We start from the raw sequence: 57,671 nt of genomic DNA, 5'->3' as shown, positions 1-57,671 counted from the left end.
GAGAATTACTGGGAGTTGTCAGCCCTTTGAGCAAGAATACATCCGTAAAGATGGCTCTCAAGTTCCCGTCTTAATTGGCTTTGTCAAGCAGGGAGATAGGACAATTATTGGTTTTGTTCTTGACTTAAGCGAACGGCAAGCTGCGCTACGCGAACGCAAACAAGCTGAAGTTGCCCAAAGCATCCTGCAAATGCTCTTAGAACACGTTCCAGAGGGAATTACGATCGCTGGCGGCCCCCCTGATTTCCGAATCATCGCCAACAGCAAACTCGCGCAAGAGCTTCTGGGCAGACCTGGTGAATCCCTCGTTGGCATGACTTCTGGCGATTACGTTCAGTCCATTGATCTGTTTTTGACTGATGGTGTAACGCGCCTCACCCTAGAACAACTACCTTTATACCGGGCTACGCGCAACGCTGAAACAATCCGCGATGAAGAGTGCATCATTGAACGTCCTGATGGAACCCGGATTACAGCCAGCGCGAATGTTGTACCAGTTCGGGATTCCCAAGGTCAGATTATCGGTGCAATTAACTGTTGGCGCGATATCACCAAGCGCAAGCAGATAGAGGAGGCACTGCGGCAACGAGAAACAGAACTTCGCTTGATTACAGATACATTGCCAGTTTTGATTACCTTTGTAGATTCAGAACAACGCTACCGCTTCAATAACCGAGCATATCAAGAATGGTTTGGGCATTCAACGGCAGAAGTTTATGGAAAGCATCTTTGGGAAGTTTTAGGTGAATCCGCTTATGAAGTGCTTCGTCCTTATGTAGAAAAAGTACTGGCAGGAGAGCAGGTCACTTTTGAAAGTCAAGTTCCTTATCAAGATGGTGGTACACGTTATATTAATGCTATTTACGTTCCCCAGTTTAATAAACAGGGAACCGTTGAAGGGTATGCGGCATTGGTTACTGACATCAGCGAACAGCAAGCTGCGCTACGCGAACGCAATCTGGCACAAGAAACGCTACGTGACAGCGAGGAGCGCTACCGAATTTTAACAGAAGTGTCGCCCCAGGCTATTTGGATGGGTGATAGCCATAGTGGTATTAATTATTGCAATCAATACTGGTTTGATTACAGTGGATTGACAATGGAGCAGACGGCTGGGTATGGCTGGATTGATATCATTCACCCTAATGACCGCGATCGCGTTTTTAAAACTTCGATGCAGGCTGTTACTAACGGTACAAACTACGAAGCAGAAATTCGCTTCCGTCGAGTTTCTGATGGTAGCTATCGTTGGCATCTTGTGCGGGGTTTGCCATTTCGAGATGCAGCTGGACAGATTATCAAGTGGGTGGGCATCGCTAGCGACATTCACGATCGCAAAGTTGCCGAAGCCGCCCTGCAACAACTCAACGAAATGCTAGAGCAAAGGATTCAAGAGCGCACAGCCCAACTCGAAGCCGCTAACAAAGAACTCGAATCATTCTCCTATTCAGTTTCTCACGACTTGCGATCGCCGCTTCGCCACATCGCCGGATTTATCGAATTGCTTCAGAAGCGGCATAGCTCAACAAATATATTAGATGAAACAAGTCAGCGTTATTTAAGAATAATTGCAGAAACGAGCAAACAGGCAGGAATACTAATAGATGAGTTGCTCACATTTTCTCGCATGGGGCGCACCGAAATGCGCTACATCAACATCAATATGGAGCAATTAGTGGAAGAAATAAAACGCGATTTGCAAACCCAAACCCCAGGACGCACAATCAATTGGTACATAGAGTCACTGCCAGAAGTGCAAGCTGATCCTTCTATGCTACGGCTCGTCCTTCGCAACCTCATAGATAATGCCGTAAAATATTCCCAGACTCGAAACCCAACAGAAATTACTGTTGGCAGTACTGAAAATGAAAACGAAGTTGTCTTTTTTGTACAAGATAACGGCGTAGGTTTTAATATGCAATATGTTCACAAGCTATTCGGAGTATTTCAACGCCTGCATAGCGACCCAAAATTTGAAGGCACTGGTGTTGGATTGGCAAACGTACAACGCATTATTCATCGGCATAATGGTCGAGTCTGGGCAGAGTCTGTAGTTGACAATGGAGCCACCTTCTATTTTTCGCTACCTAAGTTGTCAAAGAAGGAGGGCGAATGAAAGAACTTAAGCGAATTCTGCTGATTGAAGACAGTGCCAACGATGCAGAATTAATCTTGGCCGCCTTATCGGAAAATCATCTCGCCAACGAAGTAGTAGTACTGCGTGATGGAGAGGAAGCACTAGATTATCTTTATCGCCGGGGGCTATTTAGGTTGCGGATGGAAGGGCATCCAGTTGTGGTGCTGCTCGATTTAAAACTACCCAAAATCGATGGATTAGAAGTGCTGACAGAACTAAAATCTGATCCAATAATGCGAGTGATTCCAGTGGTAGTGCTAACTTCTTCGCGTGAGGAGCCAGACTTAGTTCGATGCTACGAGTTAGGCGTTAATGCTTATGTCGTCAAACCTCTCGATTACCATGAGTTTGCCGATGCTATCAAAGGTGTGGGACTGTTTTGGGCAGTGATTAATCAGCCCCCTGTTGGCGCTCTACCTCCAGCACCTCATCGTCAACAGGAGAAGAAATAATGAATCTACTCCGTTTCCTGCTTTTAGAAGACAGTTTGTTAGATACAGAGCTTGTCCTAGCGATGTTAACCGAAAGCGGAATTAATTGCGAATTAATACGAGTTGAAACTGGCGCTGATTTCTTGGCTGCTTTGAAAGCAGAAACTTTTGATCTAATTCTTGCCGATTATGCCTTGCCATCTTTTGATGGAATTTCGGCTTTAGAAATTGCCCGAAATTACTGTCCACAGGTTCCTTTTATCTTTGTTTCTGCTGCACTGGGTGAAGAATTAGCGATCGAAGCTTTGAAGAATGGTGCAACCGATTATGTATTAAAGCAAGGATTAGGGCGGTTAGTTCCCTCAGTGCAACGGGCATTGCGGGAAGCTAAGGAGCGTCGGGAGCGCCAGCAAGCGGAAGAGTCGCTACAGAAGAGTGAAGCCAAATATCGCCGAATTGTTGATACCTCTTATGAGGGAATCTGGATGATTGACTCTCAATCACGAACAGAGTTTGTGAATCAACGGCTCTGTGAGATGTTGGGCTATCCGGCAGAAGAAATGCTTGGTCGTTCTATGTTTTATTTTATCGATCGCGTTGATGGAGTAGCAGCCGAAGAGAAACTGGAGTGGCACAAGCAAGAAGGGAGCGATCTTAAAGAAGCTCGATTGCGCTGCAAGGATGGTTCCTACATTTGGACGCTGATTTCTGCGAGAGCGATTTTGAATGAACAAAATGAGTTCTTGGGCGCGATCGCTATGTTAACTGATATCACCGATCGCAAGCGCACCGAATCAGAACGCGATCGCCTTTTGCAACTTGAGCAAAGAGCCAGAGCAGAAGCAGAAGCTGCTAACCGAATCAAAGATGAGTTTCTAGCGGTACTTTCTCATGAATTGCGATCGCCACTGAATCCGATTATCGGCTGGGCAAAACTATTGCAGAGCCGTAAATTTGATGAGATATCGCTCCAAAAAGCCCTTCAAACTATTGAACGCAATGCTAAATTACAAGCTCAACTAATTGAAGATTTACTAGATGTTTCTCGCATCCTCCAAGGCAAACTCAACCTCAGAATGATGCCAGTCAATCTGGCATTTATCATTGAATCTGCAATGGAAACAGTGCATTTGGCAGCAGAGGCAAAAACCATTCAGATTGAGACGGCGCTCGATCCGCAGGGGAAAGTTTTGGGTGATTCAGCCCGTTTACAGCAAGTCTTCTGGAATTTGTTATCGAATGCCGTCAAGTTTACAGGGACTGGAGGAAAAGTAAATGTGCGATTAGAGTGCATCGACGCTCAAGTGCAGATTACTGTCAGCGATACAGGCAAAGGTATTGATCCTGATTTTCTCCCTCATGTGTTTGACTATTTCCGTCAAGGTGACGGTACAACAACTAGAAAGTTTGGTGGGCTAGGGTTAGGTTTAGCGATCGCTCGTCACTTGGTGGAAATGCACGGTGGAACGATTTGCGCCGAAAGTCTTGGCGAAGAGCAGGGATCTATATTCACAGTTAGATTACCACGGCTCAAGGAAGCTGCAACAATCAAGGATGACACGAATCCTAATTCCTCAACAGCCGTTTCTGCCTTCTCTTCTCTGATGGGCTTACAAGTTTTGATTGTTGATGACAATGCTGATACCCGCGACTTTTTCAGTTTTGTGCTGGAACAATTTGGAGCGATCGTCACCACAGCAGCATCAGGAGATGAAGCATTACAAGCACTAACACAGTCAAAGCCAGATATCTTACTCAGCGATATTGGGATGCCAGAGATGAACGGCTATATGCTGATAAAACAGGTGCGGACTCTAGAAGCAGAAATAGGTGAAAAACAGATTCCAGCGATCGCTCTAACTGCTTATGCAGGCGAAATCAATCAGCAGCAAGCACTAAAAGCAGGTTTTCAACACTACATCGTTAAACCTGTAGCACCAGAGGAATTGCTTACGGCGATTTCTAATCTAGTACGCGACGGCAAAAATAGAGCAACCATTTAAAATCCCTAAAGAGCTTATTCCATAATACTTTTGACTTTTGAATGGGTGACTTCCGCCTTGCGGTACTAGTCCAATCTACTTAGGTGTTTGCAATCAACCTGAGTAATTAGATGAACCTCATTAATGTTAAAATTTTTAAATTATTCTTTATAGCTAAATACAAACGTTTCAATTACGTGGAATAGCTTCGCTTCGGGCACAACCATGTTATGTCTCTACCACTATCCACGGCAGTTCAGAGGATGTTTGAAAAATAACTTATCGAAGATTTTATAGATAATTTCTATGAAGTAAATTTAAGGAACTGTCAAGTAGTTACGTGTTTGTACCCTATCATAACCTTGAATATCGTCTTAAAATCAACCTAAATTTACTTCCGTAAGGAGTCAGATATGAAAGCTTATGACATGTCTCTCATAAAGACAAATGGACTCACGACTTTCTTGGTATTTTTCTCAATTATATTTATTTTCACATTAACCCTAATTTTTTCATTCTTTGAAAACATTGCAGGATTTTCAAATCAAGAAAGAATAGAATATATTAATCAAGCATTAATAGTTATTGCCATAATCATTGTAGGATTAGCATTAATTATTAATGCTTACTATACTTCCAGACTCTCTTTTGGTGAAAATCAAAGTGTGTTAACCAAACTCCTTTATAGGGCACTAGCTTGGGACAACAACATCGTAACTGACATTAAGAACACCCAAGAAACTTTAGAAGAAATTGTTCCAGAACGTTTTTCTAAAGCAATTGAACAGCTGGGAAATGAAAAAATTGAAACACGGTTTGCCGCAATTTATGCTTTAGAGCGAATTGCTAGGGATTCTCACAAAGATCATTGGACAATTATGGAAATTCTCGCTGCATTTATCCGCGAGAATGCCCCAGTAAATCAGAAATATGAGGATGAGTTACAGCACTCATCAAAACTTCCTACAGATATTCAAACAGCCTTGACTGTCATTGGACGACGCGATTCACATAAAGATCCGGTAAATCAGAAACTAGATTTACGCAATACAGACCTCAGTAATGCAGACTTAACCGAAGCAAACCTCTCTAGGGCAATCCTCGTAGGATCTAACTTGCAATGGGTCAATTTTACCCGAGCAAATCTCTCAGAAGCAGACTTATCAATAACCTATCTTTGTGGATCAATCTTCTATGAAGCCAACCTGCAAAAAGCAGTCTTCCCAGAAGCCAATCTCCAAGGCGTAGTCCTTAGAAAAGCCAACCTCTCAAAGGCAACCCTTTACGATGCCAACTTGGAAGGGGCAATCCTTTGTGATGCCAAATTACAAGGAGCAATTCTTTGTGGTGCCAACTTAGAAGGAGCAATCCTTTGTGATGCCAACTTGGAAGGAGTAAATTTTGAGGATAGCAACCTTCAAGATGCCAATCTGATTGGTAGTAACTTGCAAAACGCAAAACTTGCTGGAGCCAACTTAGAAGCTGTGTTACTCAGTACAGCTAACCTGCAAAATGCTAACTTCCAAGAAGCTAACCTCTCTAGAGCAAACTTGAGCGGATGTGAAAACCTTGAATTACAACAGATTGAACAGGCACTTGGCGATCGCACCACAATTCTACCAGAAAACTTTAAAATACCCAAAAGCTGGAGGTAACAAAAAGCTAAAGTTTCAGTCAATTAAGCCTCTTGTTACAACCCGCTTACGCGGGTTTTTTTGTATAGACGCGGTTTTTACCAAACCTTTTAACTGTGGGAATCATTATGTTATTGGTAGCAAAGGGATTGTCAAATTTAAAAGACAATTCCGAAAAATAGCTTTCAGCAGCTAAATATATCATTCAAGGTTATGTAAATCTTAAATTTAAAGATATTATTTATAAATTAGAATTAATTTGTTTGTATTTTCTGACAAAAATCTAATTTAGACTGAATTTATCTCTAATTGTTGGCGCTGTTACAACCCGCGACTTTGAAAACATTTACTATACCTGAGTACTTCAAAAAAAACAAAAGTATTTCATCAAAACATAAGTCTATTAATACTGTAGAGTAACTTGTTGTTATCCCAGCCAAATCGCAGTAAGTTGGTAAATTATCAACAATTACCATTTTTAATGAATTCGGAATCGAAAGATTAACACTGAAGAAGGCAGAACGCAGAAGGTTATTTTCACTTATAAAATTCAAACCCTTTCTGAAAAGGATTCACCAAATTTTCAATTTGGTGGGGGTTTTAAACCCAAGTTCGTAAGGTTACACAGATGGTTTGGGCAATTCCTTAGAAGGGACAAACTCCTTTTGCCTTCTGCCTTTATTGATAACTATTTAGTTTTTTCTGCGCCACTAGTTAAGAGGTAATCTATGGTGCGAAACTCAAAGCTAGGGTACAGAATGTTCCCTAAGTCTATTCTGCGTCTATCTGTTGGTATAGGTATAATTGCATTTTTATCAATTGGCACAATAAGTTTTTATATACTAAAAAACTGGCAAAATTATGCAAATTCGGAAGCACAAGTGCCAGCAACACAATTGCCACAGTTAAAAACAGTAACAGCTTTAGGGTGGATTGAACCACAGGGAAAGGTAATTAAACTTTCTGCTGCGGTGTCTACCGAAGGAAGTCGAGTAGAAAAGTTGTTAGTGAAGGAGGGGGATAGGGTAAAAGCAGGACAGGTGATTGCGATTTTGAACAGCCGCGATCGCTTGCAAGCAGAATTAGAACAGGCACAAGAACAAGTAAAAGTAGCCCAGGCAAACCTAAACCGCACCCAAGCAGGTGCTAAACCCGGTGAAATTGCCGCCCAAAAAGCTGCGATCGCTCGCACAGAAGCAGAACGCCAAGGTGATATTAATGCCCAAGCAGCGACAATTGAGCGATTCCAAGCCGAAGTGCGTAACGCCCAAACAGAAGACGAACGGTATCAGCAGCTATATCAACAGGGCGCAATTTCCGCTTCCCAACGAGATAACAAGCGTTTAAACTTGGAAACCGCTCAAAAAAGCTTGCAAGAAGCACAAGCACAGTTAAATCGGACTCAATCAACTAGCCAGCAAAAGATTAAAGAAGCCACAGCAACACTCAATGAAATCGCCGAAGTGCCAGGAGTGGATATAAAAGCTGCCCAAGCAGAAGTCAATCGTGCTATAGCAGCCATGAATCTGGCAAAAATCAATTTAAAACAGGCCGAAGTGCGATCGCCTCAAGATGGACAGGTATTTGAGATCCATACCCATCCTGGCGAATTAATATCAAATGATGGCATTGCTGAGATCGGGCAAACCAGCCAGATGTATGTGATAGCCGAAGTCTACGAAAGTGATATCGACAAAGTGCGTTCAGGGCAGCAAGTGCGAGTATTTGGCGATTCCCTCTCCATTGAATTGCAGGGAATCGTAGATCGCAAAGGCTTACAAGTGCGACGGCAAAATGTCATTAACACAGATCCTGCTAACAATATCGATAACAGAGTAGTCGAAGTCCATATTCGACTAGATGAAGCCTCCAGCCAAAAAGCCGCCACCTTAACCAATATGCAAGTTAAGGCAGTAATTGAATTATGAATTGGGAATTGGGCATTAGTTTAAGTTATTCTCCATCTCCCCCAGCCTCCCCAGCCTCCCCTGCTCCCCCTGCCTCCCCTGCCCTCCACTTCTTATAATGGGATTGATTAAACAACTGCGACGGCGAACCCCTCTTGGATGGCTGCAACTGAATCATGAAAAAAGCCGTCTTTTAGTAGCATTGTCAGGGATTGCCTTTGCGGATCTTCTCATGTTCATGCAACTGGGCTTTCAGACTGCACTGTATGACAGTAACACTAGACTGCATCGCAGTTTACAAGCAGACATTGTTTTAACCAGCCCCCAAGCCCGTAACTTGCCAAGCTTGTCTACATTTTCTCGGCGGCGACTTTACCAAGCAATGGATATACCAGGGGTGAAGTCAGCAGAAGCAATGTATTTCAACAACACAATCTGGAAAAATCCCCAAACACACCGTGAGACGGGGGTGTTAGTTATTGGGTTTAATCCAGATAAGCCAGCATTTAACTTACCCGATGTTAACCAGCAATTGCAGACAATCAAACTGCCAGGTGCTGTCTTGTTTGATCGTGGTGCTAGAGGAGATTATCAAAAAGCGATCGCTCAAATTGACCAAGGTAAAACCTTAACCACCGAAATAGAACGGCACACAATTACTATTAGTGGCTTATTTCAAGTCGGCGCTTCCTTTGGTTCTGACGGCAATTTGATTACCAGCGATCAAAACTTTTTGCGGCTATTTTCTGGGCGACAGTCTAGCAGTGTCAGTTTAGGTTTGATAAAGGTAAAACCAGGTTATAACCCGAAAAAGGTAGCAGCAATATTAAAAGCCTATTTAAAAGATGACGTCAAAGTCTTAACCCACGCTGAATTTATTGAATTTGAGAACAACTTCTGGAGAACAAATTCCCCTATTGGCTTTATCTTCAGCCTTGGTGTATCGATGGGCTTTGTGGTGGGCGTGATTATCGTCTATCAAGTCCTTTCTACCGATGTTAATGCCCACGTTCGGGAATATGCCACCTTTAAAGCAATGGGATATCGCAATTACTATTTGCTAGGTGTGGTACTTGAAGAATCCTTGATATTGGCAGCACTGGGCTTCTTCCCCGGATTAGGAGTGTCCTTGGCACTTTACCAACTGACTCGCAGTGCCACAAATTTGCCCATGTACATGACTGCAATTCGAGCATTGCAGGTATTAGTGCTGACTATCATTATGTGTACAATTTCCGGTGCGATCGCAACCCGCAAACTCCAAGCCGCCGATCCTGCTGATATGTTTTAAATTTGTCATTTGTCATTGGTCATTGGTCATTTGCAAAGGACAAAGGACAAATGACTAATGACAATCATCATGAGTAATCGAGCTATTTATGACTAGTCAACCCCTCATCTCTATTAAAAATCTCGACCACCATTTTGGTCAAGGCTCACTCCGTAAGCAAGTTTTATCTAACATCAACTTAGAGATTAACGCTGGTGAAATTATTATTATGACTGGGCCCTCTGGTTCTGGAAAGACTACCTTGCTGACCTTAGTAGGTGGATTACGTTCTACCCAATCTGGTAACTTGCGGGTATTAGGACGAGAACTTTGTGGTGCTAGTACTGAACAGCTAGTGCAGGCGCGACGCCGTAACGGTTATATTTTCCAATCACATAACTTGCATAGTAGTTTAACAGCACTTCAAAACGTCAAAATAGCTTTGGAATTGCATAAACATCTTGGTTTAAAAAAGATGCTAGCGAGGTCAGCCCAAATGTTAGAACAGGTAGGGTTAAGAAATCATTTGCATTACTATCCTGATCAACTGTCTGGAGGACAAAAACAACGAGTAGCGATCGCTCGTGCCTTAGTTAGTCATCCTCAAATAATCCTAGCCGATGAACCCACAGCCTCCCTTGACAGTCAATCGGGACGAGATGTAGTCAATCTCATGCAAAAACTGGCAAAAGAACAAGGCTGTACCATCTTGATGGTTACTCATGACAACCGTATCTTAGATATTGCCGATCGCATCGTTCACATGGAAGATGGCAAACTCAAGCCAAAAGTAAAACTATCAGCTTAAATTTGATAAGCCTTTATTACTCTAGCTTCTCAACTCAGAATCAGAAAATTTTAAGTAAAATCACTGTTATCTTACACTCGACACCCTAGTAGCGTTTCCTAATTACATTAGGTACATCAGAGCAAGATGCTCGCTTGCTCTACGGGTTGGGGGGAGGGGTTTTGTACCTATTCAACTGAGAACTGCTATATCAACATTAGTAATATCTGTTACTACTATATAAACAAATATTAAGATTAGATAAATTGAAAATCCTAGAAATAACTTATACCACTCATCAATAAAATCTATGATAAAGGGTGCATGTTGCCTACCCTCCTTGTGCAAATTAAATGCTCAACAGCTTACCAAAGCTAGCTTTGCCTAAATTTTTTGGGGTTATTTCTGACGCTTTATCCTTGCTCTTGCTTCACCTAATTTCGTAATTTAACTACACCAACTTTACCCTAACAGTGTAGTATGAGTGTCCAGTTGGATAAGTGTCCAGTTGATTCCAAGAATTTATTCAAGTATTATTATCTAATCGTAAAAGGTTAACAGGTTTCATTTGTTGCTTAACAAATTATACCTATAGCAAGTCACGAGAGCGTCTTTGATATAAATCTAGTTAAATTTTAAGATTATTGCCAATCTAATACACCTTGGTTATTAAAGTTAATACCAATTCCCTAAATTACAGTTACAAATCATTCTCCCTTGTCTCTTACCCCCTGCCTTTGTCTTAATCCCTAAGTCGCTGACGGATTTCCCAATCCAATACTTATGGTTTTCAACAACATCTACTTCAAACACAAAACACTAATAGAAATAAGCTAGTCTATTTTGCAACACAAGCAAGGGATTTTTGTAGCTATATGATTATTGAGAATAGCGCTAGTAGTTTAAACAAGAAGTTGCTCGGTTTTAATGTCAAAGCAATAAATGTGTTAAAGGGAATATTTGCTGTTCTCCCTCTCACCTTGGCATTGCCTGTAGATGCTTTACAAGTAAAAGTGACTCCAACTAATCCTAAATTAGGGGATACAATCTCGGTGGAGATTAATCGAGATAATGCCGATAGTAGTACAAATCCAACAGTAGCTAGTGGTAAGAATATATACCCAGCCTTTGAAATTGCCCCCAATCAGTATCGGGCTTTTGTTCCCACAACTCCACTAGAAAAAGCTGGAACTAGAACACTTCGGGTTACAGGAGATGGTCAAGTACAAAACTTGGCAGTGAATGTGCTTAATCGCAAGTTCCCCGTACAACGTATTACTTTGCCACCTGGCAAAGCCGGAGTGGATGCCACAGAGTATGAACTTAAGCGTGTGGCAGCTTTCAAGGCACTACAAACACCAGAAAAGTATTGGAATGGAGTATTTCTGAAGCCAAATGCAGGGCGGATGAGTACAAACTATGGTGTACGTCGCTACTATAATGGTACATTTGCAAAAGACTACTATCATCGTGGTCTTGACTACGCTGGTGCTGCCGGATCACCGGTAATTGCCCCAGCCTCTGGGCGAGTTGCTTTGGTAGGTAGGGTATCCCAAGGATTTCGGATACACGGTAACGTAGTTGGCATTGACCATGGTCAAGGAGTAACCAGTATTTTCATGCACCTGAGTCGTATTAACGTTAAAGAAGGTGATTTTGTCAAAGCTGGTCAACTAATTGGTGCAGTAGGTTCAACAGGTGCTGCTACGGGGCCACATTTGCACTGGGGTCTGTATGTCAACGGACAATCTGTTGATCCAACACCTTGGCGAACTAAGGTCGTTAATTAGTAGAGGCGGAATTGATCGCGTCTGTGCATAATTTGTGTTTTTTTTGCTGAGAATTAGGCAAAAGAAATTGGGTTAATACCGTCCCTACCTTGCTTGGCTAACTAAATGATGATAAGCATTATGAGCATCGAAAGAATTGTAGAACAAGCTCTCCAGGATGGTTATTTGACACCAGCAATGGAAGCAGAAGTCGGTAGAATATGTGACAACGCCTCGGAACTCTCAATTGAAGAGTATATGGCGCTAGATCGGCTGATGGGAGCGCTATTGACTGGTGAGGTAGTGGCGGTACCTCGCAAACAATTCATTAACGTTATGGAAGAATTGGTACTGACGGAAGCGATCGCCCGAGTCGCAGAAATCGAAGCTACCAGCGAAAGTTCTCTAGATGTTGGCGATATTGCTGCTTACGCTCTCAATAGGCTACCACCTTTATATGCTACTACAGAAGAAGGTGCTAACTTCCAGCGCCAAACGGCTCAGGCAGAACTGCAAGACTTGATTTCTCAGCAAATAAATGAGGCAATTGACCGTTACCTCGATCGACCCAATTTCTTCCCAGAACGGCAAGCTTTGGGTAAAAGCAGTGGAAATGAGGTTGTACGCCAAGTTAGTGCTTTACTCCAAACTTATGCACCTAACTTTGAGCAAAATGATAAGCCAAACGACCAGCCAGATGACAAACCAAAAGACAACAACTTTTAATTAATTGGGACTTACGCACTGTACAAATTAACCATAATATGGGCTACGGTTTTTGGTCGTTTTAGGCGCTTCGCATAATCCCGATTTATTTCCATATTTGCGTAGGCGTAGCCCCTCGTAGACATTGCTGGGTGCTAAACACGGCTGAAATACCCAAATTCCCTATAGTACTTATGTACGTGCGTAAGTCCTATTAATCACGCACTAATACTGTTGTCCCTAAACTAACTTGCTCATATAACAATCGAACATCAGAATTACGCATTCTTAAGCAGCCGTGGGATACAGCCGTTCCCACTAGGTCAATATCCGGCGTGCCATGAAAGCCAATTTCATTCCGTCCATCTGACCAAAACCCAATCCATCTGTCTCCCAAGGGGCTATCCGTACCAGCCTTAAATACTTTGCCTGTAATCGGGTGACGCCAAATTGGATAGTGTCGCATGTGAATCACCTGAAAAGAACCTGTGGGCGTTTCCCAACCTTTCTTACCTACAGCGATTGGGTAGCTGGCTATCACCTCATCTCCTGCGTATACATAAGTCCGGCGATCGCTTAAATCAACTACTACTTGCGTCTTAGTATCTGCCAGCCTATTAGATGGTACTTGTTGGGCTGAAGCCTGAGACCATATACTTTTTGGCCAACTATCTGTAACTGAATTTTGTCTTTCTGTTTGTGCCACCAGCCGCGTCTTAGCTGGTAGTTCTGTTTCTTTCGCTACATCTTTTTTAATGATTTGGGGCTGAGTTTGGGGGACAATTGCGCCTACATTAGTTGCTTTGGCTAAATTCTTCTTAATTATTTTCGACTTAGTTGCTTTGGCTACATTCTTTTTTTTAATTACTTTCACCTTAGTTTGAGGCTTAATAGCAGAGGACTTTGGTGTAAATACCCTCTGGGCAGTTGTACCTTGGGTAGCTTCATCAATTGGCACAGATGCACCCAGTGCAATTTCCCCTAAACTAACTTGGGAAAGATTTTTGTAGACTCCTTCTGGGCGGCCTCCCTTAGGATTGGTTAGGGTAGAATCTCGCCGCATCGCTATAGATACAGACTTATTAGACTGCCGTTCTGCCGTAGTAATGCGCCAATGGACAGCTAAAGATAAAAATGCTGTGCCAAAACAGAGCAACATTACCATCCGCCCTACAGATTCATTTCTTACCATTGCTATCGCCTATTATTTATCCCTGACATATCCAGCCGAGTAATTCGATGAGTTCATCATCCGATCATCAAAAATTTATCAATACTTATCATTTCTGTTATAAATCTGCCAACATCTCTGGGCAAACTAAGACTATGCAAATTGTTCCAGCAGCAAAACTCTAAGTGACCAACCTCATTCCTCCAAAGTTCTGGGGGTTGTAAGCCAATACTTAGACTTTCTGGTGCAACTTTTAAAATGTAGTAATCAATTCTTAGTGGTGTCGGTGGGAGAAAAATCATGTTTGAAAAACTATTCTTAGCAGTCACAATTACATTTTCCCTCAATTTCCTTTTTCAAGTTCGTGTACCAGAGCAATATAATGGTGCTATCTACGGATCACAACCAGAACAATCAGCAGCTATTCTGGTAACAAAGTGAAAAAATAAATCACTATTATAGTCACCACAGCAACCACCTCCAGAAATTAATACCTCAACTTTAAAGGTATTAAGAAGTTAGAATTACAAAAGTTTTATCTTCATTCTTATAACCAGATTTAATTATTTTTATCAAGCGTATATACCCAGTTGCAAAAAGTACCAAAATGTGCATGTGACCGCGCTTTTATTAGTTAATGGAGCTTGGGTCAATACAGCTCAGTTAAGCTTTTTCTCTCCCCTTGCAACGCCAGCCTCCCCTGCTCAAGAACAGCCTACCTTAACAGATAAATTTGCTTAACCTAAGCGTATTGGGTCTTGGCTAACTATGCCAGCAGTATAAGGAAAAAGTGGCCCTCTTTATTGCTATAAATGTATCCAAAATTGTTGACCTCAGTGTTCCAGTCATAAATCCGTCACCTTAGCATGGAACTTCTGTCCCATTAGCAGGTCTAATAGATAGGGATGATTTAGAGCCAGTACGATCTATGAGTCAGTCGATCTCTGTATCCTGGTCAACGGTTGATGCAAAGTATCCAGAAGCATCAGTGCAAGTTGACAAACTCCCTAACCACGATTTAATTTTGCGCTGTCAAGCAGGACTGCGACCAGATCGTGTTGCGTTTGCAGAACTATTACGCCGCTATCAAAGTCAAGTTGATAGAGTTTTATATCACCTGGCTCCAGATTGGGCTGACAGAGCCGATTTAGCCCAAGAAGTTTGGATTCGAGTGTATCGGAATATTAACCGATTACAAGAACCCGCCAAATTTCGGGGCTGGTTAAGCCGCATTGCCACCAACTTGTTTTACGACGAGTTGCGGAAACGCAAGCGGGTTATGAGTCCTTTGTCACTGGATGCTCCACGTTCGTTAGAGGACGGCGAGATGGATTGGGAAATCGCTGGTGATACTCCCGGCCCTGAAGAAGAACTGACAACCAGAGAATTTTACGAGCAACTACGAGAAGCGATCGCGGATTTACCAGAGGTGTTTCGTACTACCATTGTCCTGAGAGAAATCGAAGGCATGGCTTATGAAGAAATTGCCGAAATCACTGGAGTTTCTTTAGGAACTGTCAAGTCAAGAATCGCCAGAGCTAGATCGAGGCTGCAAACTCACTTGCAGAATTATCTAGACTCCTAATTTACAGTATCTTGCCTCTGCCCAATGGCAGAATTTAAGGATTGATTAAGAATTGCACCAAAGACGTAGATCGCTTCTGCCCTGAGAAGGAAAATTGGCTAATTTCTCCAAATCTCCCACCCAGTTTACCCGTGCATGAATTGGTAATAATGTTAAGATGACTACTGATTCTCAGTTTTACGACCGTTCTCCTTTACAACTTCCTCAAGATTTGTCAGATGGAATGGCCAAGCATACCAATGAATCAACGGGTCTTATGGATATGGTGAAGCGCGATCGCTTCGAGTTATTGAGTGCTTATCTCGATGGTGAAGTCACAGCCACTGAACGCAAGCAAGTAGAAGAATGGCTAGCAAATGATGCCTCTGTTCAATGCTTGTATGCTCGACTTTTGAAGCTGCGTCAAGGCTTGCGGACTCTCCCAGTGCCCACAGCCCAACAGTCACCAGAAGTAGCAGTTGAGCAAGTATTGACACGTTTGCGCCGTCGTTCCCGTTTAAACTGGATGGCGGGAGGTGCAGCCGTTGCGGCTTGTGTAATCGGTGCAGTATCTGGTTTAATACCTATTGGTTCGAGAGTGCCGCAACTGGCACAACGGCCACAAATAGAACCTATACAAACATCTTCAGCCTCAATAATTCCACCTTCCCCTTTGATGGTGGGGCTAAATAACCCGGTAATTGAAATTCCTAAAGCAGCAGTAGCTTCTCCAGAAAATCCAATTTATCCGGTACAGCCGCAACGGCACGACTCCAAACAAGACATAAACTAATCGCAAAATTAATAGTTCACAGATTATAACTGTACTTTGCGTTTAAACCACAGCCACTCCAGCAGCCGTCAGGTTGGAGAATGTATCTTAATTGGGTAAACTTGGTCTAAAGTCATTAAATCAACCCAAGCCCAACCCAAAGAGAGCTACTGTGGCTCATAAACCTTGATAATTTGTCGATTATAGAGATTTTCTGGTGGTTGTCTATTCGGCTGGCAATCTTCCAGCACTCTAGTTCATTTAAAGTCCTTGGGTTGGAAAAATTGAGTAAATATCCGTGAACTTGGCTATCTCCTGGCGTCATCGCTGGGTAGGCCATTGGCAAAGCAAATAATTTGCCTTGTACAAAAGGTCTTTTAAAATTAACTACTTTGCCAGCACAGTATCTGTAGAAGTATAAAAAAATTGTACATTTTTAAGTGCTAGCTTAACTTGATGCTGGGCGAGTGTCAGCTTATTTAACTGACACAAGTTTAGCCTTGTGTTCTAGCTCTATTCAAAGAGTTATCAAAGATATGCAAAACGCTAATCTACAAAAAGCGACATTTGGAGCAGGCTGTTTCTGGGGAGTTGAAGCAGCATTTCGTCAAATAAAAGGAGTAACTTGTACAGCAGTTGGTTACAGTGGCGGACACTTTGAAAATCCAACCTACGAAGATGTCTGTAGAGGCAAAACTGGACACGCTGAGGCAGTGCAAGTGGAATACAATCCGGCAATAGTATCTTATGATCAACTGCTAAATGTGTTTTGGAATAAGCACAATCCCACAGCATCAAACCACCAGGAGCTAGATGTTGGTTATCAATATCGGTCAGTGATATTTTTCCACACTCCAGAGCAGGAATTATTAGCAAGAGCCTCCAAAAAGCAGCTTGAAAATAGTTCTCGTTATCACAAAAATCCAATTGTGACGGAGATTGTAGCTGCATCACAATTCTATAGAGCAGAAGAGTATCATCAGCAATATCTGGAGAAGCATGGACGAGCATCTTACAGGATAGGCTAATCTTTCACCGGATTGAAGGGGATTTAAAAGCCGAATGCTACAAATCTCCTTACTTGCTATACATATCGGGGAAGTTTTCTTGAAGTTTAGCCAGCTTCGGCAAGTCATTCACTACCACATAGCGATCGCTCGGATGATGCACTATATAATTCTGATGGTATGCCGCAGCCTGATAAAAAGCTTTCAAAGGATCTAATTCTGTCACAATCGGCTTGTCGAAGATTCGTGATTTGTTGAGTTGAGCGATATATTTTTGTGCAGCCTGTTTTTGCTCATCGTTAGCAAAAAAGATCGCTGAACGATATTGCCTACCTGAGTCTGGGCCTTGTCGATTTAACTCTGTTGGGTCATGCGCTACCAAAAAGTAGACTTTTAAAAGCTGATTATATGATATTTTTGATGGATCGTAGGTGATTTTCACTGATTCAGCGTGATTGGTTAATCCAGCACTAACAATTGCATAGTCTGCGGTTCTTGCATCACCCCCAGAAAAGCCAGAAACGACATCAGAAACACCTAATAGATGCTCAAAAACTGCTTCCATTCCCCAGTAGCACCCACCAGCGAAAACCGCTACTTGCTTTCCCTGCGGTGCAACAGTCGAAATATCAGTGGCGGGAGCAGAAAGCATCACACGAGATGCACCGTATAAGAGTACAAAAGTCAGCGAAATGATGGACAAGTTGCGTAATAACTGACGGGAGAGAGTAAAGTTATAAGTTGACATGAGGTTGTGAACTCCTTTATTTAATAGACAAAGAACCGAGTTTATTCAGCTATTTTGTCATTAGATAGCAATCTTCAAAACCAACTCGGCGATTAAAACTTTGGACAGAAGTATTTTTCTGCTTATAGATATTCATGAATGGTAGGCTGACGTTGGCATAATATTAAGCCGAACCAACCTTGAGAATCTGACCAGATTTGTAATGGCTGAAGTGCATGATTCTCTAAAACAGAAACTAAAGTTGGTAGATGAAACTTGCGGGATATTTCGGTACGAATTGTTTCTTTAGACTGGAGAGAAACCTGATAATCCAAAGTTTTTAGGACTGCGGTTTGATTTTTGAGACTTCGTAGATGCATTTCAATTTGGTGAGCTACTGGGTTGTAGAAAGCCCAATGTTCAAATTGTTTGACTTCAAAATTACCTTGAAAGCGTCGATTGAGATGATGCAAAATATTTAAATTAAAAGTTGCTGTTATAGATTGGGAATCATTATAAGCTGCCTCGATAATTTCTATTGGCTTTTGCAAATCCACCCCAAATAAAAAGAATTCTCCAGGTTTCAATGCTCTTTGAATTTGCATGAGAAAGTCGCTGCATTCTTGCTCATTTAAATTTCCTAGCGTACTTCCCAAAAAAATTAACATTCGATTCTCAAATTCAGCAGGTGGAAGTTGTGCTAGTGCTTGTTCGTAAGTTCCTGCCAAACCGCAAAGTTTTAATTTCGGATACTGATGAAGTAAATCCAAGGCAGTGATTTGAAGAATTCCGGCACTAACATCAATGGGAAAATATTGCAGTTCTTGTTGAAATTGACTATACGCATCTAACAATAGGCGAGTTTTGCGAGAACTACCACTACCTAGTTCTATCAAGGTACATAAACCTGTCATTTGGGCGATTTTTAGGGCAGATGTTTCTAAAATTGCTTGCTCGGTGCGAGTTGGATAGTATTCTGGCAGTTCACAAATTTGCTCAAATAGTTCTGATCCTTGGTCATCGTATAAGTAACGGCATGGTAAGGTTTTAGGTTGATTGCTTAGTCCTTGAATAATATCTGTACCTTCCTGAATTGATAGCTGAGACGAATGTAAATTAATCCAGCGAAAGCGAGAATCTTCTTTTTGTTGAATCCTCAATTTATTGCTCTCCTTGAGTTATTTTTGCATTGAGATATAACGATTCCCATTCAAATGCAGTACGACGTTAAATTGCAAGGTGTAGAGGTAATTCATGAATTGCCCCTACGAGTGTGCCTCACTCAATGAAAATCGCTATATAGAAAAGCTTGAGATACAGACTTATAGCCCGATCTCCTGTTATGAAAGCAGTGATTTAGGCGGATTTATGCTATAGCGATCGCCTTTTTATCATGCTCAATTTTTGGTTCCTGATGTTGTGCTTCATATTCACCAAATTGCTGAATAAGTTGAGCAACTAATCCTGTCCATCCAGTTTGATGACTAGCGCCAATTCCGGCTCCGTTATCACCATGAAAATACTCATGGAATAAAATAAAATTTTGCCAGTGCGGGTCATTTTGAAACTTCTGTATCCCACCATAAACAGGTCGTTGACCAGAGGAATTTTGCAAGAAAATTCTAGTTAACCTTTGAGACAATTCACATGAAACTTCCCAAAGTGTCATCATCTTACCGGAACCTGTGGGACATTCCACCTTGAAATCATCGCCCAGGTAATAATAGAATTTTTGCAGAGATTCAATTAATAAGAAATTCACCGGGAACCAAATAGGGCCGCGCCAGTTAGAATTACCACCAAATAAACCACTGCTAGATTCAGCAGGTTCATAATCTACACGAAATTGTGAGCCATTGACATCAAAAGTATAGGGATGTTCAGCATGAAATCTGGAAACTGCGCGAATACCATAAGGACTAAAAAACTCACTTTCATCGAGCATTTTTTGTAGAATACTTCTTAATTTATCCCGTGAAACAATTGCTAATAATCTTCTAGCACCAATTCCTTTTGTTTCCATACAAGCTACATTTTGCCGCAAGTCAGGACGATTTTGGATAAACCATTCCAGCCGTTTCTTAAAGCCAGGAAGCATCTTTAACGTTTCTGGTTCAATGCTTTCAATCGCAAATAGGGGGATTAATCCCACCATTGACCGGACTTTTAAGGTAATCTGCCGTTCATGTAAATGTAGAACATCGTAGTAAAATCCATCTGGTTCATTCCATAAACTGGCTTCCATTGCGCCAATTTTATTCATAGCATCGGCTATGTAGAGAAAATGCTCAAAAAATTTGGTGGCAATGTCTTCATAAACAGGATTAGTCTTGGCTAATTCTAGAGCGATCGCTAACATATTTAAACAGTACATTCCCATCCAACTAGTACCATCAGATTGGTCAATATGTCCACCTGTAGGCAGGGCTGCACTACGGTCAAATACGCCAATATTATCTAATCCTAAAAACCCTCCTTGAAAGACGTTATTACCCTCAGCATCCTTACGATTTACCCACCAGGTAAAATTGAGCATCAGCTTTTGAAAAACCCGTTCTAAAAACTGTCTGTCTGTTCGCCCGTAAATCTTTTGCTCAATCTTATAAATGCGCCAAGTTGCCCAAGCATGAACAGGGGGATTAACATCACCAAATGCCCACTCATAAGCAGGGATTTGCCCATTAGGATGCATGTACCATTCCCGTGTGAGAACATCCAATTGGTATTTAGCAAAATCTGGGTCAATCATTGCCAAAGGAATAGTATGGAATGCTAAATCCCAAGCCGCAAACCAGGGATATTCCCACTTATCAGGCATAGAGAGAATATCTTCATTGTAGAGATGGAACCATTCTTGATTTCTACCATTTTGCCGTTCTGCTGGGGGTGTTGGTGTGTTGCGATCGCCTTTCAACCAATTCTCTACAATATAGTGATAAAATTGCTTACTCCACAGCATCCCAGCAAATGCTTGTCGTTGCACATTTCGCATATCTTCACTTAGAGGATATGGAGTAATACGTTGATAAAATTCCTCAGCTTCTTGTTGTCGCTGACTAAAAATTGCTTCAAAATCATTACCAAATGCTTCAACTAAATTTGGTGCATTACTAAGCCGCAATTTTATAATTTTAGTTTCACCTGCTCCAACTGTTAAGACATAATTAGCAGATGCTTTTGTCCCACTTTTCTCGGGATTAACTGCTGATTTTTGACCATTTACGATGTAGTCATTAATGCCATCTTTCACATAATCGGAGGTATTGGGAGAATCAAATAATCGCTGATAATTTGTCTCGTTGTCTGTAAAGAGAACCTCTGTTGCTTCCTGACAATATAACCACCTATTTCCTAAACTTGGGTGAGACGCTTCAATGATATTGAAGCTACGATCTGATTTAATCTCTTTTAAAGTCGGTTTATCTGCATCTCCATTCCAACACCAAGTATTGCGAAACCAAATGGTAGGTAACAGGTGTAATGTCTTAGCTTCTGTACCTTGGTTGACTACTTTAATTTGGATGAGAATATCTTCAGCAGAATGCTTAGCATACTCCACAAAAACATCAAAATAGCGATTATCATCAAATACGCCTGTATCTAGTAGTTCAAATTCTGGCTCTTGACGATTTCGGCGTTGATTTTCTGCAACTAATTGGGAGTAGGGAAAAGCGGTTTGAGGATATTTATACAGCGCTTTCATATAGGAATGTGTGGGGGTGCTGTCTAAATAAAAGTAATATTCCTTAACATCTTCACCGTGATTACCTTCACTACCAGTTAGACCAAAAATTCTTTCTTTGAGAATAGAATCTTCACCATTCCAAAGAGCGATCGCAAAACAAAGCCGTTGATGATTATCAGAAATACCAAAAATCCCATCTTCACCCCAACGGTAAGCGCGAGAACGAGCCTGATCGTGGGTGAAATAGTCCCAGGCTGTACCGTTGGGGCTGTAGTCTTCGCGTACCGTTCCCCATTGGCGATCGCTTAAATATGGCCCCCATTTGCGCCAATGGGCTATCTGATTTTGGGCTTCTGCTAATCTGATTTCTTCTTGGGTTGGAGTTGTCATCATCTCACCCTCTGCATATCTGCACTTTATTTTAATTAATTTGCTATATTGAGTGTCACGTTTTTATCAAAGATGGAGCTGATATTTTGATTAAAGTTTGCTAGGTGAATTGATAAATAAAAATCTAGGATAAACTCAGGAAAAATTTATATTAATTTTTATTATCAAAATCAATGATCGTTTCGATATCATCTGTTCGTCGGTGTTCAAGATGATGTCAGTAAAGCATTGATATGTCGCCGCACGAGATATTTTTGTTGATCTGCGGAGAATTGCTCAGGACAAATAACAACACTAGTGCCAATGCCATCCACTAGGGCGATGAGTGCATTGGCTTCGAGGGTTAAATCAAGATCGGCTCGAATTAGCAAGGCTTTTTGTAAGTCAGCTAATTCTTGACAAATAATCTGCCGTAAAAAGTCATAGCGTTTTCGGTGTTCCTGAACAAGGCGATCGCGCCCGATAGAATAGCCCAAAAATGCCACCCAAACCTTCCAATCAGCTTTGTCAATGTCCTCCAGAGGTAGAGCCACAAAAATCATCTGTGCTAGTCTGTCAATTCCTTGTTGCCCCTCGGCACAGGTTTTCATTTCCTCTAGGACGTTTTCAAACACCTGTTCCAGAGCAAATAGGGTGAGTTCTTCTTTATCTCGGAAGTAATGGGTAACAACCCCGGTTGAAGAGCCAAGTTCTTGCGCGATCGCCCGCATACTGGCACGATCCAATCCTTCACGGACAATCACCTGCCATGCTGCTTTAGTGACTTCAATACGGCGATCGTCATAACTCATAGCTCTCCTCGGTTTACAGCAACATGAAACAAGTATCTTGACATTTTATCACAACAGTTGTTATGGTTTAAAACTACATAACAACTGTTGTGATATTTACTCCAGAGGCTAACCTGTTTTACACATGGAGTTTGCGATGATTCGACCGACCATACCCGATGACACAACCGCACTGATTGCCTTAGCAGACGCAAGCGGACTGTTCCAACCGAACCAACTTGAGGAGCTTGGCGAAATGCTATCTGAGTACTTCAATTGTAGCAGCGACAGTAATCGCTTTTGGATTACCGACGACGACAACGGGGCGGTGGGGGTTGCTTACTGTGAGATGGAACGGATGACTGATGAGACATGGAATCTACAGTTGATTGCGATCCGACCCGACCGCCAAGGACAAGGACGTGGTGCGACCCTGCTACGCTACGTTGAGCAAACATTGATGGCACGCGGCGGGCGTGTGCTGCTAGTCGAAACGTCGGGTACGCCGGACTTCGAGCGCACGCGAGCTTTCTACCGCAAGTGCGGTTATGAGGAGGAAGCACGGATACGCGACTTCTATCAAGCGGGCGCTGACAAAATTGTTTACCGCAAGGCCCTGTCTGCTTAGGAGCAGTAAGCTTCTGAAAGTTCCAAAGTACTTCACGGGAAAGTCCTAAGTTGACTGAGATAACTTGCACAATTTTATATCTTCTTTAATAAAATTTTGTACCGATATTAAGCCTGATAGATAATATGCTTAATATTACTTGATTATCAGAGAAATTTATTAAATATCCAACACCAATTTTGCCGTTCCAGGTTGAGAAATACAAATCAACACCGAACCCTTATCAGTTGTTGCAGTTGGTTCTTCTTGGTAAGCAACTACACCTTCGCGGATTTTACACATACAAGTACCGCAAACACCTACACGACAACTAAAAGGTGGATTAATATCATTGGCTTCGGCAAATTCTAGGATCGTGCCATCACTAGGTTGCCATGTCAAAGTTTTGCCAGATTTAGCAAAGACAATCTCTGCAAATGTCTCATCTCCAGTTGCCGTTTGAGTTTGTTTCTCAGATACACTTTTCATCGGTTTACCAAAAGATTCAAAGAATACTCTACTATCAGGTACTCCCAATTCCTTCAACCCTTGCATAATGGACTGCATAAAAGATGGAGAACCACACAAAAAATACTCAGCTTCTTGTCTTACTAACTCTTGAATCAAAGCAGCATCAACATAACCAACACTATGGTATTTACCTCTATCTTCAGGTGTAGGACGACTATAGCGAAAATGCACATTCAGATTATGATTTTGTCGAGAAATTTCCCTCACTTCATCTCGAAAAGCATGGAATTTACCATCTCTAGCACCATGTACAAACCAAATAGGACGAGTAGGATTAAGAAGACTACAAGCTTTAGCCATACTAATCATTGGCGTAATTCCCACACCATTGCTAATCAACACTGCGGGGATAGATTTCTGCACATCTAAAATAAATTTACCGTTTGGTGGTTTCGCTAAAATTACTGAACCTTCTTGAATGCGATCGTGCATAAAATTAGATGCTATACCGGGCATAACATCTAATCCGTTCAGTGCAGGTTCCCGCTTAATTGAGAGACGATAGTATTCACAGTTTTCAGGATAATCTGAAAGCGAGTAAGTACGAATTACAGGCTTATCCTGTCCAGGTATATCAAGTTTGATAGTTAAAAATTGACCCGGTTGAAAGTTGGGAATTTCCCCTTTATCTTCAGGTTGTAAATAGAAAGAGGTAATTTCTTCGCTCTCCTTCACCTTACGAACAACAACAAAATTTCGCCAATCTTGCCAAATATAACTATCTGATGCTGTGAGGTCTGGAGTAGATTTGTTTCCACTTGCTTTGCTTGTATAAACTAAGCCAAATACTGCACCACTAGCTACTCCAAACAGTGAGGAATAGACACCAAATTGATAGGCAGATTTAGCTTTGGCATTGGTTACTCCAATTACAACAGCAGCAGATAAGGTAATTACTGAAGCAACTGTAGCTGCTGCGGCTATACTTCTGACTAATGGATTCTTAATTCTTCCCAGACTTTCTAGCATCGCTGTTTCCTGTCTAATATTTTTAGTAATGTTGGGCTATACCTGCAAAGATTCAGCAGGTGGAGAAATAATTTCAAGATCATACTTAGGAGCCACAGCTAAAACTTTTTCAAAGTAAGAAGAACCTTGTCCTGGTTGCTGTAATACTCCTTGGAGATTAACTGTCATGGTGATTTCCTCGTTATCATTTACTGCATTGATTAGGGATTAGGTAACTTGTCGCTTAACAACCATCTTTTATCTACTTCTGGGTGACGATAGCCACAGCGAAAGATACAGCGTTTGTTGTTGTGGTGATGGAGTTTAGCGCATCTTACAGCCCTTTTTCCTTTCAGCCTGATATAAAGTTCGGCTGCCAATAGCATCCCTAAAAGTGGTGCGGTGAAATAAACCCAAATGGCTGTCCAATTGTGAGATGGAATTGCTGATGCTAGGGTACGGGCTGGGTTCATGCTCGTACCTGACAATGGTGCTTCTACTGTGATATAAGTTGCAATCATTACTCCTGCAAATATGCCTGTAAATGGTGCTAGTTTGGGGGTATTGGATGCGAACAAAATCATCAGCATTACTCCAAAAGAAATCACCAGTTCAGCCAAAAATGCCACACCTGCATCACCCGCACCAGGAATTGTGACAATATAATTTATAGATGGATTGGTAACTGCATCTCTAAATATCACCACAGCAAACAGCAATCCTAGTAATCCACCTATAAAGTGAGCCAGAATGTAAAAAATAACATCCCACGGTTGAATTTTGCCGAGACGAAAGAAGGTGAAGGTGACAACCGGATTGAGATGTGCGCCTGATTGTTTACCCCAAGGAGAATAAATAATACAAATAGCGATTAATCCCATCGCCACACCAATGATAAACCGTCGTAAAAGTGGATCGGAAATTGCTTGTGGAATTGGTGAAGCTGGATGTTGTAACAAGGTAGTCACCACCACCGCAGAAATCAGAAATATCCCTAGTCCCGCAGCTTCCATCAAGTATTCTGGATAATGTTTCCGTAGCGTCTGCATCATAAGAACTTAAGTAATTGGGGTAGCTTTCACTTCACCAGTCTGGGCATTACGACTTACTTGCAGGACGGTATCCATTGCATCTGCACCCATCCGAGCAGCTATTTCCGGGCAGGGTTTACTGGCATAGGTGTTAACTTGGATATTATCTTTTTTCTCCAAGCTGACTTCTTGTCGCCCATATTTCAGGACAGTTGACATCCAAATTAATTCGTCCATAAACCTTTCCATACGGCGAATGTAGGTTGGTTTGTCAATCAAATTACCCGACTCATCAAATAGTTTTTGAACGTTGCTAAAGTTGAGGTCATAGAAAATAGTCATTAGCCCCAACTCCCGCATCACAGGTAAGAGGTTTTGGATTACCCTTGTACCACCAAAGGGGCCTGCGGAAACGCCGCACAGTCCAACGGCTTTATGAATGTATTCTTTAAGGCAGGTGTCAAGTATGTGTTTGAGTAAACCCGGATAACCGTGGTTATATTCTGGTACAACGATAATTAATCCATCTGCCCGTTCCATAGTTGCAGAAAATTGAGGGTCTTTGAGTGGTTCACCTGCATCATCATTAGCGATCGCTATCTTTCTAATATCGATCAGTTCGGTTTCTAAGCGATCGCGTGCTGCAACCTGCTCAACGATAAATTTAGCAACGTGTTCACTCTGGCGACCTTGACGAGAAGTACCAAGGATAACTGGAATAAATAAGGATGAATCTGACATAGTTTTTTCTCCCTACTGTTCTTGATAGTTCCAAAGTAGTCCACCATCCACAAAGAAAGTGCTACCTGTAATGTAGTCAGCATCATCAGAAGCCAGAAACGCCACTAAAGAAGCAACATCTTGTGGTTGACCCAAGCGACCAAGCGGAATATTTTTTAATAGCGCACCCAACTTTTGTGGGTCATTCAACAGCTTAGTATTAATCGGAGTTTCTATTGCTCCTGGCGCAACAGTATTAATCGTGATCCCCAAAGCACCCAACTCAACAGCTAAGTTACGAGCGAGCATTTTCATTCCGCCTTTGCTAGCACAGTAAGCTGTGAAATTAGGAAATGGTAGTTCTTCATGCACCGAACTAATATTAATAATTTTTCCAGTTCGTTTAGTTTCAATCAGGTGTTGTACAAAAGTTTGAGTGGCAAAGAAAACACCTTTTAAATTGACATTCATTACAGCGTCGTAATCTGCTTCTGTGACATCCCAAAATGGTGCGTGTTTTTCAATGCCAGCATTATTTACTAAAATATCTAGCTTGCCGAAATGGTTAATACTTTCTGCAATCAGTTGGCGTACTTCATCGACACTACCCAAATCTGCTTGAACTGTATAACCATGCGATTTTGGACACTGAGCTACATGACAATTACCACCAATCGCTTCCACTTTTGCTAAAGTATCCTCTGCTCCTTCTGGGTGAGAACGATAGTTAATTACCACATTCGCCCCTGCTTGAGCTAGACCGAGAACAATTCCCTGTCCAATTCCTTGACTACTCCCAGTTACTAGGGCAACTTTTCCTTCTAGTTTCATAAACTTTCTCCTAGTGATTGATTTTTAAGTTGTTGATTAATATTTACTAACTCAAACTAGCAGCGCCAAAAGTAGCATTAAACTTGCGACACCAGATAGCGATGGATTTGTAGTCTGCTAAATTGATATTTTGAGGAATGGAATATGTTTGAGCGCCACTATATTTTTGCAACGGAGCTATGATAAAATAATCTCCCTTTTTTAAAGGATAGGATGGTGGCTTAGTTAAATTAATCACGTTATCTGAACGATGCAAAATTACTACTAAATCTGGCCCTGATTCAGAAGTTTTAAATGACTCATCAAGCTCTAGAAATGATTTGCCGTCTTTAGTGGTAATACTAGCTTTTCCTTGAGTTTTTTGTTCTCCAGAAGCAAATGTGCCTGACTTCATAACAGTTGAATTTGGAGATTGTGCTGACTTGCCTAACGGTTTCGCCTGAGTTGAAGACATGGGAACAGAGGCATTCACAGCTATAGGACTTTCATTAGCCTGGTTCTTTGAGACTTCGGGGACACAGCCAACCATGACCAGAGAAGACAAACCCAGTATTAATAAATGTCTTAATTTCATAATTTAAATTCCTCAATGCCTCAATCAGCAATATAGCTGTTGGCTTGAACTTTAAACTGATTATTGCTTAAATAATTTATCTACGAATTATGAATAGATAAGGATTGATATCTAAAAAACTGATATTTCCCTTAGAAACTTCTTACAGATTTCTCAGCAAAATTTAAATTTTTAAGTTACGGTTATAAATGTAAAAAAAGATACAATACTTGTTAGTAGCCTGATGTTTGCTTGCTATTTGTCGTATAAATTTACATTTATTTAAGTAAAAATTCATACTTTTTCTGCATAAATAGCACATTTATCTAGTAAAATTTCCCCATCAAAATTATTAGGATATCCAGAGTTAATACCTGGAAAATTCAATATTTAATATTTGATTTTTTAAATTATTTTGCTAAACCATGCAACAAGCATCCATGAGCAAAGCCGATGATGAAGAAATGTTGTTGCAACAGCCTTGGCAGCGCGAGCGGCAGATAATAGCACGTTTGTCCTCTTTGAACTATCGCACTGGTGAAATAGGTAGCTATTTACACAACATTGCCTGTGGAGTCAGCGAACTGATTGCAGTTGATTGGACGGTTGTTACCTTTTGCCAAGAGGGGTTTGAAACTATTCTAGCGAGTAGTCTGGAAATGTCCGAAGATACACCTCGTGTTTATGCACTGCATGGTAGATTGATTGGTACAGTTATGCAAGTTGGGCGCACATTAGCTGTTGAGGATGCTGTGGCTAATCCAGAATATGGTAAACCTGCGCCAGGTTATCGAGCATATTTAGGGATACCTTTGCAAACTACTGAAGGTCAAGTCTTCGGTACTGTTTGCTCTTTTCATCGGCAAGCGAGGGAATTTACTAAAGAAGAAATCCAAATTGTGGAATTGTTCGCTGAACGTGCTGCTACTGCCATCGATCATTATCATCTTTACCAGCAGCAGTGCCAATTCAATCATATCCTGGAGACTGAGGTAGAAAAACGCACCGCAGAACTACAAGCAGCCCAAGCCAAGCTTTTAGAACAGGAACGGCTAGCAGCTATTGGTGAATTTGCGGCGATGATTGTGCATGAAATTCGCAATCCACTAACAACAATGATTATGGGATTGAAGTATTTTAAAAAAACTGTTCTGACTGAAGCGGCTCTTGAACGATTATCGCTGGCACTTAGTGAGGCTAGTCGGCTAGAAAATCTGCTGAGTGAAATTTTGCTTTATGCCAAACCTCAGGTATTGCAACTGTGTGAATTGGATGTGAATGAATTTATTTGTGAATTACTGATGCCAATGTCTGAGATGCCAGAAGCACTCTCACGGCAAATCGAATTTATTCCAGCGCTACCTATAGTCAAAATCTTAGCAGATAAAGATAAGTTAAAACAAGTGTTTATTAATATTGTCCGCAATGCTTGTGAGGCAGTCTCAGCCGGAGATACGATCAAATGGGAAGTGGATAATTCGTCTCCTGATAAAATCTGCATTAATGTCTGCAATGGTGGTGAGCCAATTCCTTCAGAAGTTTTGTCAAAGCTAACGCAGCCGTTCTTTTCCACAAAACCAAGCGGTACTGGGTTAGGGCTTGCTATTAGCAAACGTATCGTCAATGCTCATGGTGGAGAATTATCTATTGAATCTGACACTGTGATAGGTACTAAGGTAAGTATTCAATTACCTGTGGTTGGTCTTGGGAGCCTTTAAACGGATAGCATTTTTGACGGATCGAGCAAATACCTAAAAAGTTTACAATCTTGTTAAGTTGCGATCGCTCTTACCATTGTCATCTTCTGAGGAGCGCTCTTGAGTAAGTAACTTGAGTGAATCTCCCATGCGGCGAGGTTTTGGTATTTTGCCTTTACCGGATGGCCAACCTTCACGCTGACGGGAGCGATCGCCATCTGTCTCTTCTGTCTGGTCATGGAATAAAATTTGCTGTGTGGGAAAGGGTAAATCGATACCGTTTTCAACTAACGTTTTCTTAATTGTAGATAGCACCTTGTCCCGTGAGGCAAGGTCGTCTGCACGTCGTGGCGGGTTGATCCACCAACGAACGCGGATATTAACGGTGCTTTCGGCAAGTTCCATGAGCAGCACATCAGGAGCAGGATCTTTCAGTACTTCCGGCACACTATGCAATGCTTCAAGCATTAACTTTTTGGCTCGGTCTATATCATCGCCATAACCAATACCGACATCATACTGTAGTCGGCGATTTTCAAAGGCAGTGTTTACAGTTACCGAATTAGTGAACAATTCTGAGTTAGGAATTACAATGCGACGACCATCGTAAGTTCTAATTGTTGTCGCTCGTGTCTGAATATTTTCTACAGTTCCCTCAAAGTCTTTAAAAACTATTTGGTCATTAATTTGGAACGGCTCTGTCAAAAGAATCAGAATCCCAGCTAAGAAATTTTGCAGAATGTCACGAAATGCAAAGCCGATCGCTACGCCGCTAATCCCCAGTAGTTGTATCAAATCTCCGGCTCGGAATGTGGGTATTACAATCGACAAAGCAACAAATAGCCCGATTAACAATATTGTACCTTGCGCCAAGCGTCCCAGTACTAGTCCTAGATTCCGAGCTTGGTGGCGATCGCGAGTTAATCGTTTAACTACTCTCTTAATTTCTCTAGCCACCGCGAAGAAGATTGCAAAGACAATCAATGCCAGCACGATATTCGGCAGTAGGACAATGAATCCGTTAATCATTCCCTGGACTCTGTCCCAGAGTGCGGATATATCTGCATTCATGATCTTATCTTGCTTAATTAGTCAACGTTAATAAGCGTATAAAAAGATTTTGATATTTAACTCCACCTTTAGTTAGTTTTTCCTATCTATAAATAGAATGAAAAATTTATCTTAGGGTAAGATAACAGGATTTTAGATATTAGACATAAGAATAAAAATGAATGTATAGAGGTAGCAGTGTTACCTCTATATAAAAGTTGAGAATAACACATATTTAAATTCGGTCAATATCAATTTTATTTGTGAGGAAAATCTGATTTTTCTCCTCTGACCTCTTGCACCTGACTGACTTCAAAAAGTAAGAAAAAACTTAAGCCCCCTAAAGCGATTGCAAATATTATTTATCAAAACTCCTCCAAATCAAATGATTTTAGATTCTGGATTTTAAACAAAAGTTTTAGCATAGAATATCGTTATCAAGATAAATAATGCATTAGATAGCAACATTTACTTCTAGAAATCACGATGAAAGAGGAAGTCGAACTGTAAATGTACTACCTAGCCCAGGTTGACTTTGAACGTGAATATTACCTTTATGCGCTCTGGCGATCGCGATTGCGATGGCTAATCCTAAACCCGAACCGCCAGAGGTACGAGAGCGATCGCGATCTACTCGGTAGAAGCGATCAAAAATTCGCTCTTGATGTTCAACAGCAATACCAATTCCTGTATCTTCAACTTTAATCATGGCGTAAAGCTCAATTTTTTCTAAAAAAACTGTGACTTTTCCACCGCTAGATGTAGCTTGAATTGCATTAGCAATTAAGTTGGAAATTAAGCGATAAAGCTGTTCTTCATTTCCCATCACATACAGTTTTTCTGAGACTTGCACCTGTTTAGAGAGATTTACTTTAGTTTCTACTGCCAAAAATGCTAATTCTTCTGTTAAATCGCTAATTAAATCATTTAAACAGCAAGACTGATATTCTCCTGCTAGTTCTTTTTGGTCTATCCTGGTTAATAGCAATAAATCTCCAACTAATTGTGATAGTCGCCGATTTTGGCGTTTGAGTACATCTAAAATTCCCCCATTGGATTTTGGTTCTTGCTGTAATTTGATAGCAGCTTCAATAGTAGAGTACATTGCTGCTAAAGGTGTGCGAAACTCATGGGCGGCATCAGCAGTAAATTGTTGCATTTGTTGGTAGGAAAGATATACAGGTTGCATTGCCCTTCCTGCCAACCACCAACTAGACAAACCAACGAAAATCATCGAAATTGGCAATCCCAACACCAAAGCTAATCTTAAATAAATCAGATGTTGGTCTAAATCAGTAATACTACGCGCCACTTGTAAATAACCCGAAACCTGGTTTTGAGTATATAAAGGTAAAGTAATTTCGCGGTATCGAGTGCCAGAGGAATCTGTTAATATTTGCCAATGCTCTACTGCTGAGTTAATCGGAAAATTGTCAAATTCCATGCCTCCACTAGCAAAAAGTTTTCCTGAGCGATCCAATAATCGTATATAGTAATTAACTGAATTCGCCGCCTCTGCGATTGATTTTTTAATGGATGTTCTTTTGGGCAAACAACTGGTCTGACCTACACATAATTCTAAAGAAAACTCTTTATTCAGGCGTTGTAATTGTCCGGGTTGTTGCCAAGCCGGTTCAATACTTTTATGGAGTGCATTTGCGACTGATTGCAATCCCTGGTCTATGGTTTCATAGTAGGCATGGGCAACCACACTATAAACCCCCAAACTAGATAGTCCTAAAATACCGCCCATGACGAGGGTATACCAAGCTGCTAGGCGCAACCGAGTCTGGTGAAAGATGGGATTGCGTTCCATATTTCTATAATCTTGGTGAAAGTGTCATTTCCAATTCGCAATTTCTAATTCGCAATTCGCAATTATTACCCCCTAACTAAAGTTAGAGGCTTGGATCTTGATACTACGTATTTTGATTTTTACATAATTAAAATTAGGGGCAATGATCTTGAAGGATGAATCAATTATTTAATTACATCCGCAATTGCGAATTGCGAATTGTTCGGTCGTTGTCGAGTTAGCAGAAATTATATGCCTATTTCCGCAGCCGGAATATTCATACGATAGCCCACACCATAAACAGTTTCAATTAAAGATTCGTTCTCTTCTTCTCCTAATTTGCGTCTCAATAAGCGAATTTGTGCGGCTACAACATTACTAACTGGTTCTGTACCAATTTCCCAAAGCTGATTAATAATTTGGTCGCGGCTGACAATTTGGTTAGGATGTCTCATGAAATATTCTAACAATTGAAATTCCTTAACAGTTAAAGAAAATACTTGCTTTTGGGCGTCACTATACTGGCGAGTAAGTTCATGAGTGCTGTAATTGAGTGTCAGACAGCCTACTTGTAAGCGGCGAGGTTGGACTTGAGGTGTAAGGGTTGCTCCTACGTAAGAGGATCGCCTTTGTAATGCCCGCAATCTTGCCAGCAGTTCTGCCATATCAAAGGGTTTAACTAAATAATCATCTGCACCGCTATCTAGACCAATAATCTTTTCTTCCATCCGGTCTTTAGCCGTTAGCATTAATACAGGTAGAATTAATTGGCGCGATCGCAACCATTTACACAACTCTATCCCCGATACTCCAGGCAGCATCCAATCAAAAATCGCAAGTGTGTACTCAGTCCAGCCAGTTTCTAAATATTGCCATGCCTGAGTACCATCTAGAAACCAGTCAACTATATACGCCTCATGGCTTAGGACTTGTTTGATTGCTGCACCTAAATCTGCTTCATCCTCAACTAATATCAGCCGCATAGTCAAGTCGCTTCGCTCCAATTAAAAATTAAAAATTATTAATTAAAAATTGCAATCAGTGTTAGCTCTATACCCCAAATTAATTAAAAATTATTATTATTTTTAATTAAAAAAAGGTCAATTCAATGCTAAAAGCCTTCTTTCAATATGCTTTCACAAGAAAGTGAAATAATTATGAAATTTAGATTCTACTTAAGACTGATGTCTGCATAGTTTTTAAATCCATAAAAAAATGATATTTTAATGAAATCTTTCTCCTTATCAAGGCTTTGTTGGGTTTCGCTGCCGCTCAACCCAAGCGTATTAACTTATCACTGGTAAAAGGCGTTCAAAGTGCAGAATAGTCGGATTATGAGAGTTTAATCATGCCAACTTCAACTGATTTCAAAGATTATTACAACATTTTGGGAGTTTATAAAACTGCAACTCCTGACGATATTAAGCGAGCTTACCGCAAACTTGCTCGCAAATATCACCTGCGGCGATCGCAGTAGTAGCGGCAATGATTTCTTGTGAGAAATGACTGAACAAAGCATAGCCTAGAAGTGCAGCAATACCAGAAATGATGGCAATTCCTCCCCAGAAACCCGCTTTTAACCAGAGTGGAAACATGATTAATTCGTAATTCGTAATTCGTAATTAAAATTATTGGCTTAGGTGGCTTGCATTTCTCCACCTTGGGGTTTTGATAGGGCTTGTAATTCTTCCCAACTATAGTGACTAGGTAGTTCAATTGGTTTGTGATCTGCTCCTAATCCTAAGCCTACTGTTGGTTGGAGTTCTTCAATGAATTGCTCGGTGTATCCTACCAGTTCATTGGCTGCAACTCCAAGTGCGATCGCACCTGCAATGCCACCAATTGCAGCACCAACCTTACCACCAATTGAGCGGCCTAGTGCGGCTCCGGCAATTCCGCCTCCGGCTGCTCCCAATCCTGTTGCAATAGGATTAGTATTTGGGGGCGTTTGATTTTCATTTTCTCGGTTAGAAGTAGAGTGTTCTTCGTTCATAATCTGTTTCTCCTTGAAACTATAATCAGCATGAAACTACTTCTGGCTCAGGTGTACCAGAAGCCACAGAGCAAAGCGTTCTAGTCCAACCAACGCTCTAAGAAATAATTCAGCAAGGTTCGCAGCAAAACGATCGCTCCTAAATTCAAAATATCCTGGCGGGTGGGTGCTACTGCTGTCCGTAAAATATCGCTGGCGACAGTAAATTCCAACGTTCAGCTATGCGTTAAGGAAGCGTTGCTGCAAGCAGATCGCCAACGCGCAAAGCATTTGCCATAATCGTGAGCGTGGGGTTAACTCCCGAATTTGAGGGAAAGAAACTACTATCTACAACATAAAGATTCTCGACATCATGAGTACGGCAATTGAGATCCAGGACTGAGGTTTTAGGATCTGTGCCAAATCGACAACTACCGCATTGATGAGCAACTGCTTGTTCTGGTATATGAGTGCGGGGATAAATGCTAAATGGCAAGACGTGTTTAGCAGAACCAGGGATTGATTTGAGTACAGATGTCCATCGGTGAATTAAGCGATCGCTTGCTTCAATATTATTCAGTGTATAGTCAACATGAATCTTGTCGCCCACTACCCGAATCCGATTATTTGGATCTGGTAAATCCTCTGTTTGCAACCACCAGCCAACTGATCGCTCGGCCAGCAAATGGCGCTCAAAATGAGGAATCAGCTTGACAAATGGAGCCATTAGTGGGGGTGCTTCTCCGGGAATCATATCAGCTAGGACATTACCTGTATTCTGAATCATGCCCATCGGATAAGGAAAATCTGGCTCTCCCCAGTAAAAATCGTTGACAGCGATCGTTTTTTGAAAGTTGGCGTGATTCACCTCTAGATGTATGGAAACTATAGCCGTTTCCAGTTGCTTCATGAAATTCCGTCCCACCTGATCGGAACTATTTGCTAATCCGTTGGGATGTTTGTCATTAGCAGAGCGTAACAGCAAAGCAGCTGAGTTGACAGAACCACAGGCAACAACCACAATATCGCTTGTGAACCAATGTTGCTCTCCTGCAATTTCAGTTTCTACCTTCGTCACTTCTCGCCCCGACTCACTGGTATGTAGCCGCAAGACTTTGGCGTTAGTTAAGAGAGTAACATTGGTATACTTTTCACGAGTCGGACGAATGGCGTTGACATCAGCATCGGCTTTTGCTTGTACCAGACAGGGATATCCGTCAAAAGTATCGCAGCGAATGCAGGGGCTATTTAGGCGATCGCTTTCATTGAGCTTTAATCCTAGTGGTAAATGAAATGGGTAGTAACCCAGTTCCCGAATGCCATCAGCAAGAGACTGCATATCTGGTTCATGACTCACTGGGGAATAAGGATATGGTTCGCTGCGAGGTGGTTCGGTAGGGTCTTCTCCTTCCTGTCCATGCACGTCATATAGCTTTTCTGCTTGGGTGTAGTATGGCTCAAAGTCTTGATACTTCAAAGGCCATTCTGGAGAAATTCCTTCTTTATGAATTACCTTTTCAAAATCTCGCTCCCGGAATCTAATTAGGGCTGCACCGTAGAGTTTGGTATTGCCGCCAACCCAGTAACCTGTCTGAGGCTTAAACGCTTTATTTTCCTTGTTATACCATTGCTCATCAGTATGGTAACGATGTTTTTGATAGACTTCCTCTGGATTCCAGTTTGCTTTTTCTCTCGGTAAAAAGTCGCCTCTTTCCAATACTAGAATTTTTTTACCTGTGGGTGCAAGGCGGTGGGCTAATGTACCTCCACCAGCTCCTGTACCGATAATAATGATGTCGTAATGTTCTGTGATGCTAGTCATAATTGATAATTAGTAATTTCATATTAATTACGGTTTAATTTCTTTGATGCCACAAACTAATTTGGCAATATTTTAAATTAATTTATAAGTTTTATCAAAATTTAAATAGCTCTAAAGACAGATTCTTATGCTTAGACTAAAGCTTCAACTAAAAGATTGCTTCTCTCTAATGGATTAATATTTATTTATGTCTAAAGACAGATTATTATTTCATTTTAATTTCATTTTTTATTTCTATTGTGTGAATTAGCCATATAATCTATTTACAAAAAGAGTAAATAAATTTTGTTTGGCATTTTTAATGAATCTATTAATTCGATTGTGTTAAAACATATTTAATTTTGAAATAAAAATAGTCTTTTAATGCAATCTTCTATAAATATGGTTCAATATTAATGGAAATTAATAAAGTAAGAATTAAGTTTATGATAATTAACTTCAATGTTGGATTTAAGAACTGATGAAAATAGCTAGGAATTTTATACCCATTTTGTTGTACGATATTTAATATACATATACAGAATTTTAATATTATTTTAGACTTGCTATTTATCGTCAGTAGCCAAGTTAAATAACAGGAGATTTCTATGCCTGAAGCTATTGAAATTTATGACGATCGCCTGCGTGCTATTGTACGCCCAGGAGTCTCACTTCAAAAGCTTGCCAACGGTGCAGTCCATAGCGAGGGGCCTGTTTACTTCCACGAAGATGACAGTGTTGTATGGAGTGATGCTCATGGCAATCGCCTGTTGCGGTGGAGTCCCACTGACAATGTGACTGTCTTACGAGATCCATCTGATTACCAAAGCGGTAATTACCGAGACTTAGAGGGTCGTCTGGTTGCCTGTTCCTCTGGTTTGCGTGCTATCATCCGACGCGAAGACAATGGTGAATGGAAGGTTTTAGTCGATCGCTACCAAGGCAAACGCCTGAACAGTCCAAATGATTTAGTAGTCAAAAGCGATGGTACAATTTGGTTCACCGATCCGCCTTATGGGATTACCGAGCCAAACCAAGGTTACGGCGGCGAACAGGAACAACCCGGAAGTTACGTATATCGCTTTGACCCGGCAACAGGTGAGATTTATCCTGTAGTAACAGACATGGTGCGCCCGAATGGGTTGGCTTTCAGTCCAGACGAAAGCATGCTGTATGTTTCAGATACAGCTGCGTTTAATATTCCTGGGGGGCCTCACTATATTCGTGTCTATGAGTTTGTGGCCGATGGCTATGTAAAGAATGGGCGTGTATTTGCAGTCATTGAGCCAGGACAACCGGATGGACTGCGGGTTGACGAACATGGCAATGTTTTTACTAGTTCTCAAGATAGCGTGCAGATATACGCCCCCGACGGAACTCGCTTAGGAAAAATTTTTGTACCGGAGACATCAGCTAACCTGACTTTCGGTGGTAAGGAAAGCGATCGCCTATTTATCACAGCCGGTCATTCGTTATATGTTATCGACCTTAATACCCGTGGTGTACAACTATGATTTATCAATTTGGGTTGGGTGTAGCGTTAAGCCAGGCTATTCCGAAGGAACTCGCTTTTTTACTAGCTGCATTTAATTTCCCACAGTTAAGTCCACACTTGTTAAGTTCACTTTCTCCTGCGTATCCTGACGGATTCCCAGGATTGGCACTTTTACTTCTCAGAGTTAGCGTTGGCTGGTTGTTTATATTACACGGCTATCCCAAAATAACGCATCTTCGACGGTGGGCTGAGTCTCTAAAAACGCCTGTCTTTCTTTGCTTTTTATCAGCTGCATCGATGTTAGGTGGCGGAATTTTTCTGATTATTGGATTCCTCACACTCTTAGCAACTTTGCCTATTCTCTGCTCAATGATTTTTGCAATATATTTGCACATCACTGGAAGTAAGCCTTTTGTAGCTCAAGATCCATACTTAATTCCTCAAGATCAGTATCAAGGTGCTTTAGGACAAGGTGAACCGCCAAGTTGGGAAAAGGCGTTTATGTATTGCGTTATGCTGATTGCGATCGCAGTTTTAGGCCCTGGTGCTTATTCGCTTGATGCTTCGATTTTTGGACGATAAAAGGCTTTTAACTTTCAATTGACTTATTCCACAATCAGCAAGACTCCGTGTCCGTCAGGATCTTTAACTAAACAACCTTGGCGGTAAGGACTTGTACTATCTGCAAACTGCACAATCCGCGACGATACAAACTGAACTCTGTTACGCCGTAGCTTATCTACTAACTGCTCAAGATTATTAACAACAAGCTCAATTTGGATATGTGCAATATCGCAACTTTTCCAGTCACTCGGCATTGGGCGACCTTTTTCAGGCACAAGATAGTCTAACAGTTCAATTCCCATACCATCTTGAACAGGTCGCAATGCTGTAATTTTGACTTCGGCTCCTGGTAAATTATCCAAGCGAGATTGGGTTGCACGCCAGTTGAGACTGCGGCTATCAATTTGCATTCCCAGGAGGTTGCAGTAAAAGTGTAGACTCTGCTCGGTATTGGAAATAGCAATTGCACTATGGTCGATTCCCAAAAATAAGCGATGACTATTTTGATGCCATTTATCTTTTCCTTTATCAGGCGGAAACCAAATTAACTCTAAATCATGACCATCAGGGTCTTTAAACTTAAAAGCGCGGACACCACCAGATGCTTCATTCTCAGGTGGTATTGTCTGGGGAGCAACTGAAATTGGTTCAATGGGAAATGAACGCAAGTGAGCATAAGCACGATCCATATCACTCACTACAATTGCCAAATGTTGAAACCACAGGTCATTACTTTGTGAATCGCTGGGGATGGGTTTACCCTGAATATTAAGATACTCCATCAACTCGATAAGTTCATCACCTAATCGTAAAGTGACAATGCGAATTTTTGCTCCAGGTACGCCTTCTAAATCGCTGTAATCCTCTCCTTCAACAGTAATGTCAGAAACTAGTTCAAAAGCAAGTGCTTGTGTATAGAAATCCAAAGAGCGATCGCAGTTTGTTACTGTTAAACCAATAGCTCTAATTCTTTGTACTTGTACATCGGTTTGACTAGACATACTTAACAGCCTTTGTACTTACAATTAACATTCTGTTAAAGGAGATTATGTCAAAGGTTAAAAACTTTTTCCCACTCTCTATTCCTTATCTACTTTTATCCTCGTCTCCCAATATTTTTAATAATTTTCTAGCAGCTAAAACACCTAAAAATCCTGCACCAACTACTTCCACTGCTTGCACGACTTTTTTACCTACATCATGAGGGTCAAGGTGTTGATGGAAAACCTCTTCATCCACCCATTCTGTTGTTGCTTTAAAGTCATGAATTGGTGTTGGTAATAGTGTTAAATAAGTGCCTTGACGGATTAAATGCCCTGATTCGCCTGCAACTTCAAAAACATTGAAAATGTTAGCAGCAGCATCATTTAACCCTAATTTTAAGAGAGTTCCTCGGATGTTAACCTTAACAGGTTTGAGTTCTTCTCCTAGAGCGATCGCTTTCAAATTCTGGGCAATATTAGCTCCTTGTTGATAAGCAACTTGGGCTGTAGGTGGTAGTGAACTACCCTGAACTGCTGCACAATCACCGCCTGCAAAAACTTCTGGAAAGTCGAGCAGTCGCATAGTAGGAGTGACTAGGGGACGGTTATGATGATCCCGATGTTCTTTGGGAATTGGTAAGTCTTGAATCAGTGGATGAATGGAAGTACCAGCAGTCCAAATTGTGGTATATGCTGGCAGTATGTTAACTTGATTATTACTCTTATATTCAATTGTGTTAGGGTGAATAGCAGTGGCTTCTGCTCCCGTCAGAATTTCAATTGGTATAGTGCGTTTTTGTAATTCTTTCTCCGCAATTGGGCGTAGTGGATCGTTAATATCGCCATCAAGGATTTTTTGACCATGATTAAGCAATATCACCCGAATTTCACTTGAATTGCCTCCTAAAGCACTATACCAATGTGGTAGAAGATCCGCTAAAGTAGCTGCCATTTCTACACCACTTGCACCACCACCAACTATGACTGCTGTTAATAGTTTTCGGCGTTGTTCTACATCTTCCGTTTGGATAGCTTTTTGCAAACAGTCACGTAAATGATGGTCAAGAGCGATCGCATCTGCTTCTGTCCAAAAAGGAAAAGCGTATTCTTTAGCACCTTCAAGATGATGGTAAGCAGTAACACTACCCAAAGCTAAGACTAAGTTACTGTAGTTGTATGAGTTTCCCGAAGCTAATTTAACTTCCCGTTCATGCAAGTCTATTGATTGCACTGTATCTTGCACAAAGATGACACCACTACCTTTTAGTAGTTCCGAAAAACGCGGAACTACCTGAAAGCTATCCATTTCGCCATCGAAATATTCATATAGTAATGGCTTAAAGCAAAAGCTTTCGTTTTGATCGATCAAAATTACAGAGCGAGGATAATGTTCGTGAGCTAGGTGTAAGGCTGTAAATAAGCCAGTGAAGCCACCACCAAGAATCACAGTTTGATAAACTGGGTTGCTCATAAAATATCTCTTTTACCAAATTCATAACTCACTTTTATATAATTACTCCTTTTGGTAAGGTAAAACTTAAAAAAGTCTAAACTTTTACCAATAGAAAAAGCGATCGACTATGGCGACCACTTTCTTTATAGATAAAAAATTATTTCTTATTTAGCTATATTCCATCTACGTTTCAGCTACCGAGAGAAGCATTTCCAGACAAAATTGGTATGTTATTTAATACACCTGACAGGGGTTCATCTCCTTTCGGTTCTTGTGTGTTGAGGTTGAAACTTCCTTGAATTAATCCCTGCTGAGGAGATGAGGCGCCGACATTAACTTGATTTGCGTATATTTGAACAGATCCATTACCATTCACAGTGTTTATACCATTATCATTACCAATTCCTCCTACTACTAGCATTGATTGTGCATCACTCAATTCTTCTAACAAGCTAGTTTCCAAGTCGGCAATTTTGTTGTTTGTCATAACTTCCTTCGTTCATTAATTCCCAATATTTGAATTTAACCATTTATTACCCGCTAATTTAAACTTTCTTAACAGGATAATCAAGGGTTACTACAAAATCATCCTACTTTTCCTACTTTTCCTACTTGACCAAATAAGTACTAGACCTCTTGCAAAAATCACTTTTGCAAGAGAGGGAGAAGGGTAAAGGTTAAAGGAGAAGGGGACGATACAGAACTTTTTCCCCCGCCCCTTATCCCCAGAGGGGACCTCACCTTCCCCTTTTCCCTACAAATGCCAAGAAGTCTATGCTATTGCTAGAAAGATTACCCCATACTCGTTTCAGCCTTAGTGTACAATTTAAATGAAGGTACAAATAAAAGCCAAAAAGCTTGTGTTTGAAAGAGTTTGCAATTGCTTTTGTAATTCGTGCCGGGGTTTCGTTATTAAGGGGTAAGCTTTGGTGCGACGAATTAGCTAGCTATACGAATATAAATAACGCAATTAAAAAGACGCTGAGGAATAAAGCGAAAGCAATAGCATATTCGACTCTGCGACTAAAAAATCCCACAGCAGCAATTAGAGCGATCGCTAGCCCAATAATGCCAGCATATTGCTCTTTTTGTAATCCGCGTGCAATTAGTGGATCTTGAGCTGGTGCTGGAGTTCCCTGTACTGCTTTTGGTGCGAGTTCTGAAGCTGGTATATCTTGCAAGTATAAATTCATCAAATTACTCCTTAAATAACTGTGGTTTCTGAATGTTTTTATGTTCGCCAAAGGTAGAGAAGTGAGAATAGAAAGACCCAAACTACATCAACAAAGTGCCAAAAAAGGGTAGTCGCACTTGTCCCGAAGTGAGTTTTATTATAGTTGCCTGGGATGAATGAACGAATCAGCATAATTATCTGAAGCACAACACCAGCCAAAACGTGTAGACCGTGGAAACCTGTTAGTAAGTAAAATGTCGAACCAACTAACCCTGTAGTAATTTTGAAGTCGAGATTTTTCCACTCAATTAGCAGACCAACTAAAAAGTAACTCCCAATTGCGATCGTTATTAACCATAGCCAACGGAATTTATTGAGTTGATTATGTTTGAGGGCATTTTCTGCTGGTTGAATAACAAAGCTGCTAGAAAGCAATACTACCGTATTAATAACCACAAGTGTAGACAATTCCGGCCCCGAAATACCGGGCGGTAGCCAGTTTTTAGTAGTCAGTCGTAGAGCTACATAAGTAAAGATAAAACTCAAAAAAATGATACTTTCTGACAGCAGGAATACCGTAAAGCCGAACATTCCTTTACCATGATGATCTTCATGGCTACCGCCACCACTTGGTAAGAAGCGCTGTAACCAATTGGGCAAGCGTCGCCGCCACAAATCAAAACGGATTGGACTTTCATCTATATGAGTGCGACGCATAATTCGTAATTCGTAATTCGTAATTCGTAATTAAAATTGGTCTAATTTCTTACTCAATGTTGTTAGAATTTTCGATTACTGAGTACTTTGGATTGCCGTAGTCATAAGGAGGTCTGGTTACAGTTGGAATCTCTTCAAAGTTATCTCGTGGAGGTGGTGAAGAGGTTGTCCATTCCAATCCAGTAGCGTGCCAAGGATTGTCAACTGCTCGCGGCCCGTAAAGCCAAGAGCCTACTATGTTAGCAATAAAAGGCAGTGTGGATGCTCCTAGTAAGAATGATGCCAAGCTAGCGATGACGTTCCATCCTTGATATTGCGGATCGTAGGAAGAAACTCGGCGTAGCATTCCTTGTAAACCTAATGGGTGCATAGAGAAGAAGGTAATATTGGCAGGAATAAAGGTCAGCCAAAAATGTAACTTGCCCCAACCTTCAGCATACATTCTTCCAGTTATTTTGGGAAACCAGTAGTAAATTGCCGCGAAGATTGCCATTGTGATCGTATTAAAAACGATGTAATGGAAGTGTCCCACAACAAAGTAAGTGTTATTAACGTGGATATCAAAGGGCGTGGCAGCAAGCATTACACCAGTAACACCGCCAAAAATAAACATGGCTGCACCTCCCATCGCAAACAGCATTGGTGTCTCTAGATGTAGCTTGCTTCTCCAGATGGTGGCAGTCCAAGCGAAGGCTTTAATACCAGTGGGTATGGCAACTAACATTGAGGTAGCCATAAAGGTCATCCGCATCCAACCGGGGGTGGCACTGGTGAACATGTGATGTACCCAAACGAAGATGCTGATTAAAGCAATACCCAAGGTTGCGATCGCCACTGACCGATAACCAAATAGAGGATTGCGAGAAAATGCAGGCAAAACCTCAGCAAAAATACCGAAGGCTGGTAGTGCCATGATATAAACTGCTGGGTGAGAGTAGAACCAAAATAGGTGTTGATAAATAATTGGATCGCCATTCCCATCCGGTTTAAAGAATTGTGTGCCAACGGATAGGTCAAGCAACAACAGGATCAATGCACCCGTCAAGGCAGGTAAATTAATCAGTTGCAATAACTGGGCGCTGAAAACTGACCAAACAAACACAGGCATCCGAAAAAATGTCATTCCTGGGGCCCGCATCCAAAAGATGGTTGTCACAAAGTTGACAGCCCCCATGATGGAAGAGATGCCTATTAAAACTAGGCTAACTATCCAAATAAATTCACCGTTAATCAGTTCACCGCCTGGAATTTGCAGACTAATTGGCGGATAAGACCACCAGCCAGATTGTGCAGTGCCGTTTGGGAGGAAGAAACTAGATAGTAGTAAAAGACCTGCGGGTGGCAAAATCCAAAAAGAGATGGCGTTGAGCAAGGGAAAAGACATATCCCGCGCTCCAATCATAAGTGGCACTAAGTAATTAGAAAGCCCTGCATTGAAGGGAATAATCCACAGGAAAATCATGATTGTCCCGTGCATGGTGAACAAACCGTTATAAAGTGGGCGATCAACCAAATTTGATTCTGGGGTGAGTAACTCAGCCCGAATCAGCATCGCCAACAGCCCGCCAATCAGGAAAAACATGAAGGTCATCACCATATACTGAATTCCAATCACCTTATGATCGGTGTTGAAACTAAAATATTCCCGCCAATTATTACCCTCTTGGTTCTGATAATTTTTCGATTCTCGATCCCCGGTAATATCTTGACTAAAATCATGTGTCATTATTTAGCTTCCTTTTATTGGCAATACCAGGTTGAGCAGGTGTGACGGTGTACCAGCCGCTATTAAACAATGTTTTTGGTGGTTGGATATTTTCGGCAACCGCCTGATTGACAGGGTTTTGTTCGCTATTAGCAGTTTGCGTGAGCCACTGATTGTATTGATCAAGGGATTCAACGTATACATCCGTTTCCATTAAGGCAAAGTAAGTACCGCTAAATTGAGAATCTTTCAACCGATATTTGCCTAAGCGAATGGGTGTTAGTACAATATCAATGTCGCGCCCTGGAATAATATCCTGCTTTAAGCGAAACTCAGGGACGTAAAAACCGTGAATTACATCCTGCGCTTGCAGATTTAAGCGAGTGCTTTGATTAATAGGCAGATGTAGTTGATTGCTTGTAACATTATTTGGATAACGAAAAGACCAATCCCACTGCTTAACGAGAACATCAATAGTTTCAGATGCAGGTTTGGGGACATCGCTGATGGTTGCGGCGGAGGCAGATTCTATGGGTGTGTGCAAATGCACGATTTCGGTTAAACCTAAAATATTTAACTGCTGATAAATATTGAAGCTTTGGAAAGCAATCCACACTACCAACAAAGTTGGGGTTGCTGTCCACAATATTTCTAGCCTCGCATCACCTCTAGAGGGGTGTCCCTCGGTGTAATCTTCTGGAGGAGCGCGATGGAATGCGATCGCATAAACCATAACGCCAACCAGCCCAAGCAAGATAAATGCTCCAATTGAGACTAAGAAGCTAAATAAATCATCTACCCGTTGTGCTTCTGCTGTAGCTTGCGGAGGCATCCAAGAAAACGCCTGTTGCCCAATCCACCGACTGACGACGAGCAACACTGCTACATAAACCGCTATTAATACATATTCAAAAACACTAAACATAAAATTCAATAAATTCTCGTTTAATTATTTGTTGTAAACATTTTTAGAAATGGTATTAGCAGCAGTAACATGAATCCCAAACTCTTCTCCCAAATGCGCTCCCAATGTTCCGTGGACGAATAATATGCCTAGCATCGCAATCCCTGCTAACAAGTAACTCCACTGCACTTGTCTAGAAGCATCCTGACGCCAGCGATAGCGTTGTAAACCTCTCCATACAGTCATGGCGACAATGATCCCCAACAGCAAAACGCCACCCAAACCATGTAAAAGCATCGTCCAACCAGGACTCAACCCCCAAGCACTCTTTTGATCGACTGGTGGATTTGCCAAAAGTAGCTCAAAAAAACCAGCCGCAACCGTAAAAAATGTAATTGCTGCTGCTGCTATGAGGTTGTACCAGCCGACATCAAAAAAGCTAGAACGGATAGTAGCCAATCCCAAAAATTTGAAAATTGGTTTTTCTAAAGAAAACAGCACTCCTGCTATATCAAAAAGAATGGCAATAATAAATAAACCAAGGGTTAGATGTACTAACTGCGGATGTATAGGAATCTCATAAGGTAATCCGTTAGCGCCCAACCGTAATCTCAACTGCTCAATCAGTTGCGGGTTCATGGTGAAACTCCCTGTTTCATGGCTTGAACTACAGGCTCAACGTGCAATCCATACACCCAAAACAGTTTACTCCCCAAATACACTTGCAAAAACACTAGGCAGACTAACAATGTTGCAGCCCCCAAGTAAGCAGGTGGTACTTTTCGGGGATTGCGGTTGCGAATCACAAAACGCCAAGCTGCGATCGCCGCAACAATCGCCGCCAGTGACCAACCCAAGACGGTATGATAATTCAGTGTTGACTGGGCTGCTTTCTGGGCTTGTGCTAGTCCTGCTTCAAATTGACCAAAGATAATTGCAATGAAAATTGCGATCGCTGCAACAAACATATTCCAGAAACTCACCTCAAACAAACGCGTGTTGCGGGTGAAATAGCCTAGAACATCACAGAAGAAAGAAAAAAACACCATCGCAATCACAAAGTGAACGATAATTGGGTGCAAAGGATCGGGGTATGGTAAATTCTGGCTATTAAGAGGTAAGGCAGACATCGCTTGTTCCTTGGGGTATCAGGATCGGTGATTACTAAAGAAATCCATTGAATTTTATCATCAATAATCATACACGCCTAAAAATATCCATCTCTACAAGATTAATCAATCACTTTAGTAAATGGTTACTTGTCATTAATCAAACTCTTGTATAAATAAATTAATATCAAAAAATTTAAATTATATAAAATCTATCTCCCACCTAAGAAAGACATGCAACTGACTTCATCCTTTAAAGATTTCATCCAATAATGAAATCGTGATGAAATTTTTATAGTTCTTTCGGTAGAGATATTTATTATTCCAATGGCTAGAAGCGTTAATTCTTGCAAACCTCTAAAGTAATGCCAGAATCACAAAAATAACTGTCAAAAATTAAACACATAAGCAAAACGTGTAATTGGTATAAAAATTTCATTTCAATGTAGAACAGCTTGCTTCAATTTGGATTCAATCATAAGTTTTCAATATCAGCTATCCTCAAACTTTGCAAATGAAAATACATAGCAAAAATTCTGAAAAAGTATTATGAGTTATTCCCCTTATCTGCTTAAAGGTCAAAAAGCACTTGTGACAGGTGCTAGTTCTGGAATTGGTGAAGCGATCGCTCGCTATTTGGCTGCGTCAGGTGCAGCAGTAGCTATCAACTACCGTTCTGAAGCTGAATCAGCCCAAAAAATTGTTGATGATATCAAAGCTGCTAATGGTGAAGCTTTTGCCATACAAGCCGATGTCAGCAAAGAAGACCAAGTAAAGGCAATGTTCAGCCAAACCCTTAAACAATTTGGCACTATTGATATTTTAGTAAGTAATGCAGGCATTCAAAAAGACTCAGCATTTATAGATATGACTCTCGATCAATGGAATGCAGTGATTGGGATAAATCTAACGGGACAATTCTTATGTGCTAGGGAAGCTGCAAAGGAATTTTTGCGGCGAGGTGTGAAGCCTGATATTTCATGTGCGGCAGGTAAGATTATTTGTATGAGTTCCGTACATCAGGTAATTCCTTGGGCTGGTCATGTTAATTATGCTACGAGTAAGGGTGGTATTAATATGATGATGCAAAGTATTGCCCAAGAACTTGCTCCTCACAAAATTCGGGTTAATAGTATTGCTCCTGGTGCAATCAAAACCCCAATTAATAAATCAGCTTGGGATACCCCAGAAGCAGAGGCAAATTTACTAAAACTAATTCCAGCGAAACGTGTGGGAGATGTAGAAGACATCGCCAAAGCAGCAGTTTGGTTGGCTTCTGATGACTCTGATTATGTCAACGGTACAACGCTATTTGTAGATGGTGGAATGACTTTGTATCCAGGTTTTACAGACAATGGTTAAGATAATTCGTAATTCGTATTTAAGTTTTGTAACTGGGATTGAAAAATAACCAGAAAACTTTTTGTACTATTTTAGGACTCAAAGCTGATGCTGCAAAACAACAGTTGAAAGTACAGCCAAATCTACCAGATTTTTTAACCGATTTAGAAGCTAATATTTACAATCATGGCAAATGATTCATCTAATAAAACTATATACGCGGCGATGGGGGCTAACTTAGCGATCGCTATTACTAAATTTATCGCCGCCTCCATTACTGGTAGTTCCGCCATGATATCTGAAGGGATTCATTCGGTGGTAGATACTGGCGATCAATTAGTACTTTTGCTGGGAATTCAAAGAAGCCAAAAGCCAGCAAACGATCGCCATCCCTTTGGTTACGGTCTAGAACTTTATTTCTGGACTTTTATCGTTGCTATCCTCATCTTTGCCCTTGGCGGCGGGATGTCAATTTATGAAGGAATTACTCATTTAATTCATCCCAGCCCTTTAGAAGACCCAACATGGAATTATATTGTGTTAAGTTTAGCAATATTATTTGAAGGTTATTCTTGGACTGTAGCTTTAAAAGAGTTTTTGCCGACTAAGGGTAAACAAAATTTTTGGCAAGCAATCAAAAATAGTAAAGATCCTACAGTAATTACAATATTATTTGAGGATACTGCCGCAATTTTAGGTTTATTCGTTGCCTTAATCGGAATATTTTTAGGACATCTATTTAATAATGTTTATTTTGACGGTATCGCTTCAATTATTATTGGCATTATCTTAGCTATAGTCGCAGTAGTACTAGCAAGAGAAAGTAAAGGATTGTTAGTTGGTGAAAGCGCCGATCCTCAAACTATAGCTAATATCCGTTCTTTGTCAAAAACAGAACCAGGAGTGAAAGAGGTTATCCGAGTGCTAACAATGCAACTTGCTCCCAAAGAAGTATTACTTAACTTAGAAATTCAATTTTCTCACAATCTTACAGGTGAGGAAATAGCCTTAACTGTAGAAAGTTTAGAAGCAAAAATTAGCCAAAAGCATCCTGAGATCAAACAAATTTTTATTGAAGCTAAATCATTAACTGCATCTCGCAAATATTCTCAAAATTCTCAATAATTTTTTAATCAAATAAATATCAATCACAGCACTGAACTGGACAAAAATTATGGTAAAAATTCTTAGTCAAGGACAGGCTTTTGGCTCACCTGGTATCGAGCCTCGATGGACTCATGCTAATAAAGATGGAGTAGGAACAGCTTACTCTACCTCTAGTAACATTTGGTTTACTATCTGGAATGGTATTATTACCGAAGTCTACCATCCCACAGTAGATAAACCCCAAGTTCGGGATTTACAGTATCTAATTTCTGATGGAAAAAGCTTTTTTCACGAAGAGAAACGTCATCTCGAATTAAAAGTTGAACCGATGTGGACTCATGGTTTAGGATATCGCATCACTAATTCCGATCCCCAAGGGCGTTATGCTGTAATCAAAGAAGTAATTGCTGACCCGCATTTATCCTGTATTTTACAACATACAAAGTTAACAGGAGATAGCGATTTTATTTCCCAACTCCAGTTATACGTTCTGTGTGCGCCGCATCTGGAAGTTGGAGGTACAGGTAATAATGGTTACGCTGTACAAGTTGCTGGACATCGAATTATCACAGCCGAGAAACAAGGAACATGGCTGGCGTTGGGTGCAACAATTCCCTTTACTCGTCTTTCTTGTGGCTACGTTGGTGAAAGTGATGGTTGGACAGATTTAGCTGATAATTTTCAGATGGATTGGGAGTTTGATAGTGCTGTAGATGGCAACCTTGCTTTAACTGGGGAACTAAATTTAGATAGTACTAAAGAGTTTACTTTAGGCTTGGCATTTGGGACAAATCTGCATAATGCAATTTCTACACTGTTTCAATCACTCAATATTCCTTTTGAAAAGCAAAAGCAGCAATATGACGAACAGTGGAAGCGATCGCGCAACGGCATCCACTCATTAGAAAATAGTTCTTATGATCAAGGTAAGTTGTATCACAACAGCATTAGTCTGTTGTTAGCACATGAAGACAAAACCTATCCAGGTGCATTAATTGCATCTCTGGCTATCCCTTGGGGTGAAGCCAAAGACGACCAAGATCAAGGAGGATATCACCTTGTCTGGACGCGGGATATGGTTAGCAGTGTATCAGGTTTGGTGGCTGCTGGGGAAACAGATACAGCAGTGCGATCGCTAATTTATCTCGCCACTAGTCAGCAGGAAGATGGTGGTTTTCCCCAAAATTTCTGGGTTGATGGTAAACCTTATTGGACAGGTATCCAGCTTGACGAGGTGGCATTTCCCATTCTGTTAGCATGGCTATTGCACCAGCAAAAAACTTGTTTAAATTTTGATATTTATCCGATGATTTTGCGGGCGGCTGGTTATTTAATTCGTCACGGCCCAGCTACCCAACAAGAACGCTGGGAAGAAAATAGTGGTTATTCACCATCAACATTAGCATCTAATATTGCCGCCTTAATTTGTGCTGCTCAATTTGTTCGTGAACGTGGAGATGAAGTAACAGCAGAGTTTATAGAAGAATACGCTGATTTTTTAGAATCTCACATTGAAGCTTGGACAGTTACTACTGAAGGAACTTTAGTTCCTGGCATCAAACGCCATTACATTCGGATTACTCCTACAGATATAAATAATTCTCAACCTAACGAAAATCCTAACCAAGGAACTCTTTTTATTAGCAGTCAACCACCTGGTGAACCGTCAGAATTTCCCGCGAAGGAAATTGTTGATGCTGGGTTTTTACAATTAGTACGCTATGGAATTCGCAAACCTGATGATCCGATTATTATTGATTCTGTCAAAGTAATTGACGCAGTTTTAAAAGTTGATACACCTGCTGGGCCTTGTTGGCATCGTTACAACCACGACGGTTACGGCCAGCAAGAAGACGGCAGTCCTTATACTAGTTATGGTAAGGGACGCGCTTGGCCTCTCTTAACAGGAGAACGGGGACATTATGAATTAGCTGTTGGCGGCGATGTCAAAACATATATCAAGGCGATGGAAGGATTCGCATCAGATACTTGCTTACTACCCGAACAGGTTTGGGATGAAACAGATAAACCTGAAAACCATCTGTATTTAGGAAAACCAACAGGTTCCGCCATGCCTTTAATGTGGGCGCACGCAGAGTATATCAAGCTGCTACGGTCAAATAATGATGGACAGGTATTTGATTTGATTCCAGAGGTGGCAAATCGATATCTAGGTGAAAGACGAAAGTGTAAATCATTTGAAATGTGGAAGTTTAACCGACAAATAGACAAAGTTAAAAAAGGTTATACATTGCGAATTCACGCTTTAGCATCTTTTCAGTTGCACTGGTCAGATGATAATTGGCAAACCGTAAAAAATACACCTGCTACTTCTACAAAATTAGGAGTTGATTTTGTAGATATTGCTATTTCTGATAATCAGGAACAACCAATCAACTTTACCTTTTTCTGGATTGAAAGCAGCAAATGGGAAGGACATAACTATACAGTTAGAATTTTGTAATTCCTAATTAATTAGGAATTACGCAAAAACCCTCTAAAACTCTCATTTTTCCGTGACCTCTGCGCCCTCTATAATTCGTTTTCTGTTACTCGTGCGTAAGTGCTATTTATAATTCGCCTTTCAATACATTTAGGATCAGAAAGAGCCATTATTATGCAAAATAACTCATCACCCAAACCAACAATTGAATACTGGCACGTCTGGACTGACAACGACGGTATAAGTCACCAATCTCGTTGTCAAATTGAAGACTTCATGGAAAAAGGCATAGCCCCCGATACCTCACCACAGTGGCTTTCTAATTTGAAGCAGTCTGGTGCTACAATCACCTTTACTGTGCTACCTGTAGGATGGGTTGGTAACTGGCATGAGAACCCTAAACCACAGTGGATCATCCCTCTATCGGGACGTTGGTTTGTGGAGACTATGGACGGACAGCGAGTAGAGATGGGCCCTGGCGAAATTTCATTTGGAGAAGATCAGGGTACGAAAGCGGACGCGCAAGGTAATAAGGGTCACTTATCTGGAACAGTAGGCGATGCGCCAGCTGTTCTGATAATGGTACAGCTTGAAGAGACTCCGACTATAGAGCAATCCTGCCGTTTTAAGTAACTCGAAACTTGGGTTAGTAGCGATCGCTCCTAACCATCATCTTATTAAAAAGTTTGCTGTTGCTTCTAGTTTCTTCACCTGACATCGCTATCCAAAATTTCTATCCTTCTAGAGGACGTGAAAGTAGACTAAGTGGATGGTGTGAAAAAGTTGAATTTAGTGCAGACCAGTTTAAGAATTAATTCCTCAAACATCACATTTTCAACCTTGATTTATTGCGCTTGGCTCCATGTAGATAATTTCCCAAATATGGCCATCTAAGTCAGCAAATCCATGTCCATACATAAAACCGTGATCTTGGGGTTCATTATAGGTTGTTCCACCGGCGGCGACAGCAAGGCGAACCATTTCATCGACTTGTTCTCGGCTATCAGAAGATAAACACACAAGAACTTCTGTGCTTTTTGTGGCATCACAAATTTCTTTGGGAGTAAACGTTTTAAACTTTTCATGCGTTAAAAGCATGACAAAGATACTTTCAGACACAATCATGCAGGTGGCAGTTTCGTCAGTGAATTGAGGATTAAACTCAAAGCCGAGTTGAGTAAAGAACTTGATCGATTGATTGAGGTTTTTGACTGGCAGATTAACGAAAATTTGAGTACTCATGGATTTATCCTTTTGAATTTTGCACAGTGAAAGATCAGCGAAAAAGTTCGTAAGCACCTTTGGTAATAAGAAGTCAAGCCGCCTGTTCGCAGTTGACCATCCAGGGAATACCGAATTGATCAACCAACATGCCAAAGCGGACAGACCAGAAGGTTTGCTCGATCGGCATCTTCACTTTTCCGTTTTCTGCCAAGGCATGAAAGATACATTCTGCTTTTTCTGGCTCGTCAACGCTGATTTGCACGTAGAAGCCTTGGGGTGTTTCAAAATATCCAGGTGGGCTATCAGACCCCATCAAGAGGCGATCGCCCAAATCGAGGCAGACATGCATGATTTTGTCATGCCATTGGGCGGGCACATGTTCTGCTGAGGGTGCATCTTTGTGGGTCAGCATCATGACGATTTTGCCGCCCAGACATTGCTCATAAAACTTGAATGCTGCTTCACAGTTGCCGTTGAACATGAGATAAGGATTAATTTTCATGAAGGCTCCTAAGATAAATTCAGTAGATTGGGCTATACGTCTAGTAGTCTGCCAAGGAAACGCAAGCGTTGTGGTCAGCAGAGGAGCGGAGGGGCAGAGGGGCAGGGGGGAAAGACTTACTGCAATTGTTCGTTCTCCCCTGCTCCCCTGCTCCCCTGCCCCCCTGCTCCCTTGCTTACCTCCACGTAGCAATTTTGGGTTGGTACACTACTAGCGTGAGGACAGCTTGAGATGTTTGCGGCTCGAAGGGGACGGAACAATGTTCATGCACAACCTGCCATTTACCTTGTTGCCTAGAGATTTACCATCACGCACTCGGATGCTGGTTGCAGTCGCTACAGGGTGAAGCGGGGCAGTGGCTAGATATTGCCCTTTTGAATTGAGTTGCTGTGCCAGTTGCGCGGATTTCACATAACAGTCTTACCGCTCGGTTTGGCTCATGGCATTTTCTTCCAGGTAAATCAGCAGTACATATTTCATTGAATTGCCTCCGTTGTTTCCCTTTGTAATTAAGTCGAACGACAATTGCTTAAATCGACACCTCTAGTAAAATTTTTTTATCTTTTAGATACAATCAAGCTTTAACTGTGTTCTTTCCTTTTGTGAGTAAGTCGAACGGCAATTGCTTAAATCGACACCTCTGGTAAAATTTTTTCTGACGTCAGCTATGACTTCAAACGCACAATCAGATGTAACAATCGCGATCGCCTCCATTTATCGCACCGAGTGGGGTCGGATTGTTGCCACGCTCATCCGGCTGGTTGGGGATTTCGATGTAGCTGAAGAGGCGGCACAGGAAGCTTTTATCGCTGCCGTGAATCAGTGGCAATCCACGGGTATTCCCGATCTCCCCCGCGCGTGGATTATTAAAACAGCTCGATATAAAGCCATTGATCGCCTCCGCCGCCGGACGCGGCTAACAGAAAAATTAGAATGGTACAGTGCATCTGGGTTAATCCCAACAAGCCAGGAGCCTACCTACAACACCGATGAAATTCCAGACGAGCGACTGCGGCTGATCTTTACTTGTTGTCATCCTGCACTGTCCATCGAGGCGCAGGTTGCTTTGACACTGCGGATGCTGGGCGGGCTTGAGACAGAAGAAATTGCACGGGCGTTTCTAGTGCCCACAGCAACGATGGCGCAACGGCTGGTGCGTGCCAAGCGCAAGATTAGGGATGCAGGTATTCCCTATAAAGTGCCAGATACGAACGATCTGTCTGTGCGGGTAGATGCAGTCCTGACAACGATCTATCTCATTTTCAACGAAGGCTACGCGGCGACTAGGGGCGAGACGATGGTCAGGGCTGACCTCTGCACAGAAGCGATTCGGCTGGGTCGCCTAGTGAGGACGTTGATGGCACCACAACCGCCCTCAGAAGTCACTGCCCTGGTTGCGCTGATGTTGCTGCACGACTCTCGGCGCGATGCCCGTTTGGATGAGGCGGGCGATCTGGTGTTGCTCGAAGATCAGGATCGTCGTACCTGGAACCAACAGCAGATTTCTGAGGCATTGCCGCTCGTTGAAGAAGCACTGCGAGGCGAGATTGGTTCGTTTGCAGTGCAAGCAGCGATCGCAGCACTACATTGTCAGGCAGCACAGGCACAAGAAACAGACTGGTTGCAAATTGTCCACCTCTACGATTTGCTCGAGGGCTTGCAGCCTTCGCCGATTGTTTCACTCAACCGCGCGGTGGCAATCTCAATGCTAGACAGTCCTCAGGCCGCGCTTGGACTCGTCGATGGGCTTGCCCCTCAACTTAATGACTACCATCTATTTCACGCCACCCGTGCCGATCTGCTGCGCCGTATCGGAGCCTCCCAAGAAGCCGCACAGAGCTACGCGATCGCGCTCGTTCTCGTCACTAATGATAGCGAACGCCGCTTTTTAGAGCGTCGGTTGCGCTCAGTTCAGCCCTAAGTCCAGCATCGCCGGACGTGCAAAAAATTATTAGATTATAGAATAAGGTAGCTGCTTGTGTGGAGCGGTAAGCATTTGCACAACTAGTATGAGTGAAAATGTGTCGGATGAATCGTTCAGCACCGAGCGGCTTGAATGAATTGTTAGGCTACCACCTTAACAGAAAGATTAATCCTCAATATTTAAAATCCAATGAAAGTAATTTTCGCTTTAATATAGGATTTCTACATAGCCTTCCGTTCCATTAACCCGGATTCTCTGTCCGTCATCGATCAGCTTGGTAGCATTCTCCACTCCAACAACTGCTGGTAAGCCATATTCACGCGCGATAACTGCTCCATGAGTCATCAGTCCACCAACTTCGGTGACTAGACCTTTTATGGATACAAACAATGGTGTCCAGCTAGGGTCAGTAAAGGAGGTGACTAATATATCTCCATCTTCTAGCTCGGCATCTTCCATGTTTAAGATGACACGCGCTCGTCCCTCTATAACTCCGGAGGAAACAGCCAGACCTATAATAGCTTCGGCAGGGAGATTTTCTCGTTTGTACCGACCTGTAATGATTTCGCCATCAGACGTGATCACACGAGGGGGAGTTAGTTTTTCAAATAATTTGTACTCGTCTTTTCTTTCGCTGATAATCTGGTAATCAAGTTTATTTGTGAGTATGACTTCGCGAAGTTCTTCAAAAGTGAGATAATATATATCTTCTTTTTCATGAATAACGCCCGCTTGTACGAGTTGTTCGGCTTCTTTGAGTAAAGCTTTCTTATAAACGAAGTAGCGATTAACTATGCCGTATTTTGGATATTCACGATAACCGATGAAATTCCGAATTAGGTTAATCATTCGTTTTGTCTCTTCAGCCTTTTGTTTACCATCCGGTAATTGCTGCAATCGATCTAATAACTCTTGTTCTTTTTTCAAAGCTGACTGTCGCCCTTGCTCAAATTTGCGATCGCCAGCACCAGGCTCAAAGTTTTTGATATTACTGAGAATTATGGGGACAAGCGTCATTGGTTTTTCACTCCAACGAGGTCTTGTAATATCGATCTCACCGGCACATCGCATTCCGTATTTGTTGAGGTAAGCATAGATAGCGTCCCTAGCTGACTGTCCACCCTCAAACTGAATCAGTTCATCCAGAAAGTTGTCATCTTTTACCTGTTGTAAATAATCAATTATTTCAGGATAAAGACGAATCACATCCGCAACATCCAATAGTTCCAGTCCCATTTCGGAAGTAATATTGTTGGGTACAGATTGAGAAAGCTTGTCTGCTACGTTTTTTTCATCTAACCACTCCTGCATTTTTTCATTGAGCCATGATGAAGCATTCATAGCAGTCATAATTACACCAAAACTTTGTGGATCGGATAAACTCTTCTTTAATTTCTGGGTGTCTTCCAGAATAAAATCAATTAGATCCACTCCTGATTTCGTCTGGATGTTCTGTTTTAACTCGTCTATCGAGGTTTGACTACGCCCAATCAAATCGGGAACGATCGCCGGATCGTATTCAATTTGTGTTTGAAAATCCGCAGGCGATATACCTTTATTGCTTTTACCGGGACTCAGTTCTTTTTGATCATTTGGTAACGATTTTATAAAATCTCCTCGCTCTATGATGGTCATAAGTGCGTCTTTTATGAGCGGATCGGATTTTCCCAAAACATCTACTATAAATTCTCTTCTAACAGGTGAAGCCAGATCGGGTGTGATATCAACAAACAACCTTCCACCAGCTTTATACATGGGTCGAGCAGCTGTTAACTGGAATAAAGACAATCCCAATGGTTTGATTGGGTCAGTCATCATTTGTTGATGACCGACAGATACATAGACGTGATTTTCTTCATCATTCGCTTCAGGAATGGGATATAAAGTCGTAATGGGGCGACTCTGGACAATATGAAATGTGTCATTCACCAAACACCATTCGATGTCCTGGGGGCAGCCGAAATGTTTTTCAATCTTTCTACCGATGCGCTCAAGCTGTACAATCTGCTCGTCTGTCAGTGCTTGCCTATTCTGCCTCTGTTGCTCAATCTCCTGTTCTTTCGTACCGCCATCTTTTAAGGCGTAAATAGCCAGTTTCTTGGTGGATATCTTTTTATCGATAACTTTACCGTTACACACTTTATAGATATCAGCATTCACCAGACCACAGACCAAGGCTTCTCCAAGTCCGAAGCTAGCATCAATGGATAACACCTTCCTATTAGAAGTGACGGGATCGGCAGTAAACAAAATTCCTGCCACCTGCGGAAAGACCATCTTGTGAACAACCACAGATAGGTGGACTTTACGGTGGTCGAAGCCGTATAATTGGCGGTAAATTACTGCCCTCTCGGTAAATAGCGATGCCCAGCACTTGCTGATATGCTGATAGATTGCCTCTTTACCGATAATGTTCAAATACGTATCCTGCTGACCTGCAAAAGAGGCTGTCGGTAAATCCTCAGCAGTTGCGCTGGATCGTACTGCATAGGCATTTTTTTCTCCAAGCCTAGAGAGGAGGCGGGCGATCTCTTCATTAATATCTTGAGGAATGTTTATCCCTTCAATGAAAGAGCGAATCTCACCGCTAAGTTCACCGATTTTTTTTCGGTCTTCCACCTTAAGAAGCGATAACCGATCGAGTAATTGGTTAATCGACGACGTTTCCCCAATGATTCTTTTAAAAGCTTCAGTAGAAATACAAAAGCCATCCGGTACGTAGATTCCTTCAATCCTGGTAAGTTCCCCCAGGTTCGCGCCTTTACCCCCGACAAGTTTGAGT

The 57,671-nt window shown here is 41.5% G+C and carries 53 protein-coding genes and 1 pseudogene (2 of these 54 cut by a window edge); 24 read left to right on the top strand and 30 right to left on the bottom strand.

Annotation, left to right across the window (positions count from 1 at the left end):
• The 9 genes from RMZ43_RS10685 to RMZ43_RS10645 form a co-directional block, all read left to right on the top strand.
• Positions 1-2,116, top strand: the 3' portion of a protein-coding gene (locus tag RMZ43_RS10685; protein WP_322654034.1) for a PAS domain S-box protein. Its footprint begins 611 nt before the window's first position; only the last 2,116 of its 2,727 coding nucleotides appear in the window; its start codon lies beyond the left edge, outside the window; it ends in the stop codon at positions 2,114-2,116.
• Entirely contained in the window at positions 2,113-2,589 is a 477-nt protein-coding gene (locus RMZ43_RS10680; protein WP_322649593.1) for a response regulator, read from the top strand. The genes RMZ43_RS10685 and RMZ43_RS10680 overlap by 4 nt, the downstream gene beginning before the upstream one ends.
• The gene (locus RMZ43_RS10675; protein WP_322654035.1) at positions 2,589-4,571 is read left to right on the top strand and encodes a hybrid sensor histidine kinase/response regulator; all 1,983 of its coding nucleotides are present in this window, start codon (positions 2,589-2,591) and stop codon (positions 4,569-4,571) included. Before RMZ43_RS10680 ends, RMZ43_RS10675 begins: the two co-directional genes overlap by 1 nt.
• A gap of 392 nt (positions 4,572-4,963) precedes the next feature.
• A complete protein-coding gene (locus RMZ43_RS10670; RefSeq protein ID WP_428850716.1) occupies positions 4,964-6,205 on the top strand; it encodes a pentapeptide repeat-containing protein in 1,242 nt (413 codons plus the stop codon).
• A gap of 707 nt (positions 6,206-6,912) precedes the next feature.
• Positions 6,913-8,112: an ABC exporter membrane fusion protein gene (locus RMZ43_RS10665; protein ID WP_416212445.1), complete on the top strand. Its 1,200-nt coding sequence runs from the start codon at positions 6,913-6,915 to the stop codon at positions 8,110-8,112.
• Between the two features lie 97 nt (positions 8,113-8,209).
• Positions 8,210-9,382 carry an ABC transporter permease DevC gene (devC, locus tag RMZ43_RS10660; RefSeq protein WP_322649596.1) on the top strand — a complete coding sequence of 391 codons (1,173 nt, stop codon included), beginning with the start codon at positions 8,210-8,212 and terminating at the stop codon, positions 9,380-9,382.
• 88 nt (positions 9,383-9,470) lie between these two features.
• On the top strand, positions 9,471-10,169 hold the full coding sequence (locus tag RMZ43_RS10655) for a DevA family ABC transporter ATP-binding protein (protein WP_322649597.1): 699 nt from the start codon (positions 9,471-9,473) through the stop codon (positions 10,167-10,169).
• Positions 10,170-11,023: 854 nt separating this feature from the next.
• On the top strand, positions 11,024-11,938 hold the full coding sequence (locus tag RMZ43_RS10650) for a M23 family metallopeptidase (protein WP_322654037.1): 915 nt from the start codon (positions 11,024-11,026) through the stop codon (positions 11,936-11,938).
• 120 nt (positions 11,939-12,058) lie between these two features.
• Positions 12,059-12,643: a late competence development ComFB family protein gene (locus RMZ43_RS10645; protein WP_322654038.1), complete on the top strand. Its 585-nt coding sequence runs from the start codon at positions 12,059-12,061 to the stop codon at positions 12,641-12,643.
• 193 nt (positions 12,644-12,836) lie between these two features.
• Here RMZ43_RS10645 and RMZ43_RS10640 read toward each other — a convergent pair whose 3' ends face one another.
• Entirely contained in the window at positions 12,837-13,814 is a 978-nt protein-coding gene (locus RMZ43_RS10640; RefSeq protein WP_416212446.1) for a L,D-transpeptidase, read from the bottom strand.
• Positions 13,815-14,093: 279 nt separating this feature from the next.
• Here RMZ43_RS10640 and RMZ43_RS10635 point away from each other — a divergent pair, with 279 nt between their 5' ends.
• The 4 genes from RMZ43_RS10635 (at position 14,094) to msrA (RMZ43_RS10620) (ending at position 17,157) form a co-directional block, all read left to right on the top strand.
• Entirely contained in the window at positions 14,094-14,234 is a 141-nt protein-coding gene (locus tag RMZ43_RS10635; RefSeq protein ID WP_322649600.1) for a hypothetical protein, read from the top strand.
• Between the two features lie 487 nt (positions 14,235-14,721).
• The gene (locus tag RMZ43_RS10630) at positions 14,722-15,378 is read left to right on the top strand and encodes a sigma-70 family RNA polymerase sigma factor (protein WP_322649601.1); all 657 of its coding nucleotides are present in this window, start codon (positions 14,722-14,724) and stop codon (positions 15,376-15,378) included.
• 157 nt (positions 15,379-15,535) lie between these two features.
• Complete coding sequence (locus tag RMZ43_RS10625; RefSeq protein ID WP_322654039.1) at positions 15,536-16,150, top strand: anti-sigma factor family protein; 615 nt, start codon at positions 15,536-15,538, stop codon at positions 16,148-16,150.
• A gap of 515 nt (positions 16,151-16,665) precedes the next feature.
• Entirely contained in the window at positions 16,666-17,157 is a 492-nt protein-coding gene (msrA, locus tag RMZ43_RS10620) for a peptide-methionine (S)-S-oxide reductase MsrA (RefSeq protein ID WP_322654040.1), read from the top strand.
• 49 nt (positions 17,158-17,206) lie between these two features.
• Here the strand turns inward: msrA (RMZ43_RS10620) and msrA (RMZ43_RS10615) are convergent, their stop codons facing one another.
• The 4 genes from msrA (RMZ43_RS10615) to RMZ43_RS10600 form a co-directional block, all read right to left on the bottom strand.
• The gene (gene msrA / locus RMZ43_RS10615; RefSeq protein ID WP_322654041.1) at positions 17,207-17,884 is read right to left on the bottom strand and encodes a peptide-methionine (S)-S-oxide reductase MsrA; all 678 of its coding nucleotides are present in this window, start codon (positions 17,882-17,884) and stop codon (positions 17,207-17,209) included.
• Positions 17,885-18,006: 122 nt separating this feature from the next.
• Complete coding sequence (gene egtD, locus RMZ43_RS10610; protein WP_322654042.1) at positions 18,007-19,023, bottom strand: L-histidine N(alpha)-methyltransferase; 1,017 nt, start codon at positions 19,021-19,023, stop codon at positions 18,007-18,009.
• 206 nt (positions 19,024-19,229) lie between these two features.
• A complete protein-coding gene (locus tag RMZ43_RS10605) occupies positions 19,230-21,938 on the bottom strand; it encodes an MGH1-like glycoside hydrolase domain-containing protein (RefSeq protein ID WP_322654083.1) in 2,709 nt (902 codons plus the stop codon).
• Positions 21,939-22,144: 206 nt separating this feature from the next.
• Entirely contained in the window at positions 22,145-22,729 is a 585-nt protein-coding gene (locus RMZ43_RS10600) for a TetR/AcrR family transcriptional regulator (RefSeq protein WP_322649606.1), read from the bottom strand.
• A gap of 136 nt (positions 22,730-22,865) precedes the next feature.
• Here RMZ43_RS10600 and RMZ43_RS10595 point away from each other — a divergent pair, with 136 nt between their 5' ends.
• Complete coding sequence (locus RMZ43_RS10595) at positions 22,866-23,336, top strand: GNAT family N-acetyltransferase (protein ID WP_322649607.1); 471 nt, start codon at positions 22,866-22,868, stop codon at positions 23,334-23,336.
• 159 nt (positions 23,337-23,495) lie between these two features.
• Here RMZ43_RS10595 and RMZ43_RS10590 read toward each other — a convergent pair whose 3' ends face one another.
• The 6 genes from RMZ43_RS10590 to RMZ43_RS10565 are packed head-to-tail and all read right to left on the bottom strand — an operon-like array spanning position 23,496 to position 27,950.
• Positions 23,496-24,815: a 2Fe-2S iron-sulfur cluster-binding protein gene (locus RMZ43_RS10590; RefSeq protein WP_322654043.1), complete on the bottom strand. Its 1,320-nt coding sequence runs from the start codon at positions 24,813-24,815 to the stop codon at positions 23,496-23,498.
• Between the two features lie 36 nt (positions 24,816-24,851).
• Positions 24,852-24,983 (bottom strand): hypothetical protein, encoded by a 132-nt coding sequence (locus tag RMZ43_RS10585; protein WP_322654044.1) that lies wholly within the window; start codon positions 24,981-24,983, stop codon positions 24,852-24,854.
• Positions 24,984-25,015: 32 nt separating this feature from the next.
• The gene (locus RMZ43_RS10580; RefSeq protein WP_322654045.1) at positions 25,016-25,846 is read right to left on the bottom strand and encodes an MIP/aquaporin family protein; all 831 of its coding nucleotides are present in this window, start codon (positions 25,844-25,846) and stop codon (positions 25,016-25,018) included.
• Between the two features lie 6 nt (positions 25,847-25,852).
• On the bottom strand, positions 25,853-26,566 hold the full coding sequence (locus RMZ43_RS10575; RefSeq protein ID WP_322654046.1) for an NADPH-dependent FMN reductase: 714 nt from the start codon (positions 26,564-26,566) through the stop codon (positions 25,853-25,855).
• Between the two features lie 12 nt (positions 26,567-26,578).
• A complete protein-coding gene (locus RMZ43_RS10570) occupies positions 26,579-27,376 on the bottom strand; it encodes an SDR family NAD(P)-dependent oxidoreductase (protein ID WP_322654047.1) in 798 nt (265 codons plus the stop codon).
• A 46-nt stretch (positions 27,377-27,422) separates the two neighbouring features.
• The gene (locus RMZ43_RS10565) at positions 27,423-27,950 is read right to left on the bottom strand and encodes a DM13 domain-containing protein (protein WP_322654048.1); all 528 of its coding nucleotides are present in this window, start codon (positions 27,948-27,950) and stop codon (positions 27,423-27,425) included.
• A 419-nt stretch (positions 27,951-28,369) separates the two neighbouring features.
• On the opposite strand from RMZ43_RS10565, the gene RMZ43_RS10560 reads away from it, so the two are divergent.
• Positions 28,370-29,647, top strand: a complete 1,278-nt coding sequence (locus RMZ43_RS10560) for a GAF domain-containing sensor histidine kinase (protein WP_322654049.1) — start codon at positions 28,370-28,372, stop codon at positions 29,645-29,647.
• 42 nt (positions 29,648-29,689) lie between these two features.
• On the opposite strand, the gene RMZ43_RS10555 is transcribed toward RMZ43_RS10560, so the two are convergent.
• The 3 genes from RMZ43_RS10555 to rppA all read right to left on the bottom strand — a co-directional run bounded on the left by RMZ43_RS10555 (position 29,690) and on the right by rppA (position 33,454).
• Positions 29,690-30,697, bottom strand: coding sequence for a mechanosensitive ion channel family protein (locus RMZ43_RS10555; protein WP_322649613.1), 1,008 nt, complete (start codon positions 30,695-30,697; stop codon positions 29,690-29,692).
• A 460-nt stretch (positions 30,698-31,157) separates the two neighbouring features.
• The gene (rppB, locus tag RMZ43_RS10550; RefSeq protein WP_322649614.1) at positions 31,158-32,492 is read right to left on the bottom strand and encodes a two-component system sensor histidine kinase RppB; all 1,335 of its coding nucleotides are present in this window, start codon (positions 32,490-32,492) and stop codon (positions 31,158-31,160) included.
• Positions 32,493-32,719: 227 nt separating this feature from the next.
• Positions 32,720-33,454 carry a two-component system response regulator RppA gene (rppA, locus tag RMZ43_RS10545; protein WP_322654050.1) on the bottom strand — a complete coding sequence of 245 codons (735 nt, stop codon included), beginning with the start codon at positions 33,452-33,454 and terminating at the stop codon, positions 32,720-32,722.
• A gap of 365 nt (positions 33,455-33,819) precedes the next feature.
• On the opposite strand from rppA, the pseudogene RMZ43_RS10540 reads away from it, so the two are divergent.
• A pseudogene (locus RMZ43_RS10540) lies at positions 33,820-33,930 on the top strand (DnaJ domain-containing protein); the annotation flags it as partial.
• Here RMZ43_RS10540 and RMZ43_RS10535 read toward each other — a convergent pair.
• The 4 genes from RMZ43_RS10535 to RMZ43_RS10520 form a co-directional block, all read right to left on the bottom strand.
• The gene (locus RMZ43_RS10535) at positions 33,893-34,066 is read right to left on the bottom strand and encodes a hypothetical protein (protein ID WP_322649712.1); all 174 of its coding nucleotides are present in this window, start codon (positions 34,064-34,066) and stop codon (positions 33,893-33,895) included. The pseudogene RMZ43_RS10540 and the gene RMZ43_RS10535 overlap by 38 nt on opposite strands.
• 41 nt (positions 34,067-34,107) lie before the next feature.
• The gene (locus tag RMZ43_RS10530; protein ID WP_322649616.1) at positions 34,108-34,464 is read right to left on the bottom strand and encodes a hypothetical protein; all 357 of its coding nucleotides are present in this window, start codon (positions 34,462-34,464) and stop codon (positions 34,108-34,110) included.
• 80 nt (positions 34,465-34,544) lie between these two features.
• The gene (locus RMZ43_RS10525) at positions 34,545-34,676 is read right to left on the bottom strand and encodes a DUF1622 domain-containing protein (protein ID WP_322649617.1); all 132 of its coding nucleotides are present in this window, start codon (positions 34,674-34,676) and stop codon (positions 34,545-34,547) included.
• A gap of 14 nt (positions 34,677-34,690) precedes the next feature.
• Positions 34,691-36,265, bottom strand: a complete 1,575-nt coding sequence (locus tag RMZ43_RS10520; protein WP_322654051.1) for a GMC family oxidoreductase — start codon at positions 36,263-36,265, stop codon at positions 34,691-34,693.
• Between the two features lie 587 nt (positions 36,266-36,852).
• Between RMZ43_RS10520 and RMZ43_RS10515 the strand changes: the two genes are divergently transcribed.
• Entirely contained in the window at positions 36,853-37,758 is a 906-nt protein-coding gene (locus tag RMZ43_RS10515; protein ID WP_322654052.1) for an SMP-30/gluconolactonase/LRE family protein, read from the top strand.
• Positions 37,755-38,321, top strand: a complete 567-nt coding sequence (locus RMZ43_RS10510) for a DoxX family protein (RefSeq protein WP_322654053.1) — start codon at positions 37,755-37,757, stop codon at positions 38,319-38,321. Before RMZ43_RS10515 ends, RMZ43_RS10510 begins: the two co-directional genes overlap by 4 nt.
• Before the next feature lie 23 nt (positions 38,322-38,344).
• Here RMZ43_RS10510 and RMZ43_RS10505 read toward each other — a convergent pair whose 3' ends face one another.
• The 9 genes from RMZ43_RS10505 to RMZ43_RS10465 all read right to left on the bottom strand — a co-directional run bounded on the left by RMZ43_RS10505 (position 38,345) and on the right by RMZ43_RS10465 (position 46,369).
• Entirely contained in the window at positions 38,345-39,304 is a 960-nt protein-coding gene (locus RMZ43_RS10505) for a VOC family protein (protein WP_322654054.1), read from the bottom strand.
• An 85-nt stretch (positions 39,305-39,389) separates the two neighbouring features.
• Positions 39,390-40,757 (bottom strand): NAD(P)/FAD-dependent oxidoreductase, encoded by a 1,368-nt coding sequence (locus RMZ43_RS10500; RefSeq protein WP_322654055.1) that lies wholly within the window; start codon positions 40,755-40,757, stop codon positions 39,390-39,392.
• Between the two features lie 172 nt (positions 40,758-40,929).
• The gene (locus RMZ43_RS10495; protein WP_322654056.1) at positions 40,930-41,226 is read right to left on the bottom strand and encodes a hypothetical protein; all 297 of its coding nucleotides are present in this window, start codon (positions 41,224-41,226) and stop codon (positions 40,930-40,932) included.
• A gap of 460 nt (positions 41,227-41,686) precedes the next feature.
• Positions 41,687-41,932 (bottom strand): hypothetical protein, encoded by a 246-nt coding sequence (locus RMZ43_RS10490; RefSeq protein ID WP_322654057.1) that lies wholly within the window; start codon positions 41,930-41,932, stop codon positions 41,687-41,689.
• A 38-nt stretch (positions 41,933-41,970) separates the two neighbouring features.
• On the bottom strand, positions 41,971-42,633 hold the full coding sequence (locus RMZ43_RS10485) for a cytochrome c oxidase subunit 3 (protein ID WP_428850718.1): 663 nt from the start codon (positions 42,631-42,633) through the stop codon (positions 41,971-41,973).
• 46 nt (positions 42,634-42,679) lie between these two features.
• Entirely contained in the window at positions 42,680-44,356 is a 1,677-nt protein-coding gene (locus tag RMZ43_RS10480) for a cytochrome c oxidase subunit I (RefSeq protein WP_322654059.1), read from the bottom strand.
• On the bottom strand, positions 44,346-45,260 hold the full coding sequence (locus tag RMZ43_RS10475) for a cytochrome c oxidase subunit II (protein WP_322654060.1): 915 nt from the start codon (positions 45,258-45,260) through the stop codon (positions 44,346-44,348). The genes RMZ43_RS10480 and RMZ43_RS10475 overlap by 11 nt, the downstream gene beginning before the upstream one ends.
• Positions 45,261-45,284: 24 nt before the next feature.
• Positions 45,285-45,878, bottom strand: coding sequence for a DUF2231 domain-containing protein (locus tag RMZ43_RS10470; RefSeq protein ID WP_322654061.1), 594 nt, complete (start codon positions 45,876-45,878; stop codon positions 45,285-45,287).
• Entirely contained in the window at positions 45,875-46,369 is a 495-nt protein-coding gene (locus RMZ43_RS10465) for a DUF2231 domain-containing protein (protein WP_322649628.1), read from the bottom strand. The genes RMZ43_RS10470 and RMZ43_RS10465 overlap by 4 nt, the downstream gene beginning before the upstream one ends.
• Positions 46,370-46,897: 528 nt before the next feature.
• Here RMZ43_RS10465 and RMZ43_RS10460 point away from each other — a divergent pair.
• From RMZ43_RS10460 to RMZ43_RS10440, 5 genes are all read left to right on the top strand, one after another.
• Entirely contained in the window at positions 46,898-47,710 is an 813-nt protein-coding gene (locus tag RMZ43_RS10460) for an SDR family oxidoreductase (RefSeq protein WP_322649629.1), read from the top strand.
• Between the two features lie 38 nt (positions 47,711-47,748).
• Complete coding sequence (locus RMZ43_RS10455; protein ID WP_322649630.1) at positions 47,749-47,886, top strand: hypothetical protein; 138 nt, start codon at positions 47,749-47,751, stop codon at positions 47,884-47,886.
• The gene (locus RMZ43_RS10450; protein ID WP_322649631.1) at positions 47,876-48,814 is read left to right on the top strand and encodes a cation diffusion facilitator family transporter; all 939 of its coding nucleotides are present in this window, start codon (positions 47,876-47,878) and stop codon (positions 48,812-48,814) included. Before RMZ43_RS10455 ends, RMZ43_RS10450 begins: the two co-directional genes overlap by 11 nt.
• A 49-nt stretch (positions 48,815-48,863) precedes the next feature.
• Positions 48,864-51,260 carry a glycoside hydrolase family 15 protein gene (locus RMZ43_RS10445; protein WP_322654062.1) on the top strand — a complete coding sequence of 799 codons (2,397 nt, stop codon included), beginning with the start codon at positions 48,864-48,866 and terminating at the stop codon, positions 51,258-51,260.
• Between the two features lie 153 nt (positions 51,261-51,413).
• Entirely contained in the window at positions 51,414-51,872 is a 459-nt protein-coding gene (locus RMZ43_RS10440) for a cupin domain-containing protein (protein WP_322654063.1), read from the top strand.
• Between the two features lie 201 nt (positions 51,873-52,073).
• Here the strand turns inward: RMZ43_RS10440 and RMZ43_RS10435 are convergent, their stop codons facing one another.
• The gene (locus RMZ43_RS10435; RefSeq protein ID WP_322654064.1) at positions 52,074-52,481 is read right to left on the bottom strand and encodes a VOC family protein; all 408 of its coding nucleotides are present in this window, start codon (positions 52,479-52,481) and stop codon (positions 52,074-52,076) included.
• Between the two features lie 73 nt (positions 52,482-52,554).
• Positions 52,555-52,965 (bottom strand): VOC family protein, encoded by a 411-nt coding sequence (locus RMZ43_RS10430; protein ID WP_322654065.1) that lies wholly within the window; start codon positions 52,963-52,965, stop codon positions 52,555-52,557.
• 667 nt (positions 52,966-53,632) lie between these two features.
• Between RMZ43_RS10430 and RMZ43_RS10425 the strand changes: the two genes are divergently transcribed.
• Positions 53,633-54,886: an RNA polymerase sigma factor gene (locus tag RMZ43_RS10425; RefSeq protein WP_322654066.1), complete on the top strand. Its 1,254-nt coding sequence runs from the start codon at positions 53,633-53,635 to the stop codon at positions 54,884-54,886.
• 210 nt (positions 54,887-55,096) lie between these two features.
• Here RMZ43_RS10425 and ppsA read toward each other — a convergent pair whose 3' ends face one another.
• Positions 55,097-57,671, bottom strand: partial view of a phosphoenolpyruvate synthase gene (ppsA, locus tag RMZ43_RS10420; protein WP_322654067.1) — the 3' portion only. The gene runs 44 nt beyond the window's last position; the window shows 2,575 of its 2,619 coding nt (coding positions 45-2,619); its start codon lies off the right edge, out of view; the stop codon is at positions 55,097-55,099.

Origin of the sequence: Nostoc sp. CmiVER01 (assembly GCF_034531135.2) — a bacterium.
Classification (GTDB): Bacteria; Cyanobacteriota; Cyanobacteriia; order Cyanobacteriales; family Nostocaceae; genus Nostoc.
The sequence above is the reverse complement of the archived record's forward strand: the minus strand, read 5'-3'. Positions and strand labels throughout refer to the sequence as shown.

Coding starts and splice junctions, on each gene's coding strand:
- RMZ43_RS10680 (WP_322649593.1), top strand. CDS start 2,113: ATGAAAGAACTTAAGCGAATTCTGCTGATTGAAGACAGTGCCAACGAT.
- RMZ43_RS10675 (WP_322654035.1), top strand. CDS start 2,589: ATGAATCTACTCCGTTTCCTGCTTTTAGAAGACAGTTTGTTAGATACA.
- RMZ43_RS10670 (WP_428850716.1), top strand. CDS start 4,964: ATGAAAGCTTATGACATGTCTCTCATAAAGACAAATGGACTCACGACT.
- RMZ43_RS10665 (WP_416212445.1), top strand. CDS start 6,913: ATGGTGCGAAACTCAAAGCTAGGGTACAGAATGTTCCCTAAGTCTATT.
- devC (WP_322649596.1), top strand. CDS start 8,210: ATGGGATTGATTAAACAACTGCGACGGCGAACCCCTCTTGGATGGCTG.
- RMZ43_RS10655 (WP_322649597.1), top strand. CDS start 9,471: ATGACTAGTCAACCCCTCATCTCTATTAAAAATCTCGACCACCATTTT.
- RMZ43_RS10650 (WP_322654037.1), top strand. CDS start 11,024: ATGATTATTGAGAATAGCGCTAGTAGTTTAAACAAGAAGTTGCTCGGT.
- RMZ43_RS10645 (WP_322654038.1), top strand. CDS start 12,059: ATGAGCATCGAAAGAATTGTAGAACAAGCTCTCCAGGATGGTTATTTG.
- RMZ43_RS10640 (WP_416212446.1), bottom strand. CDS start 13,814: ATGGTAAGAAATGAATCTGTAGGGCGGATGGTAATGTTGCTCTGTTTT.
- RMZ43_RS10635 (WP_322649600.1), top strand. CDS start 14,094: ATGTTTGAAAAACTATTCTTAGCAGTCACAATTACATTTTCCCTCAAT.
- RMZ43_RS10630 (WP_322649601.1), top strand. CDS start 14,722: ATGAGTCAGTCGATCTCTGTATCCTGGTCAACGGTTGATGCAAAGTAT.
- RMZ43_RS10625 (WP_322654039.1), top strand. CDS start 15,536: ATGACTACTGATTCTCAGTTTTACGACCGTTCTCCTTTACAACTTCCT.
- msrA (WP_322654040.1), top strand. CDS start 16,666: ATGCAAAACGCTAATCTACAAAAAGCGACATTTGGAGCAGGCTGTTTC.
- msrA (WP_322654041.1), bottom strand. CDS start 17,884: ATGTCAACTTATAACTTTACTCTCTCCCGTCAGTTATTACGCAACTTG.
- RMZ43_RS10605 (WP_322654083.1), bottom strand. CDS start 21,938: ATGACAACTCCAACCCAAGAAGAAATCAGATTAGCAGAAGCCCAAAAT.
- RMZ43_RS10600 (WP_322649606.1), bottom strand. CDS start 22,729: ATGAGTTATGACGATCGCCGTATTGAAGTCACTAAAGCAGCATGGCAG.
- RMZ43_RS10595 (WP_322649607.1), top strand. CDS start 22,866: ATGATTCGACCGACCATACCCGATGACACAACCGCACTGATTGCCTTA.
- RMZ43_RS10590 (WP_322654043.1), bottom strand. CDS start 24,815: ATGCTAGAAAGTCTGGGAAGAATTAAGAATCCATTAGTCAGAAGTATA.
- RMZ43_RS10585 (WP_322654044.1), bottom strand. CDS start 24,983: ATGACAGTTAATCTCCAAGGAGTATTACAGCAACCAGGACAAGGTTCT.
- RMZ43_RS10580 (WP_322654045.1), bottom strand. CDS start 25,846: ATGATGCAGACGCTACGGAAACATTATCCAGAATACTTGATGGAAGCT.
- RMZ43_RS10575 (WP_322654046.1), bottom strand. CDS start 26,566: ATGTCAGATTCATCCTTATTTATTCCAGTTATCCTTGGTACTTCTCGT.
- RMZ43_RS10570 (WP_322654047.1), bottom strand. CDS start 27,376: ATGAAACTAGAAGGAAAAGTTGCCCTAGTAACTGGGAGTAGTCAAGGA.
- RMZ43_RS10565 (WP_322654048.1), bottom strand. CDS start 27,950: ATGAAATTAAGACATTTATTAATACTGGGTTTGTCTTCTCTGGTCATG.
- RMZ43_RS10560 (WP_322654049.1), top strand. CDS start 28,370: ATGAGCAAAGCCGATGATGAAGAAATGTTGTTGCAACAGCCTTGGCAG.
- RMZ43_RS10555 (WP_322649613.1), bottom strand. CDS start 30,697: ATGAATGCAGATATATCCGCACTCTGGGACAGAGTCCAGGGAATGATT.
- rppB (WP_322649614.1), bottom strand. CDS start 32,492: ATGGAACGCAATCCCATCTTTCACCAGACTCGGTTGCGCCTAGCAGCT.
- rppA (WP_322654050.1), bottom strand. CDS start 33,454: ATGCGGCTGATATTAGTTGAGGATGAAGCAGATTTAGGTGCAGCAATC.
- RMZ43_RS10535 (WP_322649712.1), bottom strand. CDS start 34,066: ATGTTTCCACTCTGGTTAAAAGCGGGTTTCTGGGGAGGAATTGCCATC.
- RMZ43_RS10530 (WP_322649616.1), bottom strand. CDS start 34,464: ATGAACGAAGAACACTCTACTTCTAACCGAGAAAATGAAAATCAAACG.
- RMZ43_RS10520 (WP_322654051.1), bottom strand. CDS start 36,265: ATGACTAGCATCACAGAACATTACGACATCATTATTATCGGTACAGGA.
- RMZ43_RS10515 (WP_322654052.1), top strand. CDS start 36,853: ATGCCTGAAGCTATTGAAATTTATGACGATCGCCTGCGTGCTATTGTA.
- RMZ43_RS10510 (WP_322654053.1), top strand. CDS start 37,755: ATGATTTATCAATTTGGGTTGGGTGTAGCGTTAAGCCAGGCTATTCCG.
- RMZ43_RS10505 (WP_322654054.1), bottom strand. CDS start 39,304: ATGTCTAGTCAAACCGATGTACAAGTACAAAGAATTAGAGCTATTGGT.
- RMZ43_RS10500 (WP_322654055.1), bottom strand. CDS start 40,757: ATGAGCAACCCAGTTTATCAAACTGTGATTCTTGGTGGTGGCTTCACT.
- RMZ43_RS10495 (WP_322654056.1), bottom strand. CDS start 41,226: ATGACAAACAACAAAATTGCCGACTTGGAAACTAGCTTGTTAGAAGAA.
- RMZ43_RS10490 (WP_322654057.1), bottom strand. CDS start 41,932: ATGAATTTATACTTGCAAGATATACCAGCTTCAGAACTCGCACCAAAA.
- RMZ43_RS10480 (WP_322654059.1), bottom strand. CDS start 44,356: ATGACACATGATTTTAGTCAAGATATTACCGGGGATCGAGAATCGAAA.
- RMZ43_RS10475 (WP_322654060.1), bottom strand. CDS start 45,260: ATGTTTAGTGTTTTTGAATATGTATTAATAGCGGTTTATGTAGCAGTG.
- RMZ43_RS10470 (WP_322654061.1), bottom strand. CDS start 45,878: ATGAACCCGCAACTGATTGAGCAGTTGAGATTACGGTTGGGCGCTAAC.
- RMZ43_RS10465 (WP_322649628.1), bottom strand. CDS start 46,369: ATGTCTGCCTTACCTCTTAATAGCCAGAATTTACCATACCCCGATCCT.
- RMZ43_RS10460 (WP_322649629.1), top strand. CDS start 46,898: ATGAGTTATTCCCCTTATCTGCTTAAAGGTCAAAAAGCACTTGTGACA.
- RMZ43_RS10450 (WP_322649631.1), top strand. CDS start 47,876: ATGGCAAATGATTCATCTAATAAAACTATATACGCGGCGATGGGGGCT.
- RMZ43_RS10445 (WP_322654062.1), top strand. CDS start 48,864: ATGGTAAAAATTCTTAGTCAAGGACAGGCTTTTGGCTCACCTGGTATC.
- RMZ43_RS10440 (WP_322654063.1), top strand. CDS start 51,414: ATGCAAAATAACTCATCACCCAAACCAACAATTGAATACTGGCACGTC.
- RMZ43_RS10435 (WP_322654064.1), bottom strand. CDS start 52,481: ATGAGTACTCAAATTTTCGTTAATCTGCCAGTCAAAAACCTCAATCAA.
- RMZ43_RS10430 (WP_322654065.1), bottom strand. CDS start 52,965: ATGAAAATTAATCCTTATCTCATGTTCAACGGCAACTGTGAAGCAGCA.
- RMZ43_RS10425 (WP_322654066.1), top strand. CDS start 53,633: ATGACTTCAAACGCACAATCAGATGTAACAATCGCGATCGCCTCCATT.